The 56,100-nt window shown below is 64.1% G+C and carries 50 protein-coding genes, 3 tRNA genes, 2 rRNA genes and 1 riboswitch (1 of these 56 cut by a window edge); of the genes, 31 read left to right on the top strand and 24 right to left on the bottom strand.

Annotation, left to right across the window (positions count from 1 at the left end):
- From ABT375_RS13310 to ABT375_RS13320, 3 genes are all read left to right on the top strand, one after another.
- Nucleotides 1-2,220 (top strand): 23S ribosomal RNA (locus ABT375_RS13310) (it extends 573 nt beyond the left edge of the window).
- Between the two features lie 141 nt (nucleotides 2,221-2,361).
- Nucleotides 2,362-2,476: ribosomal RNA gene (gene rrf, locus ABT375_RS13315) — 5S ribosomal RNA — on the top strand.
- A 76-nt stretch (nucleotides 2,477-2,552) separates the two neighbouring features.
- Nucleotides 2,553-2,629: transfer RNA gene (locus ABT375_RS13320), tRNA-Met, on the top strand.
- 380 nt (nucleotides 2,630-3,009) lie between these two features.
- On the opposite strand, the gene ABT375_RS13325 is transcribed toward ABT375_RS13320, so the two are convergent.
- Nucleotides 3,010-5,142, bottom strand: a complete 2,133-nt coding sequence (locus ABT375_RS13325) for a prolyl oligopeptidase family serine peptidase (protein ID WP_416462908.1) — start codon at nucleotides 5,140-5,142, stop codon at nucleotides 3,010-3,012.
- Entirely contained in the window at nucleotides 5,142-5,450 is a 309-nt protein-coding gene (locus ABT375_RS13330; protein WP_416462909.1) for a hypothetical protein, read from the bottom strand. The genes ABT375_RS13325 and ABT375_RS13330 overlap by 1 nt, the downstream gene beginning before the upstream one ends.
- Nucleotides 5,451-5,488: 38 nt before the next feature.
- Nucleotides 5,489-5,599, top strand: a riboswitch (TPP riboswitch).
- 54 nt (nucleotides 5,600-5,653) lie between these two features.
- Between ABT375_RS13330 and ABT375_RS13335 the strand changes: the two genes are divergently transcribed.
- The 6 genes from ABT375_RS13335 to ABT375_RS13360 are packed head-to-tail and all read left to right on the top strand — an operon-like array spanning nucleotide 5,654 to nucleotide 9,461.
- Nucleotides 5,654-6,061 (top strand): DUF2065 domain-containing protein, encoded by a 408-nt coding sequence (locus ABT375_RS13335; protein WP_416462910.1) that lies wholly within the window; start codon nucleotides 5,654-5,656, stop codon nucleotides 6,059-6,061.
- 11 nt (nucleotides 6,062-6,072) lie between these two features.
- Nucleotides 6,073-8,046: a phosphomethylpyrimidine synthase ThiC gene (gene thiC, locus ABT375_RS13340; RefSeq protein ID WP_416462911.1), complete on the top strand. Its 1,974-nt coding sequence runs from the start codon at nucleotides 6,073-6,075 to the stop codon at nucleotides 8,044-8,046.
- Nucleotides 8,047-8,058: 12 nt separating this feature from the next.
- The gene (locus ABT375_RS13345) at nucleotides 8,059-8,424 is read left to right on the top strand and encodes a ferredoxin (RefSeq protein WP_416462912.1); all 366 of its coding nucleotides are present in this window, start codon (nucleotides 8,059-8,061) and stop codon (nucleotides 8,422-8,424) included.
- A gap of 31 nt (nucleotides 8,425-8,455) precedes the next feature.
- Nucleotides 8,456-8,683, top strand: a complete 228-nt coding sequence (locus ABT375_RS13350; RefSeq protein ID WP_416462913.1) for an AbrB/MazE/SpoVT family DNA-binding domain-containing protein — start codon at nucleotides 8,456-8,458, stop codon at nucleotides 8,681-8,683.
- 6 nt (nucleotides 8,684-8,689) lie between these two features.
- Entirely contained in the window at nucleotides 8,690-9,115 is a 426-nt protein-coding gene (locus ABT375_RS13355; RefSeq protein WP_416462914.1) for a type II toxin-antitoxin system death-on-curing family toxin, read from the top strand.
- A gap of 25 nt (nucleotides 9,116-9,140) precedes the next feature.
- The gene (locus ABT375_RS13360; protein WP_416462915.1) at nucleotides 9,141-9,461 is read left to right on the top strand and encodes a LysR family transcriptional regulator; all 321 of its coding nucleotides are present in this window, start codon (nucleotides 9,141-9,143) and stop codon (nucleotides 9,459-9,461) included.
- Nucleotides 9,462-9,580: 119 nt separating this feature from the next.
- Here the strand turns inward: ABT375_RS13360 and ABT375_RS13365 are convergent, their stop codons facing one another.
- Nucleotides 9,581-10,255 (bottom strand): DUF6891 domain-containing protein, encoded by a 675-nt coding sequence (locus ABT375_RS13365; protein ID WP_416462916.1) that lies wholly within the window; start codon nucleotides 10,253-10,255, stop codon nucleotides 9,581-9,583.
- Between the two features lie 191 nt (nucleotides 10,256-10,446).
- Between ABT375_RS13365 and ABT375_RS13370 the strand changes: the two genes are divergently transcribed.
- Complete coding sequence (locus ABT375_RS13370) at nucleotides 10,447-12,294, top strand: ABCB family ABC transporter ATP-binding protein/permease (RefSeq protein ID WP_416464902.1); 1,848 nt, start codon at nucleotides 10,447-10,449, stop codon at nucleotides 12,292-12,294.
- Nucleotides 12,295-12,334: 40 nt separating this feature from the next.
- Here ABT375_RS13370 and ABT375_RS13375 read toward each other — a convergent pair whose 3' ends face one another.
- The 3 genes from ABT375_RS13375 to ABT375_RS13385 all read right to left on the bottom strand — a co-directional run bounded on the left by ABT375_RS13375 (nucleotide 12,335) and on the right by ABT375_RS13385 (nucleotide 15,592).
- Entirely contained in the window at nucleotides 12,335-12,958 is a 624-nt protein-coding gene (locus ABT375_RS13375; RefSeq protein WP_261935777.1) for a hypothetical protein, read from the bottom strand.
- Nucleotides 12,959-13,020: 62 nt separating this feature from the next.
- On the bottom strand, nucleotides 13,021-13,422 hold the full coding sequence (locus ABT375_RS13380; protein ID WP_416462917.1) for an acyl-CoA thioesterase: 402 nt from the start codon (nucleotides 13,420-13,422) through the stop codon (nucleotides 13,021-13,023).
- A gap of 97 nt (nucleotides 13,423-13,519) precedes the next feature.
- Nucleotides 13,520-15,592 (bottom strand): S9 family peptidase, encoded by a 2,073-nt coding sequence (locus ABT375_RS13385; RefSeq protein ID WP_416462918.1) that lies wholly within the window; start codon nucleotides 15,590-15,592, stop codon nucleotides 13,520-13,522.
- Nucleotides 15,593-15,704: 112 nt separating this feature from the next.
- Between ABT375_RS13385 and ABT375_RS13390 the strand changes: the two genes are divergently transcribed.
- On the top strand, nucleotides 15,705-17,486 hold the full coding sequence (locus tag ABT375_RS13390) for an aminopeptidase P family protein (RefSeq protein WP_416462919.1): 1,782 nt from the start codon (nucleotides 15,705-15,707) through the stop codon (nucleotides 17,484-17,486).
- A 3-nt stretch (nucleotides 17,487-17,489) separates the two neighbouring features.
- Here the strand turns inward: ABT375_RS13390 and ABT375_RS13395 are convergent, their stop codons facing one another.
- Nucleotides 17,490-17,627 carry a hypothetical protein gene (locus ABT375_RS13395; protein WP_165363661.1) on the bottom strand — a complete coding sequence of 46 codons (138 nt, stop codon included), beginning with the start codon at nucleotides 17,625-17,627 and terminating at the stop codon, nucleotides 17,490-17,492.
- Between the two features lie 116 nt (nucleotides 17,628-17,743).
- Between ABT375_RS13395 and ABT375_RS13400 the strand changes: the two genes are divergently transcribed.
- Nucleotides 17,744-17,818 (top strand) — tRNA-Thr (locus ABT375_RS13400).
- A gap of 23 nt (nucleotides 17,819-17,841) precedes the next feature.
- Here the strand turns inward: ABT375_RS13400 and ABT375_RS13405 are convergent.
- The 4 genes from ABT375_RS13405 to ABT375_RS13420 form a co-directional block, all read right to left on the bottom strand.
- A complete protein-coding gene (locus ABT375_RS13405; protein ID WP_224548953.1) occupies nucleotides 17,842-18,078 on the bottom strand; it encodes a DUF1294 domain-containing protein in 237 nt (78 codons plus the stop codon).
- Nucleotides 18,079-18,115: 37 nt separating this feature from the next.
- Nucleotides 18,116-20,164 (bottom strand): TonB-dependent receptor plug domain-containing protein, encoded by a 2,049-nt coding sequence (locus tag ABT375_RS13410; protein ID WP_416462920.1) that lies wholly within the window; start codon nucleotides 20,162-20,164, stop codon nucleotides 18,116-18,118.
- A 119-nt stretch (nucleotides 20,165-20,283) separates the two neighbouring features.
- Entirely contained in the window at nucleotides 20,284-21,684 is a 1,401-nt protein-coding gene (locus ABT375_RS13415) for a porin (RefSeq protein WP_261935771.1), read from the bottom strand.
- Between the two features lie 112 nt (nucleotides 21,685-21,796).
- Complete coding sequence (locus ABT375_RS13420) at nucleotides 21,797-22,753, bottom strand: PQQ-dependent catabolism-associated beta-propeller protein (RefSeq protein ID WP_224548947.1); 957 nt, start codon at nucleotides 22,751-22,753, stop codon at nucleotides 21,797-21,799.
- 143 nt (nucleotides 22,754-22,896) lie between these two features.
- Here ABT375_RS13420 and pedF point away from each other — a divergent pair, with 143 nt between their 5' ends.
- The 4 genes from pedF to ABT375_RS13440 all read left to right on the top strand — a co-directional run bounded on the left by pedF (nucleotide 22,897) and on the right by ABT375_RS13440 (nucleotide 26,828).
- Nucleotides 22,897-23,325, top strand: coding sequence for a cytochrome c-550 PedF (pedF, locus tag ABT375_RS13425; protein WP_416462921.1), 429 nt, complete (start codon nucleotides 22,897-22,899; stop codon nucleotides 23,323-23,325).
- Between the two features lie 5 nt (nucleotides 23,326-23,330).
- Nucleotides 23,331-24,197 carry a substrate-binding periplasmic protein gene (locus ABT375_RS13430; protein ID WP_416462922.1) on the top strand — a complete coding sequence of 289 codons (867 nt, stop codon included), beginning with the start codon at nucleotides 23,331-23,333 and terminating at the stop codon, nucleotides 24,195-24,197.
- Between the two features lie 96 nt (nucleotides 24,198-24,293).
- Nucleotides 24,294-26,033, top strand: coding sequence for a methanol/ethanol family PQQ-dependent dehydrogenase (locus tag ABT375_RS13435; protein WP_416462923.1), 1,740 nt, complete (start codon nucleotides 24,294-24,296; stop codon nucleotides 26,031-26,033).
- A gap of 12 nt (nucleotides 26,034-26,045) precedes the next feature.
- Nucleotides 26,046-26,828 carry a response regulator gene (locus ABT375_RS13440; protein WP_224548943.1) on the top strand — a complete coding sequence of 261 codons (783 nt, stop codon included), beginning with the start codon at nucleotides 26,046-26,048 and terminating at the stop codon, nucleotides 26,826-26,828.
- Nucleotides 26,829-26,891: 63 nt separating this feature from the next.
- Here ABT375_RS13440 and ABT375_RS13445 read toward each other — a convergent pair whose 3' ends face one another.
- From ABT375_RS13445 to ABT375_RS13475, 7 genes are all read right to left on the bottom strand, one after another.
- Nucleotides 26,892-28,475: a Na+/H+ antiporter gene (locus ABT375_RS13445; RefSeq protein WP_416462924.1), complete on the bottom strand. Its 1,584-nt coding sequence runs from the start codon at nucleotides 28,473-28,475 to the stop codon at nucleotides 26,892-26,894.
- A gap of 74 nt (nucleotides 28,476-28,549) precedes the next feature.
- Nucleotides 28,550-30,772 (bottom strand): NahK/ErcS family hybrid sensor histidine kinase/response regulator, encoded by a 2,223-nt coding sequence (locus tag ABT375_RS13450; protein WP_416462925.1) that lies wholly within the window; start codon nucleotides 30,770-30,772, stop codon nucleotides 28,550-28,552.
- Nucleotides 30,769-31,911, bottom strand: a complete 1,143-nt coding sequence (locus ABT375_RS13455; RefSeq protein WP_224548940.1) for an FIST N-terminal domain-containing protein — start codon at nucleotides 31,909-31,911, stop codon at nucleotides 30,769-30,771. Before ABT375_RS13455 ends, ABT375_RS13450 begins: the two co-directional genes overlap by 4 nt.
- A 71-nt stretch (nucleotides 31,912-31,982) precedes the next feature.
- Nucleotides 31,983-32,387 carry a DUF779 domain-containing protein gene (locus tag ABT375_RS13460; protein WP_416462926.1) on the bottom strand — a complete coding sequence of 135 codons (405 nt, stop codon included), beginning with the start codon at nucleotides 32,385-32,387 and terminating at the stop codon, nucleotides 31,983-31,985.
- Nucleotides 32,388-32,494: 107 nt separating this feature from the next.
- Complete coding sequence (gene adh, locus ABT375_RS13465; protein ID WP_416462927.1) at nucleotides 32,495-34,015, bottom strand: aldehyde dehydrogenase; 1,521 nt, start codon at nucleotides 34,013-34,015, stop codon at nucleotides 32,495-32,497.
- Nucleotides 34,016-34,064: 49 nt separating this feature from the next.
- Nucleotides 34,065-34,511 (bottom strand): pseudoazurin, encoded by a 447-nt coding sequence (locus ABT375_RS13470; RefSeq protein WP_416462928.1) that lies wholly within the window; start codon nucleotides 34,509-34,511, stop codon nucleotides 34,065-34,067.
- 89 nt (nucleotides 34,512-34,600) lie between these two features.
- Nucleotides 34,601-35,143, bottom strand: a complete 543-nt coding sequence (locus ABT375_RS13475; protein ID WP_416462929.1) for a rhodanese-like domain-containing protein — start codon at nucleotides 35,141-35,143, stop codon at nucleotides 34,601-34,603.
- A 78-nt stretch (nucleotides 35,144-35,221) separates the two neighbouring features.
- Between ABT375_RS13475 and ABT375_RS13480 the strand changes: the two genes are divergently transcribed.
- A complete protein-coding gene (locus tag ABT375_RS13480) occupies nucleotides 35,222-36,055 on the top strand; it encodes a quinoprotein dehydrogenase-associated SoxYZ-like carrier (RefSeq protein WP_261935763.1) in 834 nt (277 codons plus the stop codon).
- Nucleotides 36,052-36,993, top strand: a complete 942-nt coding sequence (locus tag ABT375_RS13485) for a quinoprotein relay system zinc metallohydrolase 1 (protein ID WP_416462930.1) — start codon at nucleotides 36,052-36,054, stop codon at nucleotides 36,991-36,993. The genes ABT375_RS13480 and ABT375_RS13485 overlap by 4 nt, the downstream gene beginning before the upstream one ends.
- Nucleotides 36,994-37,168: 175 nt before the next feature.
- On the opposite strand, the gene ABT375_RS13490 is transcribed toward ABT375_RS13485, so the two are convergent.
- The 5 genes from ABT375_RS13490 to paoA all read right to left on the bottom strand — a co-directional run bounded on the left by ABT375_RS13490 (nucleotide 37,169) and on the right by paoA (nucleotide 43,683).
- Entirely contained in the window at nucleotides 37,169-37,459 is a 291-nt protein-coding gene (locus tag ABT375_RS13490; protein ID WP_416462931.1) for a DUF1330 domain-containing protein, read from the bottom strand.
- 26 nt (nucleotides 37,460-37,485) lie between these two features.
- Nucleotides 37,486-39,807, bottom strand: coding sequence for a TonB-dependent receptor (locus ABT375_RS13495; RefSeq protein ID WP_416462932.1), 2,322 nt, complete (start codon nucleotides 39,805-39,807; stop codon nucleotides 37,486-37,488).
- A 74-nt stretch (nucleotides 39,808-39,881) separates the two neighbouring features.
- Nucleotides 39,882-42,086 (bottom strand): aldehyde oxidoreductase molybdenum-binding subunit PaoC, encoded by a 2,205-nt coding sequence (gene paoC / locus ABT375_RS13500; RefSeq protein ID WP_416462933.1) that lies wholly within the window; start codon nucleotides 42,084-42,086, stop codon nucleotides 39,882-39,884.
- Entirely contained in the window at nucleotides 42,083-43,039 is a 957-nt protein-coding gene (locus ABT375_RS13505) for an FAD binding domain-containing protein (RefSeq protein WP_261935758.1), read from the bottom strand. Before ABT375_RS13505 ends, paoC begins: the two co-directional genes overlap by 4 nt.
- Entirely contained in the window at nucleotides 43,036-43,683 is a 648-nt protein-coding gene (gene paoA / locus ABT375_RS13510; RefSeq protein WP_224548925.1) for an aldehyde dehydrogenase iron-sulfur subunit PaoA, read from the bottom strand. The genes ABT375_RS13505 and paoA overlap by 4 nt, the downstream gene beginning before the upstream one ends.
- Nucleotides 43,684-44,011: 328 nt before the next feature.
- On the opposite strand from paoA, the gene ABT375_RS13515 reads away from it, so the two are divergent.
- From ABT375_RS13515 to ABT375_RS13575, 13 genes are all read left to right on the top strand, one after another.
- Nucleotides 44,012-44,086 (top strand) — tRNA-Gly (locus tag ABT375_RS13515).
- Between the two features lie 584 nt (nucleotides 44,087-44,670).
- A complete protein-coding gene (locus ABT375_RS13520) occupies nucleotides 44,671-45,363 on the top strand; it encodes a helix-turn-helix transcriptional regulator (protein ID WP_416462934.1) in 693 nt (230 codons plus the stop codon).
- Nucleotides 45,364-45,548: 185 nt separating this feature from the next.
- Nucleotides 45,549-46,514 (top strand): P-type conjugative transfer ATPase TrbB, encoded by a 966-nt coding sequence (gene trbB / locus ABT375_RS13525; protein WP_416462935.1) that lies wholly within the window; start codon nucleotides 45,549-45,551, stop codon nucleotides 46,512-46,514.
- Entirely contained in the window at nucleotides 46,514-46,846 is a 333-nt protein-coding gene (locus ABT375_RS13530) for a TrbC/VirB2 family protein (protein ID WP_416462936.1), read from the top strand. Before trbB ends, ABT375_RS13530 begins: the two co-directional genes overlap by 1 nt.
- Entirely contained in the window at nucleotides 46,846-47,115 is a 270-nt protein-coding gene (locus ABT375_RS13535) for a VirB3 family type IV secretion system protein (protein ID WP_416462937.1), read from the top strand. Before ABT375_RS13530 ends, ABT375_RS13535 begins: the two co-directional genes overlap by 1 nt.
- Entirely contained in the window at nucleotides 47,112-49,547 is a 2,436-nt protein-coding gene (gene trbE / locus ABT375_RS13540; protein WP_416462938.1) for a conjugal transfer protein TrbE, read from the top strand. The genes ABT375_RS13535 and trbE overlap by 4 nt, the downstream gene beginning before the upstream one ends.
- Nucleotides 49,544-50,245 (top strand): P-type conjugative transfer protein TrbJ, encoded by a 702-nt coding sequence (gene trbJ / locus ABT375_RS13545; RefSeq protein WP_416462939.1) that lies wholly within the window; start codon nucleotides 49,544-49,546, stop codon nucleotides 50,243-50,245. Before trbE ends, trbJ begins: the two co-directional genes overlap by 4 nt.
- Nucleotide 50,246: 1 nt before the next feature.
- Entirely contained in the window at nucleotides 50,247-50,531 is a 285-nt protein-coding gene (gene trbK-alt, locus ABT375_RS13550) for a putative entry exclusion protein TrbK-alt (protein WP_416462940.1), read from the top strand.
- Nucleotides 50,524-51,804 (top strand): P-type conjugative transfer protein TrbL, encoded by a 1,281-nt coding sequence (gene trbL / locus ABT375_RS13555; protein WP_416462941.1) that lies wholly within the window; start codon nucleotides 50,524-50,526, stop codon nucleotides 51,802-51,804. The genes trbK-alt and trbL overlap by 8 nt, the downstream gene beginning before the upstream one ends.
- A 2-nt stretch (nucleotides 51,805-51,806) precedes the next feature.
- Nucleotides 51,807-52,490: a conjugal transfer protein TrbF gene (gene trbF / locus ABT375_RS13560; protein WP_416462942.1), complete on the top strand. Its 684-nt coding sequence runs from the start codon at nucleotides 51,807-51,809 to the stop codon at nucleotides 52,488-52,490.
- A complete protein-coding gene (gene trbG / locus ABT375_RS13565) occupies nucleotides 52,487-53,488 on the top strand; it encodes a P-type conjugative transfer protein TrbG (RefSeq protein ID WP_416462943.1) in 1,002 nt (333 codons plus the stop codon). The genes trbF and trbG overlap by 4 nt, the downstream gene beginning before the upstream one ends.
- Nucleotides 53,485-54,699, top strand: a complete 1,215-nt coding sequence (locus tag ABT375_RS13570) for a TrbI/VirB10 family protein (RefSeq protein WP_416462944.1) — start codon at nucleotides 53,485-53,487, stop codon at nucleotides 54,697-54,699. Before trbG ends, ABT375_RS13570 begins: the two co-directional genes overlap by 4 nt.
- The gene (locus ABT375_RS13575) at nucleotides 54,699-54,935 is read left to right on the top strand and encodes a DUF2274 domain-containing protein (RefSeq protein WP_416462945.1); all 237 of its coding nucleotides are present in this window, start codon (nucleotides 54,699-54,701) and stop codon (nucleotides 54,933-54,935) included. Before ABT375_RS13570 ends, ABT375_RS13575 begins: the two co-directional genes overlap by 1 nt.
- Here ABT375_RS13575 and ABT375_RS13580 read toward each other — a convergent pair.
- Nucleotides 54,871-55,818 carry a LysR family transcriptional regulator gene (locus ABT375_RS13580; protein WP_416462946.1) on the bottom strand — a complete coding sequence of 316 codons (948 nt, stop codon included), beginning with the start codon at nucleotides 55,816-55,818 and terminating at the stop codon, nucleotides 54,871-54,873. The genes ABT375_RS13575 and ABT375_RS13580 overlap by 65 nt on opposite strands.
- Between the last annotated feature and the right edge of the window lie 282 nt (nucleotides 55,819-56,100).

Consider the following 56,100-nt stretch of genomic DNA (forward strand, 5'->3'; position numbering starts at 1 on the left):
CCTTGAGACCTGACCGCGTACCTCTTGCATAATGGGTCTGTGACTTAGTGTATCAAGCAAGCTTAAGCCGTTAGGTGTAGGCGCAGCGAAAGCGAGTCTGAATAGGGCGACCATAGTTTGATGCATTAGACCCGAAACCCGGCGATCTATGCATGACCAGGTTGAAGGTGCGGTAACACGCACTGGAGGACCGAACCGTTCAATGTTGAAAAATTGTCGGATGAGTTGTGCTTAGGGGTGAAAGGCCAATCAAGCCGGGAAATAGCTGGTTCTCCGCGAAATCTATTGAGGTAGAGCGTCGGATGATTGCCGTTGGGGGTAGAGCACTGGATGGTTGCGGGGGTCGCGAGATCTACCAATACTAACCAAACTCCGAATACCAACGAGTCTAGTCCGGCAGACAGACGGCGGGTGCTAAGGTCCGTCGTCAAAAGGGAAACAGCCCTAACCTACAGCTAAGGTCCCCAAGTCATCACTAAGTGGGAAAGCATGTGGGATTTCCAAAACAACCAGGAGGTTGGCTTAGAAGCAGCCATCCTTTAAAGAAAGCGTAACAGCTCACTGGTCTAAATAAGAGATCCTGCGGCGAAGATGTAACGGGGCTAAAGTGATGCACCGAAGCTTAGGGTTCAGTCTTTGACTGAGCGGTAGCGGAGCGTTCCGTAGGCCGTTGAAGCGGAAGGGTAACCGACCGTGGAGGTATCGGAAGTGCGAATGCAGACATGAGTAGCGATTAACAGTGTGAGATGCACTGTCGCCGAAATTCCAAGGGTTCCTGCTTAAAGCTAATCTGAGCAGGGTAAGCCGGCCCCTAAGACGAGCCCGAAGGGGGTAGTCGATGGGAACCACGTTAATATTCGTGGGCCTGGAGGTGTGTGACGGATGCCGTAACTGGTCAGGGCTTATTGGATTGCTCCTGGCTGGGAAGGTGTCCCAGGAAATAGCCCCTCCGTATAGACCGTACCCTAAACCGACACAGGTGGAATGGTAGAGTATACCAAGGCGTTTGAGAGAAGTATCCTGAAGGAACTCGGCAAATTGCCTCCGTACCTTCGGAAGAAGGAGGCCCCATCTAAGCGCAAGCTCTGATGGGGGGCACAGGCCAGGGGGTAGCGACTGTTTAGCAAAAACACAGGGCTCTGCTAAGTCGGCTTCAAGACGACGTATAGGGCCTGACGCCTGCCCGGTGCCTGAAGGTTAAGAGGAGGAGTGCAAGCTCTGAATTGAAGCCCAGGTAAACGGCGGCCGTAACTATAACGGTCCTAAGGTAGCGAAATTCCTTGTCGGGTAAGTTCCGACCTGCACGAATGGCGTAACGACTTCCCCACTGTCTCCAGGATATGCTCAGCGAAATTGAATTCTCCGTGAAGATGCGGAGTACCCGCGGTTAGACGGAAAGACCCCGTGCACCTTTACTGCAACTTCAGAGTGGCATTAGGAAAGAGCTGTGTAGCATAGGTGGGAGGCTTTGAAGCATCGACGCCAGTTGATGTGGAGCCATAGGTGAAATACCACCCTGCTGTTTTCTGATGTCTAACCTCGTACCGTTATCCGGTACAGGGACCCTCTGTGGTGGGTAGTTTGACTGGGGCGGTCGCCTCCTAAAGAGTAACGGAGGCGCGCGATGGTGGGCTCAGGACGGTTGGAAACCGTCTGTTAGAGTGCAATGGCATAAGCCCGCCTGACTGCGAGACTGACAAGTCGAGCAGAGACGAAAGTCGGTCATAGTGATCCGGTGGTCCCTCGTGGAAGGGCCATCGCTCAACGGATAAAAGGTACGCCGGGGATAACAGGCTGATGATTCCCAAGAGCTCATATCGACGGAATCGTTTGGCACCTCGATGTCGGCTCATCACATCCTGGGGCTGGAGCAGGTCCCAAGGGTTTGGCTGTTCGCCAATTAAAGTGGTACGTGAGCTGGGTTCAGAACGTCGCGAGACAGTTTGGTCCCTATCTGCCGTGGGCGTCGAAATTTGAGAGGAGTTGACCCTAGTACGAGAGGACCGGGTTGAACATACCTCTGGTGTACCAGTCGTTCCGCCAGGAGCGCAGCTGGGTAGCTATGTATGGACGGGATAACCGCTGAAAGCATCTAAGCGGGAAGCCTCCCTCAAGATAAGATTTCTTAGGACGGTCGAAGACCACGACCTTGATAGATCGGATGTGGAAGTGCGGTAACGCATGAAGCTAACCGATACTAATTGTCCTATTCGCGCTTAAGAGTCCCACCATCAACGACAGTGCTGGAAACAGCAATCGTCAGCGATCGTAGGTTGTTAAGCCAGCCCAGATATATGTTTATATACGAACCAAAATGTGCACGGCATCGATCAAAAACCCATATATGCGCCAGCTTCATTGCTTGGTGACCATAGCGTCTGTGACCCACCCGATCCCATCCCGAACTCGGCCGTGAAACCAGTCTGCGCCGATGGTACTATTGCTCAAGCACTGGAAGAGTAGGGCGTCGCCAGGCATTGAAGCTCGCGCATATATCGGAACACAAAAAACCCATTCACAACGTCTTTTGCGATCTCTGGTCGTGCCTCTGGCGCGGGATGGAGCAGCCCGGTAGCTCGTCAGGCTCATAACCTGAAGGTCGCAGGTTCAAATCCTGCTCCCGCAACCACAGGTCGCACCCAGTCAACCACAGCCCACGTCAGCAGGCAGGCGACCTGGCCCGATGATCCCCAGGATCATCAGCCGTCGGCGTTCAACCCGAACTGCCTTTGGTGCTGCCGTCCCGTCAGGCTCATAAGCTGAAGGTCGCGTTCAGCCGGAGCCGGGCAAAACCCGGCGAAGACCATGGGCCAAAAGGCCCATAAATCCTGCTCCCGCAACCAAATTACATCCCAGTGAGCAACGCGAACGCAAAGATTTGCGTTCCCCCGCAAAGGCCGGGGTCCATTGCACCCCATAACCCCGCCCACAGAGCGGGGTTTTTTATTGCCCGCGCCATGTCCAACCCAACATGCCGGGCGGCGGACATCTCCCGCCGCCGACCCCATATCACCGATCGGCGCCTTCCAACTGCCGACTGAAATACACCATCTGCATCGCCTGCAACCGCGCGCCCTGCGCGATATCCGCGTCGCCCGCATGGCCCCCGGCCGTATCCTCGTAAAAATAATAGGGCAGCCCATAATCCTTCAGCCGCGCCGCGAACTTGCGCGCATGTTGCGGCCCCACACGGTCATCCTTGGTCGTCGTCCAGATATAGGGCGTGGGATATTTCACCCCCCGCCGGATGTTCGCATAAGGCGAAATCCTTTGCAGAAACGCCTTCTCCTCCGGCACCGACACGCTGCCATATTCGTCGACCCAGGACGCGCCGGCCGCGATCTGCTCGTAGCGCACCATATCCAGCAAAGGCACCTGGATCGTTACCGCGTTCCAGAGGTCGGGATGCTGGTTGAACTCGACGCCCATCAACAGGCCGCCGTTGGACCCGCCATAGATGCCGAATTTCCCGGGCGACGATAATTTGCGCGCAAAAATATCCTGCGCCACCGCCGCGAAATCATCATAGATGATCTGCCGCTTGGTCTTCAGTCCCGCCTCATGCCAGGCCGGGCCGAACTCGCCACCGCCACGGATATTGGCCAGCACGAAACTGTTACCCCGTTCCAGCCACAGCTTGCCGGTGATCGCCGCATAGCTGGGCGTCATCGGCACCTCGAAGCCGCCATAGGCGGTCATGATCGCCGGGATGGAACCGTCCGGCTTCATATCCTTGCGGTGGACGATGAAATAGGGGATTTTCGTCCCGTCGGTCGATGTCGCCTCGAACTGATCGACCATCAGGCCAGCGGCGTCGAACCGCGCAGGCATCGCCTTCACTTGGCGCGGCGCGGGGTTTGCCGCGTCGATCGCCCAGAGCGTCGTCGGCGCTAGGAAGCCGGCGACCGACAGATAGGCCTTGTCGCTCTTGTGAGTGGATGTCGCGATCGAGATGGTCGCATTGTCGGGCAGGGCGACGGGGGTGGTCGTCCACCTGTCCTTGCCCGGCGTCAGCACCTGCACCCTTCCGCGCACATTGTCGTTGATGGCCAGGATCACCCGATCCTTTGTCGCCGTCACCCCATCGATCGACTGGCGCGCATTGGGCGCGAACAGAATCTGCGGCTTCAATGTCTCGCCGGATTGCAGCGCCTTCAACGGCACCGCCGCCAGCGATCCCGTCGGGACGGTCACGCCGCCACTGGCCCAGTCCTGACTGGTCTGGATCAGCACCTGACCCTGTACCATGCCCTGCAACTGGCTCTTGGCCGGCAGGGGGAGCTTCTTCACGCCATCGGCGGTGACGAGATAGGTTTCGTTGCCGAAGAAGGTGACGCCGCGATAGAGGAAAGCGGCGCGATTGCCCGCGCCATCAGACAGGACCATGGGAAACGTCCCGACCTGATCGCTGGGCGCGCCGCGATAGATTTCCTGTGCGGCGGACAGCGGCTGCCCGCGCTTCAATGCCTTCACCACGAAGGGATAGCCCGACGCCGTCATGCTGCCCCCCTGTGCATCGGCGCCCCAATCGCGGGCGAGCAGGATCGTGTCCTTGTCCAGCCAGTCCTCATTCTGTTTGGAGGTGGGAATGGCGAACCCGCCCTCCACGAACTGCCCGGTCACCAGATCGAACTCGCGCAAGGTCACGGCATCCTCGCCGCCATCGGACAAATGGATCAGCGCCAGCCGCTCGTCGGGGTCCAGGATGGACGCGCCCTTCCACACCCATTTCTTGCCATCGGCCTTCGACAGCGCGTCCAGGTCCAGCACCGTCGTCCAGCGCGGCGCGTCGGTCGCATAATCAGCCTCGCTGGTATAGCGCCATATGCCCTGCGGATGATCGGCGTCGCGCCAGACATTATAGACCCGGCCGTGGATCAGCATCGGCATGGCGATCCGGTCCTTGGCCGATGCGATCGCCAGCGCGTCCTTGAAGTAACCGGCATAGCGCGGATCGCCCTGCAGGGTCGCGACCGTCGCCTTATTCTCCGCCTCCACCCATTGCATCGCGCGCGGGCCGGTCCAATCCTCCAGCCATAGGAACGGGTCGTCCGCCGGGGCAGGGGCCGAAACAGGCGAAGGGGGCGCGCCGGCGCCGGTCAACAAAGCCGCAGTCACCAACAGCATCATCCTCTTTTTCATCAGTACTTGTCCCCCGGCAAAGTCGATCGCCCCTTCATATAGCGCGCCCGCAACACCGCGCTCGCTATCAACAGGGGTAACGCCGCCAGCATCAACAGGCTCCCGATGAAACTGGGCGACCAGCCCCACAGGCTGTGCAGGCCGAAGGCGGCAGGGGCCATCACCAGCAGGAAACCCAGCGTCAGCAGCCACAGTCCCCAGCGGCGCGGCCGCACCGCCACCATCCGCATCTCGTGCCGCCACGCCTTGCGGCCAGCCTTGGTGGACAGATCGGGGCCAGGCCGGTCGGAGGATGGGTGATCGAACATATGGTGCTGGACCTTGTGCCGTTTAGTCCTTACCCTGTCCAGCATCCCCGGGGGACCGCGCACAGGCGGTTGAGAGGTGGCTGATGTGGCCACGACCCGTTGAACCTGATCTGGTTGAGACCGGCGTAGGGAGGGAACGGCTTGTGTAACCAGCAGACCGCACCCGCCCCGCGTCCTTGAAAAGAGACGAAGAGAGGCGGCCCATGGATACGATTTCCGTTCTGACGCTGCGCCTGGCCGAAATTATCGGCCTCTACATGATCGTCATCGGCCTGGGCGGGCTTGCCAGTCCGCAGCGCTGGCGCGCGGTGATGGACGATCTCAACCGGTCGCCGGGGCTGGTCGTGGCGCTCGGCTTCGCCGTCTTCGCCGTCGGCGGCACGCTGGTGCTGATCCACAGCATCTGGACCGACCCGCTCGCCATTATCGTCAGCCTGATCGGCTATGTCGCCCTGATCGAAGGCGCGACCTTGCTGGCCGTACCCGGTCCGCTGATCCGCATCGGCCACTGGTCGACGAATTTCATCCGCACCTGGGCGCTGATCGCCCTGATACTCGGCCTTCTCCTCTTCCTTGCGGGCCTCACCGGCCGCGCCACACTTTCCCTCTGAAAGGTATCCTCATGGCAGATGTCGCCGCCCGTACCGAAATGCCCGAAGCCGAAGGCTCCACCGGCCGGCAGGCCGCTATGAAAGTCACCACCGGCCCCATCCGGGGGTCGAAGAAGATCCATGTCGGCCCGCTGAAGGTCGCGATGCGCGAAATCCATCTGGAGCCGGGCAGCGGCGAGCCGCCGGTGCGCGTCTACGACACGTCCGGCCCCTATAGCGATCCCGATGTCCGCATCGACATCATGGCGGGACTGCCCCAGTTGCGGCGCGACTGGATCATGGCCCGCGGCGATGTCGAGGAATATGCCGCCCGCGCAATCAAGCCGGAGGATAATGGCCTCAAAGGCCCGGATCGCAGCGCCACCGGCACAGTCTCGACGGTGCCGGAATCCAGAAATGGACGCGTCCAGCCCTTCCCGAACCTCGTCAAGCGCCCGCTGCGCGCCAGGCCCGGCGCCAACGTCTCCCAGATGCATTATGCCCGCCGCGGCATCATCACGCCGGAAATGGAATATGTGGCGGAACGCGAAAATCTTGGCCGCGCCCGACTCGCATCCTATGTCCGCGACGGCGAAAGCTTTGGCGCGTCCATCCCCGATTATGTGACGCCCGAATTCGTCCGCGACGAAATCGCCCGCGGCCGCGCCATCATCCCCAACAACATCAACCATCCCGAATCCGAGCCGATGGCGATCGGCCGCAATTTCCTGGTCAAGATCAACGCCAATATCGGCAACAGCGCCGTCGCGTCCGACGTGGCGAGCGAAGTCGACAAGCTGGTCTGGTCGATCCGCTGGGGTGCGGACACGGTGATGGACCTCAGCACCGGGCGCAACATCCACGACACGCGCGAATGGATCCTGCGCAACTCGCCCGTCCCGATCGGCACCGTCCCCATCTACCAGGCGCTGGAAAAGGTCGGCGGCGTCGCCGAAGACCTGACCTGGGAGATTTTCCGCGACACGCTGATCGAGCAGGCCGAGCAGGGCGTCGATTATTTCACCATCCATGCGGGCGTGCGCCTCGCCTATATCCCGATGGCGGCCAGGCGCGTCACCGGAATCGTATCGCGCGGCGGATCGATCATGGCGAAATGGTGCCTCGCCCATCACAAGGAAAGCTTCCTCTACGATCATTTCGACGAGATCACGGAGATCATGAAGGCCTATGACATCGCCTATTCCTTGGGCGACGGCCTGCGCCCCGGATCGATCGCCGACGCCAATGACGAAGCGCAATTCTCCGAACTCTACACGCTGGGCGAACTGACCCACCGCGCCTGGAAACAGGATGTGCAGGTCATGATCGAAGGGCCGGGCCATGTGCCGATGCACAAGATCAAGGAGAATATGGAAAAGCAGCTCCAGGTCTGCGGCGAAGCGCCCTTCTACACATTGGGGCCGCTCACCACCGACATCGCACCGGGTTATGACCACATCACCAGCGGCATCGGCGCGGCGCAGATCGGCTGGTACGGCACGGCGATGCTCTGCTACGTCACGCCCAAGGAGCATCTGGGCCTGCCCGACCGCGACGATGTGAAGGTCGGCGTCGTCACCTACAAGCTCGCCGCCCACGCCGCCGACCTGGCCAAGGGGCACCCGGCCGCGCAGGTCCGCGACGACGCGCTCAGCCGCGCCCGCTTCGAATTCCGCTGGCGCGACCAGTTCAACCTCAGCCTCGACCCCGAAACGGCGGAGCAATATCACGACCAGACGCTCCCGGCCGAAGGCGCGAAGAGCGCGCATTTCTGCTCGATGTGCGGCCCCAAATTCTGCTCCATGCAGATCAGTCAGGACGTCCGCGACTTCGCCGCCAAACAGAACCAGAATGTCGAAGGCTTCATCGCCACCGGCCCCACCGGCGCAGAAACCGCCGCCGCCAGCAAGGCCGCCGCGCTCAAGGGCATGGAAGAGATGAGCAAGGTCTTCAAGGACAGCGGCAGCGAACTCTATATGGGTGCTGGCGGCAGGGAGCATGATTGAGGGACGCGGCCTATGACCTTAGGTTGGTTGGGTGAACTTTTGTCGCGGCTCACCCACAAAGTTTCGGTGAAACCGATTTACACGCCGCTGCCGCCGCATCCGGCTAATGTGCCGGGCATCTTCTATGTGGAGGATGGGTGCTGCATATCCTGCGGTGTATGGGAGGATGTGGCGCCCGACCTTTTGGCATGGCCGCCGGACGGATCATATTCCCACTGCTATGTCGCACGTCAGCCTCAAACGGACGAAGAATTGTCGCGCATGATGGATGCGATGCATGTCAGCGAAGTCGACTGCATCCGCGCCCGCAATTGCGGTTCCGATTGGGCGGAACGGCTTCGTCAGGCTGGCTTAGGGGATCAGATCGACCCGGATTGAGGATCGGCACGAAGTCTGTTATAACTCTCGTATGAACATGCCCCTCAAAATCACGAAGATCGGCAACAGCGCCGGGGTCATCCTCCCCAAGGAGTTGCTGGCGCAGCTTCGCGTGGGGCCGGGTGACACGCTTTACGTCACCGATGCGCCGGATGGCGTTCGCCTGACGGCAGCCGATCCCGACTTCGAAATCAAAATGACGCTCGCCGAACAGATCATGCGCGAGGATCGCGACATATTGCGCGTGCTGGCGAAGTAAGCGCCCATGATGCAGGTGGAGGATGACCGCCTGGAGCCGATCTGGATTGAAAAAGCTGTGGCTTTGGCGATCCATGATCGGCAGTTGGCCGAACATGGCGGCGGCGCCGGTGTCCGCGACGACGGTCTGCTGGAATCCGCGCTCGCCCGCCCGGTCAATCAATGGACCTATGGGCAGGGTGATCTCTGCCATCTTGCGGCAGCCTATGCCTTTGGCGTGGTGCGCAATCATCCGTTCGTCGATGGCAATAAGCGCACCGGCTGGGTATTGGCGCGTCTTTTCCTCGCGCTCAATCAGGTCACTCTATCCTTCGATCCGGCCGACGCCACCCGCACCATGCTGGCGTTCGCCGCCGGGGATGTGAATGAACAGCAACTCACCGACTGGTTCCGTCAGCATCTCGCCCCCGCTGCATCACCCCTTTCCTATTAGGAAATCCTCTGATCCATCCTGATGGATGGAACAGCAGCCTCTCCCCAATCCGCCCGCCGGCCCCGCCCCAAAACGCCGCGCCCGCTGGACGCCCGCGTTGCAGGCGTCCTTTCTCGGCACCTTGCTACAGACCGGCAGCGTGCGCCATGCCGCGCGCGCGGTGGGCCTGTCGCCGTCCAGCGCGCATCGGCTGCGCCGCCGCCTTGCCGGAACGGAGTTCGACCGGAACTGGGATGAGGCGCTGATGCTGCATGACCAATTGATGGCCCGGCCATTATCCATCGATCATGGGGCAGGCGTCGCCCGGCCGACGATAGGAAGGGGCGCTTTGGGGGCGCGTCGGTGACGCTTCGGGCGCGCCTTGCAGACGCCTTGGGAGCGCTTCGACCCGAAAAGCCCGACAATGGTGTGAACTTCGCCCTATCTCTTGGGCCTGTCACCTACATATGTGGCTGCGGCGTGCAATCAGCCTTCCAGCACCCGCACGCCGCGCCGCTTCTTCCAGTCCAGCGCCACGCTGATCCGCTGCTCCAGCCGCCCGTCCCATCCGGTGCTCAGGCCCTGCGCTTCCAGCGCGGCGACGATACGATGGCCGATCGCGATCGCCCCATCCTCGCCCTGTTCGCACGCGCCATAGTTCAGATAGAGGCCATGGCCTTCCACGGCGGACTCGGTGTCCTGCATGTGGAAAAAGGCATAGCCCTCCACCGCCACGCCTTCCTCCTGCGCAGCCTCGATCTCGTCCCAGATTTCGGTCGCGCCGCATGTGCCGCAGCAGGTGAAATTCTGCCGCGCGACCACGCCCTGTTCCTCCAGCGCGGCGAAAGCGGCATCCAGCCGGTCGCAATCGGTCGTGTCGGACCAGCCCTGTTCGGCGGCGCGATGTTCGGCCAGCGCCGCGCGCAACGCCGCCGACGCCTCGACCCGCAGCAGCGGCCGGGGCAGTTCCTCCTCGAACATGTCGTTCGCATTGGTCAATATCGCGTCGTCGTCGAAAAAGCCGCCCGCGACGTCGCGCCGCACCAGATCGCGCAGCGCGGCGACCGGGTCGTAACTGGCCTCCAGCGCGGGTTGCGACGCTTTGGGTTCCGGGCGATCGGCTTTGTTTCCGAAAATCCGATTCCATAATGACCCGAACATGCGCCTGCCTTGCCTCCTGCGATGCGCCGCGATGCACCCACCATGCCTCGCGTCGCCGCAAAGGAAAAGGGGGGAGGCGTCGCTTTGTTCCGACAGCGCGTCCTGCCGCCACGGCGCAGGCGCGATCAGTACCGTTCCGATGGCTGGATCATCCCATTGGATTGCCGCGCCATTGCGCCTACATGCGGCCAATGCCCCCCGATACCGCTTCCTCCGCGCCGATCCCGCCCATCTGGGCGACCTTGCGCCGCTTCCTCCCCTATCTCTGGCCAGCAAACTCAGCCGCGCTGCGCCGCCGGGTGGCGCTCGCCATGGGGCTGGTCTTGCTGGCGAAGGTCGTCAGCCTCGCCATGCCCTTCGCCTACAAGGCCGCGATCGACCGGATGGCGCCGGGACTGGAGCCGGCCGTCGGTCTCGCCATGGCGCTGGTCGCGGTCTATGCTGGCGCACGCTTTGGCAGCGTCCTGTTCGACAACCTCCGCAATGCGGTGTTCGAAAAGGTCGGGCAGGAGGCGGGGCGGCGGCTGGCGGACGATGTGTTCGTGCATCTCCATCGCCTGTCGCTGCGCTTCCACCTCGACCGCCGCACCGGCGCCGTCACCAAGATCGTGGAGCGCGGCACCAAGAGCATCGACACGATGCTCTATTTCCTGCTGTTCAACATCGCGCCGACCGTGCTGGAACTGGCTGCGGTCTGCGTCATCTTCTTCGTCAAGTTCGGCCCCGGTCTGGTCGTCGCGACCGTGGTCATGGTGGCGCTCTACATCCTCTTCACCCGCACCGTCACCGAATGGCGTAACCAGTTGCGCCGTGACATGGTGGATATGGACACCAATGCCGTCGCCCATGCTGTGGACAGCCTGCTCAATTTCGAGACGGTCAAATATTTCGGCGCCGAACAGCGCGAAGCCACCCGCTACGGCACGGCGATGCGCCGCTATGCCCATGCGGCGGTCAAGAGCGAGAACAGCCTCGCCTGGCTCAATATCGGCCAGTCGCTCATCACCAACCTGATGATGGCAGGGGCCATGGCCTATACCGTCTGGGGCTGGAGCCGCGGGCAGTTCACCACCGGCGACGTGGTGCTGGTCAATACGCTTTTGTCGCAGCTTTTCCGCCCGCTCGACCTGCTCGGCATGGTCTATCGCACCATCCGCCAAGGGCTGATCGACATGGAGGCGATGTACAAGCTGATCGACACGCCGCAGGAGATTGCCGACGCCCCCGATGCCCGCGATCTGCAAGCCCATGGCGGCGCTGTCCGTTTCGATCATGTCCGCTTCGGCTACGACCCGGAACGCGAAATCCTGCACGATGTCAGCTTTACCGTCCCAGCCGGAAAGACACTGGCGATCGTCGGCCCGTCCGGTGCGGGCAAATCCACCATCGCCCGCATCCTGTTCCGCTTCTACGATATCCAGTCGGGCCAGGTGTCGATCGACGGGCAGGACATCGCACAGGTCACCCAGCATTCGCTGCGCTCCGCGATCGGCATCGTGCCGCAGGACATGGTGCTGTTCAACGACACGGTCGGCTATAATATCGGCTATGGCCGCGAAGGCGCGACCCAGGAAGAGATAGAGGCCGCGGCGAAGGCGGCGTCGATCCACGACTTCATCCTCAGCCTGCCCAAGGGCTATGACACCCGCGTCGGCGAACGCGGCCTCAAATTGTCGGGCGGCGAGAAACAGCGCGTCGCGATCGCCCGCACCTTGCTCAAAGACCCGCCGGTGCTGGTGTTGGACGAAGCGACCAGCGCGCTCGACAGCCGTACCGAAACGGAAATCCAGACCGTATTGCGCGACATCAGTCGTCAGCGCACGACTCTGGTGGTGGCGCATCGCCTCTCGACCGTGGTCGATGCGGACGAGACCATCGTGCTCGACAAGGGCGTGATCGTGGAACGCGGCCGCCATGCCGATCTGGTCCGGGCCGACGGTCTTTATGCGCTCATGTGGGCGCGTCAGGCGGCGGAGCGGGAGACGATGCCAAGCGAGCCGGGCATCGCGGATATGTTCGAGGTCGTGACGCCCTCCTGATCCTTTGATCGAGAGGGCGTCATCAGGTCGGTTCTGCCGGTCAATTATGCGTGGTGACCGTGGTCGTCGTTCGTTCGGCGACCGAGGTGCGGGGCGCGGTGGTGGTCGTCTTGCGCACGACCTTGCGTCTGGGCGCGGTACTCCGCGCCGCGGCCGGCTTGACCGTTTCGGTCGTCACGGTGGTGGTGGCCGGCGTGGCCGCGGCAAGGGCGGCGGCGTTGCGCGCTGCCTGGGCATCGGCGGCGGCGGAGGCGGCTGCCCGCTCTGCGGCGTCGGCGCGGGCATTGGCGGCGCCGGCCTCGGCCTGGGCATCGACGGTCGCCTGCGCCTGCGCCTGCGCGTCCATATTGGATTGCTGCTGGCTCTCGCCGATCATCGTGTCGGCATATTGCTGCGCCTCGACGGCGGACTTGATTGCGGCCTGTTCCTTGCCGCTCTTGTAGCTTTCCTGGGCCAGCCGCAGCGATGACTGCGCTTTGGCCAGCAGTTCAGGCGTGGCGGGATTGGTGGTGGGCAGGCGCTGGGCGGCGTTGATCTTGCCCTGGGCCTGCGCGATCGCAGCAAGTGCCCGTTCCTCGTCACCGGCGAAAGCGGGAGTAGCCGTCAGGACAAGGGCGGACGCAGCAAGAAAACCACGCAGGGTGGACCCGAAATGATTATGCATTTTATTCTCCTGTCATTGTGCATGACGGGCGGAGAAACGTCCCGGTCTTGTCAGTAGTTCCTTTATCTGAGGTTAAGGAAAGGTGCTGCCACTTCAGCAGGCACTCGCATCAATCTTGCCGTTCCCTTGTCTATCATCGCCCAGGTCGATCGGGCGGCGACCTTCACCTTGCCATCCGGCCCGATGAATTCGATCAACCGGTCGAAACGCGCGCCGCGCGGCGGATCGGGAATCCAGGTCCGCGCCGTCACGGTCTCGCCTTCGGTCACATTGCCGCGATAATCCACCTCATGCCGGGTCACGACCCAGATATAGGCGTCGACATGGGCGGGCAGGGCGTGCGTCATCCAATGTTCGACCGACACCTGCTCCATCCACTGGACCCAGACGGCATTGTTCACATGGCCCAGAACATCGATATGTTCGGGTAATGCGGTGAAGGACTTGGTGAAACTGGACGCCATAACCTTACTCCGTTCGCCTTGAGCCTGTCGCAGGGCATCCTTGAAGAAAGTGCCGGGCTGCGACAGGCTCAACCCGACCGGAAGAAAGGCGTTGCCTTCACCCCTCGATGCCCAATTGCCACAGGATGAAGGCGAACTCTTCGGCCGTCTCGTGCAGGCTTTCGAACCGCCCCGATTTGCCGCCATGGCCTGCACCCATATTGGTCTTGAGCAGCAAGATATTGTCGTCCGTCTTGGTCGCGCGCAGCTTCGCCACCCACTTCGCCGGCTCCCAATAGGTGACGCGCGGGTCGTTCAGCCCGGCCGTCACCATCAGCGGCGGATAGGCCTGCGCGCTGACATGAGTATAGGGGTCGTAGGATTGGATCGTATGGAACGCGGCCTCGTCCTCGATCGGATTGCCCCATTCGGGCCACTCGCCCGGCGTTAAGGGAAGCGTTTCGTCCAGCATGGTGTTGAGCACGTCAACGAAGGGCACATGCGCCACCACCGCGCCCCACAGGTCGGGATCGCTATTGACCACCGCGCCCATCAACTCGCCACCGGCCGACCCGCCCGAAATGCTGATCCGGCCCTTGGATGTATAGCCCAGGTCGATCAGCCCCTTCGCCACGTCCACGAAATCGGTGAATGTGTTGACCCGCTTGTCCAGCTTCCCATCCAGATACCATTGCTGGCCCAGGTCATCGCCGCCGCGAATATGCGCCAGCGCAAAGGCGAAGCCGCGATCGAGCAGCGACAGCCGGCTGGTGGAAAAGCCTGGCTCCATCGCCAGCCCATAGGCGCCATAGCCATAGAGATGCAGCGGCGCGCTGCCGTCGCGGGGCATGTCGGCGGGGTAGACGATCGACACCGGGATCTGCGTGCCATCCCGCGCCGCGATCATCAGCCGTTCGGTGGCGTAGCGGCTGGCGTCATAGCCCGACGGAATTTCCTGCATCTTCAGAACATCGAGCGCGCCGGTCGCCAGATCATAATCATAGATGGTGTCGGGCGTGACCATCAATTCATAACCGATGCGCAGCTTGGTCACGTCATATTCGGGATTGTCGTCTAGCGACGCGGAATAGCTCGCTTCGGGGAAGGGAATGCGCTTGGGCGTGTGCGTCGCATAATCGCGCAGCTCGATCTGGTCGAGCCCGTCCTGCCGCCCTTCGGTGACGTAGAAGCTCTTGAACAGGGTGAAGTCGGTCAGGTAGAAATGGGCGTCGGGCGCGATCACTTCCTCCCACCGGTCGGGCGCGTCCAGCGTCGCCTTCACCAGCCGGAAATTGGGATGGTTGTCGTTGGTCTTGATGTAGAGCGTGCCCTCATGCTCATCGACATCATATTCGCGGCCGGGCTGGCGCGCCGCGACCAGTAGCGGCGTGGCCGTGGGATCATCCGACGGAATCAGCCAGGCTTCGCTGGTCACATGGTCGCCGGTCGCGACGACGATCCATTTTTCCGAGGAGGTGAGGCCGATCGAAACCCGGAACCCCTCATCATCCTCATGGAACAGCTCGACGTCGCTCGCGACATCCTGGCCCAGCCAGTGCAGCCGGGCGTTGTCGGTCCGCCAATTCTCGTTCGCCAGGCCATAGAGCAGCCCCTTGCTGTCCGCCGTCCACACCAGCGACGACAATGTGTCGGGGATTACCTCCGGCAGGATGTTGCCCGAAAACAGGTCCTTGATCCGCGCCTCGAACCGTTCCGAGCCATTGGTGTCGATCGCGTAGGCGAGATAGCGGCCATCAGGGCTGACCGACATCGCGCCCAGCCGGAAATAGTCATGCCCCTCCGCCAGAGCGGGTTCGTCCAGGATCAACTGGTCGTCGCCACCGGCAACGGGCCTGCGATACCATTTGCGATATTGCGCGCCGGTTTCGAAGGCGCGCCAATAGACATAGTCGCCATCCTTCTGCGGCACCGACTGGTCGTCTTCCTTGATGCGCCCCTTCATCTCGGCGAACAGCGTGTCGAGCAGCGGCTTGTGCGGCGCCATCGCGCCGTCGAACCAGCCGTTCTCCGCCTCCAGATAGGCCAGCACATCCTTGTCCTCGACGTCGGGATAATTGGGATCGCGCAGCCATGCCCAGGGATCGTCCACCGTGACGCCATGATGCGTGACGCTGTGCGGACGGCGCTCGGCGACGGGGGGCAGAAGGGGGGACTGCATTTGATCGGTCATTAACTATCCATGGTCCAGACGGGGTCATGCGCTGGAATAAGCGTGCTCGCCCCTCTATGTTGTCGGCATTATGGCCGACGCAAGAGGCCCGACATGATCCAAGGGAATTGTGATGTCCAGTTATGAAGACCGCCTGAAGGCCCTGCGCGCGCAACTGGTGCGCCAGAAGCTCGATGGTTTCGTGGTGCCGCTGACCGACGAGCATATGAGCGAATATGTCGGCGCCTATGCGCAGCGGCTCGCCTGGCTGACCGGATTCCAGGGGTCGGCAGGCAGCGCCGTGGTGCTGCCGCAGGAAGCCGCGATCTTCGTCGACGGCCGCTATACGCTGCAAGTGCGCGAGCAGGTGGACGGCGCCCATTGGCAATATGAAAGCGTGCCGCAGACCTCCATCGCCGCCTGGCTGAAGGATCATGCCGGCCAGGGCGCGCGGATCGGCTACGATCCCTGGCTCCACACCCGCGCCTGGGTGGAACAGGCGACGCAGGCGCTGGCCGAGAAGGGCGCGGAACTGGTGGCGGTGGACACCAACCCGGTCGACGCCGTCTGGCCCGATCGGCCGGCGCGCAGCGACGCCAAGCTGGTTGTCCATGGCGACCGCTTCGCCGGCCGGTCGGCTGCGGAGAAACGCGCCGCCATGGCCGACTGGCTGGTGTCGAAAAAGGCCGACGCCGTCGTCCTCTCCGCCCTCGATTCGATCGCCTGGACCTTCAACATCCGGGGCAAGGACGTGGATCGCACGCCGGTCGCGCTCGCTTATGCCATCGTCCATGCCGACGCGACCGCCGACCTCTACGTCGCCCCGGAAAAAATGGACGAGGCCGTCGCTCAGCATCTGGGCAATGCGGTGCGTGTCCTGGACGCTGAGACCTTCGCCGCTGCGCTCCAGGATTTCGCCGGCAAGACCGTCGTCGCCGACCCCGAGCGGGCGGTGGCCGCGATCTTCACCGGGCTGGACCAAGGCGGCGCGACCGTGCTGTCGCTGCGCGATCCGGCCGTGCTACCCAAGGCGATCAAGAACGACATCGAAATTGCGGGGCATAAAGCTGCACAGGCACGCGACGGCGCGGCGCTCAGCCGCTTCCTGCATTGGGTTTCGGTCGAAGCGCCCAAGGGCGGCCTGACCGAACTGTCTGCCTCCGACCGGCTGGAGGCATTCCGCAAGGAGACCGGCCTGCTGGAGGACCTGTCCTTCGACACGATCAGCGGCGCGGGGCCGAACGGCGCCGTCGTCCATTATCGCGCCGAGGAAAAGACCAATCGCCCGATCGAGCTGAACAGCCTCTATCTGGTCAATTCGGGCGGACAGTATCGCGACGGCACCACCGACGTCACCCGCACACTGGCGATCGGCACGCCGACCGACGAAATGCGCCGCCGCTTCACCCTGGTCCTCAAGGGCCATGTCGCGCTCGCCCGCGCGATCTTTCCGAAGGGGACGCGGGGCGGCCAGCTCGATGTGCTGGCGCGGCAATATCTCTGGGCCGAAGGTCTGGATTATGCCCATGGCACCGGCCATGGCGTCGGCAGCTTCCTGTCGGTGCATGAAGGGCCGCAGCGGATCGCCACCTTCGGCGGCGGGGACGAGCCGCTGGTCGCGGGCATGATCCTCTCCAACGAGCCGGGTTATTACAAGACTGGCGAATATGGCATCCGCATCGAGAATCTGGTGCTGGTCGAGGAACGCACGGTGCCCGGCGCGGAAAAGGCCATGTTCGGTTTCGAGACGCTGACCTTCGCGCCGATCGACCGCGCCCTCATCTCCATCGACCTGCTGAGCAGCGAGGAGCGCGCCTGGATCGACGCCTATCATGCAGCGGTGCTGGACTTGGTCGGCCCGCAACTGGAGGGCGATGCGCTGGTCTGGCTGAAGGCCGCCTGCGCGCCGCTCTAAGCATCAGTCCTTGGGGTCTTCGGCGGGAGGCGGCGTTGCGCCCTCCCGCGAAGCCTCGCGCGTCTGGGCCTTGCGCCGGCGCAGATTGTCGCGCAGCGCCTGCGCCAGCCTTGTCTTTTTCTCGTCCTGCGTTTCAGCCATGCCATGGGCTTAAGCAAAATGCGTACTCGGCCGCAACCCGCCTTGACATCAGGCCGGGGGGCGGCCATAGGCCCGGCCTCCGAAGCGCGAACGGCGCCTCGGGACAGAAATAGAGTGCTGCCGTAGCTCAGTGGTAGAGCGCATCCTTGGTAAGGCTGAGGTCGTGAGTTCAATCCTCACCGGCAGCACCATTTCTCCCCCGGACATCCGACGATCAACGCATTGCCCAGGCGGCGGCCGCCATCGCCTGCGCCGCGACGATCAGCCACAACAGGGTCGAGAAGGGCTGCTTGCGCGTTTTGTGGCGAAACAGCCGCCGACCGACGAGCGCACCCGCCGACCCGCCCGCCAGCGCCCATAAGAGCAGCGTGCGTTCGGACAAGCGGCGCAGCCCCAGCCGGGCGCGCCGCTTGTCCATGCTAAAGAGGGCGAAGGCGACCAGGTTTGCCAACAGTAAAGCCGTGGGGAGCAGGATCGCCCGAATCGTGTCAGCCCCCGAAGCTGACGCCGATCCACAGCGTGCGCGGCGTACCCAGGTCTGTGGACGGGATGCCGTTGGTCGTCACCTGCCGCGTAACGACCCGTTCATCGAACAGATTTTCGCCCCGCGCCACCAGACTGACGCCATGGCCGATCGGCAGGCGCGCGATGGCGTCGCAGGTGATGGCGTCGGGCAGCACGTCTTTGTGCAGATCGTCCTCATATTGCTTGGATGTATAACGCAATGTCGTCGATAATGACGGACCATGGGCCGGCGCCCATGCTATTGTTCCGCTGGCGGCGTGGCGCGGCGTCTGTGCAGGGGACAATCCGTCGAATAGCGCACCCGGCGCGTGCACAATGCTGTGGCTATAAGCATAGGAAGCAGAGACGCTAAAATCATCGACATGGGCGCTGGCCGTGAGTTCGATGCCCTTCGCCACGACGCGATTCACATTCTGGCGCTGGCGCGTGTTCCCGTCCGCTGAAATGGTGACATTGGCAATGGCGTCGTCCAGCCGATTGTAGAAAGCGGTGGCGGACAAGGTGACGCCCTTGGCCGGGGTCAGATCGATGCCGGCTTCGGCGCCTTTCAATTTTTCCGGCTCGAGTGCTTCGTTGGCGCGCGTGGTGACCGGAAAGACGACGAACGGCCGGTAAAGTTCATTGAGCGTCGGCAGGCGGAAGCCGCTATAGGCGGCCGCCCGCAGCGCGATCGCGTCGCTCGCATGATAGAGCGCGCCGACCCGGCCGGACATTTCCCAGGCGGACCGGTCGGCATAGCCGAAATCCTTGGACACGGCGCTCGTGGTGGCATTGACCTCCTTGTAGAAGCCATTGCGGATCGACCAGCGATCGGCGCGCGCCCCGCCCGTCAAAACCAGCCGGCCCCCAAGACCTTCCGGCGTCCAGTCATCCTCGGCAAAGATGCCGCTCGTCCACTGGTCGCCGCCGGCATGGCGCAGGAAGGTGCGCGGATTGGTGGCAATATTGGCGTTATAGGCGTCCTCATACATGTCGCCGGTGGCGAAGCGCGTATCGACGCCCAGCCGCAGCACATGGTCCGGGCCGACCGGCGGCCGGATTTCGATCTTGCCGCCGATGCCGGTGGAGGGCGTGTTGCGCTGGTCCAGCGATTTGCGGAAGGTCGACGAGGAGATGACGATGTTGGAGAAGTTGCGCGCCTGGATATAGGCCAGCGCATCGACCTGCCACGCGCCGCGATTGATATAGCGGATGCTGGCGTCCTGCCCCTGGCTCATGCTGTCGGCCCCGGCGAAGCGTAGCGTGCGGTTATCCTCGAACAGGGTCGCGCGGAATTGCAGTTCCGACGTGGCGGCAATCGGGGCGACCGCACGGAGATTGGTCGACCAGCCGTCATAGGCGGCCGGCACGGTGGCGGCGACGCGCTGATCCCCGGGCGTGGTCTGGAATCCGTCGCCCCGGTCCCAGCGGCCCGACAGCGAGACATAGCCGCCGCCCAGATCCTGGGTCAGTCCGGCGGAGACTTCGGTCGAATCGCGGCTGCCATAGAAGGCGCTGGCGGAAAAATCGGGCAGTTGCGCGCGCGTCGCGCTGGCCAGTTCGATCGTCCCGGCGACCGCACCTGCGCCGAAGGCGCCGATGCCGCCGCCGCGGGTGACGCGGACTACGGACAGGCGTTCGGGCGCCAGCGCGCTGAACGGGATATAGCCAAAGAAGGGATCGGCGATCGGCACGCCGTCGAGCAGCATCAACGTCCGGCTCGATGCATTGCCGCCCAGCGCGCGCAAGGTCGCGCCCTGGTTGGACGGGTTTGACGATCGGCTGTCCGACCGGCGGAATTGCTGGAAGCCCGCGACATCGCCCAGCACGCTTTCTATCCGCCCCGATGCGCTGTCGAGCAGCCGCTGCCGGTCGATCACCACCGACCCATAAGCCGGCGTGCCGGGCGGCAGGTCCAACCCCGCGCCGGTGACGATGATCTGCGATGAGTCGCCCGGCGCATCATCGGGCGCCTGGGCCAAGGCGGCTGTGGGTACGGACAGCAAGATAGCGGGCAGAATGAAAATTTTCATGGCGATCCCCTCGACGCCCCTCTCCTTATTTTCCATGCCTTTTGCAAATGGAAAGGGGCTGCACCCTATTAGGATGCAGCCCCCGCCCCATGACATTGGTCCTTTGGTCACATGACGCGTCAGAAGAAGAGAATCGCTCCCGCCGCGATGGCGTCCGACGTCGCCCGATTACCGTTATGCGCTTCCGACCGGCTGTTCACATATTCGCCGAGCAGCGTCACCCAACTGTTGAGGCCGTAGCGGACCTGACCGACCCAACTGCTATTCTTGTCGACCAGCGTCGGATTGGCCAGCGCATCGGCGATAGTGGCGTAGTCGAGATTGCTTTCGCCATAGCTGCCGCCGACCGAGAATTTGCCGAACGTGGCCAACCCCTGCAGGTAAAAGCCGTGGCTGTCGCGCTTGTTGCCCAGGCCATCAGTGTCGAACAGGTTGAGCGCGGTGGTGCCCAGTCCCGATGCGTCATAATAGGTGCCGACCACCGTGACCGGCCCGAACGTGACCTTCGCGCCTGCGTCCCAGCCCCAGCCGGTATAGTCCGGCCCGGCATCGACATTATGCTTCTGCGTCACGCCCGACACCCACAGGCGGGTGCCGACGTCACCGAACTTGCCGTCATAGACGAATTTCGCCTGGAAGCCCGGCTGCTTGTTAGTCTCGGCCGGCCCCGTCAGCGAGGACAAGGGTTCGAATATGCCCACACTGGCGGTGAAGCCGCTGAAACTGGGTGTGGTATAGGTGATCTGCGGCTGGAAGTCGGTGTAGATATAGCCGGTGCCGATACGACCGAGCGTCGTGTTGGAGGGGGCGACATTGCCCGCAGGTGTGCCCGACGACAGCAGGGTGATGTCGTTGAGGATCGATTCGGACTGGAACAGGCCGATGTCGCGGCCGATCTTCACCTCGCCGAAGCCGGCGCGACCGAAGGTCAGATAGGTCTGGCGAAAGTCGATGCCCGCGGTTTGCAGCGCGCGGGGATTGCCGGCACTGTTGGCGCCGCCGCCGGCCGCATAATTGACCGAATTGATGCCGGGATACATGCCGAAATGGGCGCCCACGTCCCAGCCGTCCAGGCTGGTTGAGGCTTCCACTTTCAGGAAGCCGGGGAGCAGGCCGTTGCGGACGGCCGAACTGCTGCCGCCCACGGTCGCGACACCGCCGGTCACCGTGGTTGTGGCGCTGGGCGTATCGCCATTGTCATGGACGTAGAAGCCGTTGACCGAGCCGGAGAATTTCAGCGTCACGTCGCCAATCTGGAGACCCACGCCACTGTCGGTCATGCGCACATAGCCCGCCCCCCCGGATGCGTCGGGGGTCACCGCCGGGGCAGGGGCCGCGGCTGTCTGCGCCGCCTCGGCGGTCTGACCCTTCGCCAACTCCTGATATTCATCATCGGTCAGGATGCCCTTTTCGTGCAGCCGCTTCAGCAGATCCGCGGTGGTTCCGGCCATGGCCGGCGCCGCGGTGGCGGCGAGCATCAATGCTCCAGCCGCGCTCATCAGGCGCAACGTCCCCTTCATTATCATCCTCCCTGTATATCGCCGACTTGTGTCCGGCTGGGGCGGAGAGTGGGACGGATGGGGGAACCGAGAAATTGGACTTAGGTTCTCGTCCCTTCGGACAGGAGGCGAATCAGGGCGCGGCGGCGATGCCCCACGGCGCTGCACCGACCGCGATGGTCTGGGTCACCGCGCCCTTGGCCAGGTCGATCGCGCTGACATTGTCCGAAAGGCCATTGGCGGCATAGGCGCGCGTCCCGTCGGCGCTGATCGCGACATGCCAGACGCGCTTGCCGACCGGCACATAGGCCCGCACCTTGCGGGTCGCGACATCGACCAGCGCGACATGGTCGGCCCGGCCCAGCGCGATGACGGCGGTCTTGCCGTCGGGGGTGAAGCGTATGCCGCAGGGCAGGATGCGATGGTCGGGGATGCCGGGAATAGCGAAGCGCAGCGTTTCGGCCACCTGCCGGCTGGCGGTGTCGATGATCTGCACCGTGCCGCCGACTTCCGCCGCGACCCATAGTTGCTTGCCGTCGGCGGTGAATTCGACATGGCGGGGGCGCAGGTCGACCGGGGTTTCGGCGACCATCGCCTTGGCCTTGATGTCGATCCAGTTGACGAGATTATCTTCTTCGGACGTGACGACCACCCATTGGCCGTCCGGGCTTTGCGCCACCCCCTCCGGCTCGCCGCCGACATCGACCTGGAATGCGACGGTGCGGCTGGCGAGGTCGATCGCGGTCAGCGCGGCGTCATCTTCATTGGCGACGAACAGGGTCGTGCCGTCGCGCGACAGGAAAAACTGTTCCGGGTCCTGCCCGGACGGCAGCTCCGCCACCACCTTGCCGCTCGCCCGGTCGATCACCTGCACCGCATGGTCCAGGCTGGCGCAAAGATAGAGATATTTGCCGTCCTTCGACACCGTGATGCCGCGCGGCCGGCCGCCCACCGGCCAGGTCGCCGTCACCGTACCCGACGCGGCGTCGATCACGCTGACGCTGTCGCCGCGCTCATTGGAGACATAGAGGGTTTCGGCCTGCGCGACGGCAGGCACTAATATCAACCCTGCCATGATGATGCGCTTCATACCCGCCTCCTGCCCCTAATCTTCTCCCAACGGTCTATCCGCAGCCCTCTCGCTACGGGATTGTACCAATGGCCAATGGGGACGCGGCCCGCCCTTGCCTACACTGGCGGCCATCAGGGGAAAACCGACCGGGTGAGGATATAATGAAGATATTGGGTAGGGTCGCATTGCTGGGCGCCATCGCTACGCTGGGCATGACCGCGACAAGCGCATTGCTGGCGCATGGCGACGTGACGCCGCAAGCCGTCGATACGTCCGCGCTGCCGGAAATCGGCGACGCCTGGCTGGAAAAGAACCCCTATAGCGGCAACGCCAAGGCGATCGAGATCGGCCAGTCGGCCTATGGCCAGAATTGCGCGCGCTGCCATGGTCTGGACGCGGAAAGCGGCGGCATCGCCCCCGACCTGCGCTATCTGGAGGCGGGCGAGTCGGGCGACCAGTGGTTCGCGGAACGCTTCCGCCACGGCTCCAGCCATGACGGCAAGGTCTATATGCCGCCTTTCGGCGACGTATTGGGGCAGAAGGCCGGCTGGGCGATCCGCGCCTGGCTCGAAACCAAGCACGAAGGCTGATCCCGATGCTCAGCCGTCGCGCATGGATGGGCGGGGCAGGGGCGGCGCTGGCGCTGGGCTTGTTGCCGGGTCGCAGCGACGCCGCGCCGCTGGCAAAGGTCAAGGCGCTCGGCACGTTGCGGGTGGTCGTCTACAAGGATAACCGACCCTGGTCGTGGGAGGAGGGGGGCAAGCTCGTCGGCCTCGACGTCGACCTGGCGCAGGCGATCGCCGGAAAACTGGGCGTCCGCGCCGACGTGGCGGAACTCGTGGCGGACGAAAGCGCCGACGACGATCTGCGCAACGGCGTATGGAAGGGCGGTCTGCTGGGCTTCACGCCGGGCGACGTCATGCTGCATGTTCCTTTCGATCGCACCTTCGCCGCGCGCAACGATCAGGTCGCGATCGTCGCACCTTATTATCGCGAGAGTTTCGCCTTCGCCGGCGTGGGGGGGGCGGTAGCGCTGGAAGGAATGCCGACCGAATGGCGCGGGCGGCGGCTGGCGGCCGAGCTGGACAGCATTCCCGATTTCTACCTGATCGGATCTTTCGGCGGCCTGTTGACCAAGGATGTCGCCCATTATCCCAGCGGATCGGCAGCCGTGGAAGCGATGACGGCGGGCAAGGCCGACGCCGTACTCGCCAGCCGCGCCCAGATCGAGGAGGGGCTGCACCGCGCGGGCGATGGCGCCAGCCGGATCGCGCTGCGCAAGGGGCCGCTCCCTGCCTTCGCCTCGCCCGGCTGGGACATCGGCATGGCGGTGAAGGAAAATAGCCGCACGCTGGGCGATGCGGTCGAGGAAATCGCCACCGCCATGGCCGCCAGCGGCGAGATGAAGGCGCTGTTCGCGCGCTATGGCGTCACCTGGACACCGGCGAACGCCGCGGGGTGAGTGCCGACCGAAGGTTCAATTGCTGCGCCCGCCGCGCAGCATAGTCTGCACGACAACGGGGGGCGTCGAGCGCCCGTTCAACAAGGGAGGATGGTTATGAAGGGACCGATCATGCGGGCGCTGTCGGGCGTTGCCGCGATGGCGCTGGCGATTGGCGCCGCACCGCTGCTGGCTGAAGGGCCGACCGATGCGGATCTGATGAACGACGCGGCATCGACCGGCGACGTTCTGACCTATGGCATGGGGCCGCAGGCGCATCGTTTCAGCACGCTGAAGGCGATCGACACGAGCAATGTGTCCAAGCTGGTGCCGGCTTTCGCCGCCTCGCTGGGCGGAGAAAAGCAGCGCGGCCAGGAAGCGCAGCCGCTCGTCTATGACGGCACTATCTATGTGACGGGCAGCTATTCGCGCCTGTTCGCCTTCGACGCCCGCACAGGTGAGGAAAAATGGCAATATGACGCCCGCCTGCCCGACGGCATCATGCCCTGCTGCGACGTCGTCAATCGCGGTGCCGCCATCCATGGCGACAAGATCATCTTCGCCACGCTCGACGCGCGTCTGGTCGCGCTCAACCGCAACACCGGCAAGGTGATCTGGAACAAGCAGATCGCCGATTACAAGGAAGGCTACAGCGCCACCGCTGCGCCTCTGATCGTCAAGGGCATGGTCATCACCGGCAATTCGGGCGGCGAGTTCGGCGTCGTCGGCGCGGTGGAAGCCCGCGACGTGAACACGGGCGAGCTGATCTGGCATCGTCCCGTGATCGAAGGCCATATGGGCACGCTCAAGGGCAAGGATAACGGCATCACCGGCAAGCTCAACGCCACTTGGCAGGGCGACCTGTGGAAGAGCGGCGGCGGCGCGACCTGGCTTGGCGGGACCTATGACCCGGAAACCAACCTGCTCTTCTTCGGCACCGGCAACCCCGCGCCGTGGAACAGCCACCTGCGTCCCGGCGACAATCTCTACACCGCCTCCACGCTGGCGATCGACCCGGACACCGGGGTCATCAAATGGCATTTCCAGACCACGCCGCACGACGGCTGGGATTTCGACGGGGTGAATGAATTCATTCCCTTCGACGCCACCATCAACGGCAAGCCGATGAAGCTGGGCGCGAAGGCCGACCGCAACGGCTATTTCTTCGTGCTGGACCGCACCAACGGCAAGTTCATCAGCGCCAACAAGTTCGTCATGCAGACGACCTGGGCCAATGGCTTCAACAAGGCTGGCAAGCCCAATTACATCCCCGAAGGCCGTCCGCCCGCGCCCGGCGAGGGCAAGGGCAAGCCGGTCTTCGCCTCGCCCAGCTTCCTGGGCGGCAAGAACTGGATGCCGATGGCTTACAGCCAGGATACCGGCCTGTTCTACATCCCATCCAACGACTGGGGCATGGATATCTGGAACGAGCCCATCGCCTACAAGAAGGGTGCGGCCTATCTGGGCGCGGGCTTCACCATCAAGTCGATCGCGGAGGATCATATCGGCGCATTGCGGGCGATCGACCCCAAGACCGGCAAGATCGTGTGGGAATATAAGAACAAGGCGCCTTTGTGGGGCGGCGTTCTGACGACCGGCGGCAACCTCGTCTTCACGGGCACGCCCGAAGGTTTCCTCAAGGCGTTCGACGCCAAGACCGGCCAGGAATTGTGGAAGTTCCAGACCGGGTCGGGCGTGGTCGGATCACCTGTCACCTGGGAACAGGATGGCGAACAATATGTGGCGGTGATGTCCGGCTGGGGCGGCGCGGTGCCGCTGTGGGGCGGCGAAGTCGCCAAGTCGTTCAAGGACATCAACCAAGGCGGCGCCCTTTGGGTGTTCAAGCTGCCTAAATAAGGAACCAGGCAAATGATCGTCATGGGACGTGGATATTATGCGCAATCGGCCCCGGCCATCCCGCCCGGCGCATTGCGGCTTGCCACGTCCCATGATGTGTCCGATCATCATGGGCAGGGGCAGGATATGGGGCTTTATATGGGCGGGGAAGCGGTGATGGAGCGGGTGCTGATCATCGACGATCATCCCCTGGTGCGCGACGGGTTGCGCAGCGTGATCGCAATCAGTTTCGACAATATCGAGATTTTCGAAGCGGCCGGACTGGAAGAGGCCGTTGCCACGCTGGAAAAGCAGGATAATTTCGACCTGATCCTGCTCGACCTCAACATTCCCGACGTGCGCCGTCTGGACGGGCTCAAGCTGCTGCGCGATCGATTCCCGATCCTGCCGGTGGTGATGGTGTCGGGCGCGTTCGACCGCTCGATCGTGCAGGAGGCGCTGGCCGCCGGCGCCGCAGGCTTCATTCCCAAGTCGCTCAAGCGCAGCGCGATCGTGGAGGCTTTGCATCGCGTCGTGTCGGGCGAAATCTACCTGCCCGAAACGATGGGCGAGGGCGCGACGCCGTCAGCGGAGGAGGACGACATCGCCCGCCGCATCGACAGCCTGACGCCGCAGCAGAAGACGGTGCTGGGCCATCTGGTCAACGGTCGTCTCAACAAGCAGATCGCGCATGACCTCAACGTGTCGATGACCACGATCAAGGCGCATGTCTCGGCTATCCTCCAGAAGCTGGGCGTCTTGAGTCGCACCCAGGCGGTCATCAAAGCGAACCGGGTGCATTTCGGCGCGGATTGATGTCCTCTTCATGGTCCGCATTCGGCGAGCCGTCTGCTGTTCAAGCCGGGTTTGGACGGCTCCCTAAGCCTTTGCCGACAGCGCGCTCATTTCCTCCAGGTCCAGGTCGCGCTCCAGTTCGTGCAGCGTCTGTTCGTCGATGTCCCCGATCCGGTGCAGGCGCAGCAATTCGGCCCGTCCCGCCGCCACCGCCATCAGCACCAGATCGAAATGCGCATGAAGGATGTGCGCATGTTCCGCTTCCTGGCCTGCATAGGTGACCGACAACGTCGCATGGCGCTGGTATCGGTCGAGCAGGCGCGGATGCAGCAATGTGCCGTCGGCGTCATAGGCATGGGCCTCGACCACCCGGACCTGCGCCTGCGCCATGGCGGCTTCCGCCTCGCTCATGCTCAGACGCGCCCGGTCGCTCGCCGGTTCCTCCAGCTTCAGCAGCCGGATCACCGCACCCAGCGTGGTTCCCTGGATCAGCACGGTGCCGATGATGACCGCGAAGGCGGCGACGAGGATGAAGTCGCGGCCGGGAAAGCCCTCCGGCACACTCAGCGCCACTGCCAGCGTCACAACGCCGCGCATACCGGCCCAGCCCAGCACCACCGCCGATCGCGGACCAATCGGCGTGTAGCGGCGCACGCCCATCGCTCGCAGCAGGCGGGTGACGCCGTCGGACCCGAACACCCAGAGGAAGCGCGCGAGCGTCAGCGCGATCAGGATCGCCAGCACCGGCCCGGCCATTTGCGCCAGCACCAGTTGGAACCCGCCGACCCGGTCGATCACCCCGCGCAGCGAGGAACCGATCAGCAGGAAGACGAACGCCTCCATCAGGAAGATCATCACCGCCCAGAAGGCCGTGCCGTTCATCCGCACCGTGGCGGAAAACACGACATGTTGAAACCAGCCGCAGATGAGTCCCGTGGTGACCGTGGCGATCACCCCCGACACATGGACCGTCTCCGCCAACAGGTAGGACGCCCATGGCGCGAGGAGGGACGAAGCGATCATCAGATATTTGTCGTCCAGCCGCGGCGTCAGCCGGACCCAGGCCATGCCCACCGCCGCGCCGACCAGCGCGCCGCCGATCGCCAGCAGCGCAAAGCTTTCCAGCGCCTCCACCAAGCTGAACGCCCCGGTGACGCCCGCTGCGATCGCGAAGCGGAAGAGGACGAGGCCGCTGGCGTCGTTGAACAGGCTTTCGCCCTCCAGCAGGATGGACAGGCGACGGGGCAGGCGGACATGTTGCAGCACGGCGCGCGCCGAAACCGCATCCGGTGGCGAGACGATCGCACCCAGCGCCGCACAGGCGGCCCAGGGCAGGGACGGCACCAGCCAGTGGGTCACCACCGCCACAATCACCGTGGTGAAGACCACCGCGCCCACCGCCAGGGCGATGATGCCCAGCATGTGACGATGGAGGTGGCGCAGGGCGATGAACCAGGCGCCATCCATCAACAGTGGCGGCAGGAAGACGACCAGCACCAGTTCCGGATCGAGCGAGATGACCGGCAGGCCGGGCAGGAACGCAAAGAGCGCGCCGCCGGTCAGCAGCGCCACGGCGGGCGGGAGGCCTATCTTGTGCGCCGCATAATGCAACAGGATGATCGCCAGCAGCATGGCGACCAGCAATTCGAACAATTGCATCGGATGCATTGCGTCCCCCCTGCATCAGCTTCGCTTCCTCTAGTAGCGCCTGATCCCGGCAGGTCCAGAGGACTGCGCGGCCCCTATTTGAGCATGGTCCGCAGCAACGCCCGCAACTGGGCCGGCTTGACCGGCTTGTTGAGCAGCGGGATGCCATGCGCGTCGAGCCGCGCCTTCAACTCCTTGCCGCGATCGGCGGAAATCATGACGGCGGAAACCGGCATGGCGAAATGACCGCGCAGGCGGTCGAGCGCGACTTCGCCCGTTTCGCCGTCGTTGAGATGATAGTCGATCAGGATGATGTCCGGCGCCTCGCCGGGCGCAAACAGGCCGGTCGCTTCGGCGAAGCCGCCGGCGGTCCGCACGGTGCAGCCCCAGCCGCCCAGCAGCGTGCGCATCCCCGTCTGGATCGCCCGTTCATTGTCGATGACCAGCACGTCGAGACCGCGCATCGTGCGGTCGCGGCCGATCGTCTCCGACCCGTTGTCCAGGTCCGCTACCGGTTCGCCCAGCGGCAGCTCGATCGCAAAGGTCGATCCGCGGCCGGGCGCGGACTCCAGCGTCACGCGATGGCCCAGCATGTCGCTCGCCCGCTTGACGATGGCCAGGCCCAGCCCCTTGCCGCTGGTGCGGGTGTCGAGCCGGCGGAACTCCTCGAACACCAGCGCCTGCTTGTCGGCCGCGATGCCTGGACCGCTGTCGGTCACGCTCACGCGAATGGCCTGTTCGCCGACCAAGCAATCGACCCGTACCGATCCCTGCTGGGTATAACGCAGCGCGTTGGACAGGAAATTCTGCAGGATGCGCCGCACCAGTCGGATATCGGAGCGGACCCAGAGCGGTTCGTTCGCCATGTCCAGCATCAGCCCCGATGCGCGGGCGACGGGCGCGAATTCGACCCGCAACGTGCCCAGCAGCGTGTCGAGGCGGAAGTCGCCAATTTCCGGCTGGATCGCGCCGGCATCGAGCCGACTGATTTCCAGCAGCGCCTCCAGCAGATCCTCGACCGAATCGAGCGCGGTCGACGTCTGGTTGACCAGCGCGCGGGTGGGCAGCGCCAGCCGCCGATCGCCCAGCGCCGCGACGAAAAGCCGGGCGGCGTTCAACGGTTGCAACAGGTCATGGCTGGCGGCGGCGAGGAAGCTGGTCTTGGACAGGTTCGCCTTCTCCGCCGCCGTCTTGGCGTCCCGCAACTGCGCCTCGATCTCGCGCCGTTCGGCGACTTCGGCGCGCAGTTCGGCTGTGCGCTCGGCGACGCGACGCTCCAGCGTCTCGGCGGTTTCCTGCAGCCCGGCCTGCGCGCGCAGCATGTCGGTGACATCGGTGAAGCCGATCACCTGCCCGCCGCGCTCCAGCGCCGTGCTGCGGACTTCGAAATGACGATCCCCGGCCGCGACCAGCGCATGGCGGGCCGCGCCGGGCTGGTCGCCCCGCCAGTCCAGGCAGCCCCCGTCCGCCATGCCCAGCCGATCGCGGCACCAGCCGAGCAGCGCGCCATGGCTGGCGCCTTCCTGCGCCCAGTCGTCGGGCAGGTCGAGCACATGCTGCAACGCCTCGTTCCAGGCGGCGACCCGTCCTTGCGCATCGAACAGGCATACGCCTTCGGACAGATTGTCGAGCGTCGATTGCAGCACCAGATTGCGTTCGGCCAGTTCCAGCGCGCGGTTGCGGGCATCCTCCGCCTTCACTTCGGTAATATCGGTATAGATACCGACGATCCCGCCCTCGCTGGTGCGCAGTTCGTTGATCTGGACCCAGCGGTCATCCGCCAGCGCCTGGACATGGCCGCCATCGGCGACGCTGTGGCGCGCCAGCCGGTCGGACACCCAGCGGTCGGGCGCGACCACCGATCCGGGGGGGCGGTGATGCGCCGCGGCCAGCCGCGCGACATCCTCGAACGACATGCCTTCATGCAACTGATCGGCGATTTCGGGCCAGAAGCCCAGATAGGCGTCGTTGAACAGGACCAGCCGGTCTTCCGCATCGAACAGCACGAAGCCTTCGTTGATCGAATCGATCGCGTCGCGCAGCCGCACCTGCGCCGCTTCGGCGCTGGCATGGGCCTGGGCGAGGTCGGCATTGGCGGTGGCAAGCCTGCCCAGCGCGTCCTCCAGCTCGGTCGTCCGCTCGCGCACCATCGCTTCCAGCGTGATCGCGGTTTCGAACATCGAAAAGGCGTTGCCGGCCATGTCGCTGGACCGTTCCACCCGATCGATCAGCGCGGCGTTGATCTTGCGCAACTTGCGGTTGTCTTCGCGCAGTTGAGCCAGTTCCGCCTCGGTGGAAGCAAGGGTCGTTTCCGTCATCGCCCGATCGCCAGCCCACTGAACGTCTGGTTGACGTGCAGCGCATGATATTGCTCGCCATAGGTGTTGAAACCGATCACCCGATGGCGGCCATAGAGTTCGGACACGGCACGGCCGATCTGCCGCTGTTCCGCGTCGATGCGGTTGAGCACGCAATCGAAGGCGATGATCCGGTCGACCTGGCCGACATGGGCGCCGATGTCGGCGAACATCGTCTCCATCCCCGCGATCCGGTCGATCGGCTCGCCCACGGTCAGCACGATCCCCTCGTCGATCGCGCAATAGAAGGTCAGGCTGCCGTCCGGGTTGGCGCTCTGGATCGACCGGACATGATAGTCGCCGCCTGCGCGCACCATCGGCGGATGTGCGGCGTAGAAGGCCAGGCCCAGCGCTTCGCCGGCATGGCCCGCCAGCCGCAGATATTCCTGCGCCGCCGGTTCCGCGTTGATCTCGGTCACGATCCGGTCCTGCGGGATCGCGCCGGTCACGACCATCTTCGCCGCGCCGGGCCGATAATGCTGCGCCTTGAACACATGGATCGGGCGCGGCGTGGACAGGATCGCGATTACTGCGGCGCGCTTGTGAAAACGGCCGCCTTCGAAGATCGCGGTTTCGCGGAACGCCAGCCCGTCGCCCGACGATCCACCGATCAGGGGGATGTCGCCCAGCGCATCCTGGATCGTCATCGTCAGCAATTCTTCGCGGTGGGACAGGCCATCGACCAGGAACAGCGCGACATGATTGACCGCGTCGCCCAGCCGCCGGCTGTCGCGATCGGCGATGGCGGCGAGCGATCGGATCGCCTCCCGCGCGGCAACGGGATCGAATGCATCGATATCGTCGAAAATATGGGACGTCAGGTGGAAGGCGTCGGCCGGAAAACCGATCACGCTCAGGCTGTCCTCGTCATAGCCCGCCTCGGTCAGCTCGCCCGAGCTGGTGCAACCGATCGCGACGACATGTTCGCTATGCCGGTTGACCGCGCGGGCCAGTGCATCGCGATCGAAGCGGTGCGAGCAGAACAGCAGCATCCCGGCCAGCGGCGCATCGCCCAATTGCCGCGCGACGTCCGCCATCGCCGTCGCCGGATCGGGCGAATGGCTCGATGCGAAACCGATTTCCGACGCCAGCATGGTCATGTTCCTCTCCCCCATGGCCTCCCCTTTTCCGGGGGTTATGCACCGCGTCGCGTCCCAATGTCACGCCCGTCCTATGCCGTAACGGTGTCGCCCCGGGGCGGATCGCCCGCCGCTTCCAGCAGCGCATTTTCCGCGTCGTCGAAGATCCGTGATCGCACGATGAAGCGCACGCCTTCGGGGCTTTCCAGCGACATGCCCGCACCGCGTCCCGGCACGATGTCGATCATCACCTGGGTATGGCGCCAATAGTCGAACTGCGCCGCGCCGATCCACACCGGAATATCGCCCGCGACATGGCCCAGCAGCACATCCTGCCCGCCGACCTTGAACTCGCCGCGCGGGAAGCACATCGGCGCGGACCCGTCACAACATCCGCCCGACTGGTGGAACATCAGCGGCCCGTGCTTCTGCGTCAGGCTGTGTATCAGCGCTTCTGCATCTGGTGTCGCCAATATGCGTGGGGGCGGCCCGGTCATCCCGATCTCCTTTGAAAAGACGATGCGGCGGGCATCGGGGAAAGGATGCCCGCCGCCGTCGAAGGCATAATGGAGAGGAATCCGCCTTCGACGAACTGCCATCCCGATTAGAAGAAGCCCAGCGCCCTGGGGCTGTAGCTGACCAGCAAATTCTTGGTCTGCTGATAATGATCGAGCATCATCTTGTGGTTTTCACGCCCGATGCCCGACTGCTTGTAGCCGCCGAACGCCGCATGGGCGGGATAGGCGTGATAGCAGTTGGTCCATACTCGCCCGGCCTGGATGCCCCGGCCCATGCGATAGGCGCGGGTTCCATCGCGGGTCCATACGCCCGCGCCCAGCCCGTAGAGCGTGTCATTGGCGATGGCGAGCGCGTCGGCTTCGTCCTTGAAGGTGGTGACGGCCAGTACCGGGCCGAAAATCTCCTCCTGGAAGATGCGCATCTTGTTGTGGCCCTTCAGGACCGTGGGCGTCACATAATAGCCCTCGCTCAGTTCGCCATCCAGCGATGCGCGCGCGCCGCCGGTCAGCAGCTCAGCGCCTTCGTTCAGGCCGATCTCGATATAGGAGAGGATCTTCTCCAACTGGTCGTTCGACGCCTGCGCGCCGATCATGGTGCTGGGGTCGAGCGGGCTGCCCTGCTTGATCGCCTTCACCCGCGCGATGGCCCGTTCGATGAACTTTTCGTAGATCGATTCCTGGATCAGCGCGCGGCTGGGGCAGGTGCAGACTTCGCCCTGGTTGAGAGCGAACATGGCGAAGCCTTCGAGGCATTTGTCGAAATAATCGTCGTCGGCGTCCATCACGTCGGCGAAGAAGATATTGGGCGACTTGCCGCCCAGCTCCAGCGTGACGGGGATCAGGTTCTCCGAGGCATATTGCATGATGAGGCGGCCGGTCGTCGTTTCGCCGGTGAAGGCGATCTTGCTGATCCGCTTGTTGCTGGCGAGCGGCTTGCCCGCCTCCACGCCAAAGCCGTTGACGACGTTCAGCACGCCGGGCGGCAGCAGGTCGCCGATCACCTCGAGCAGCACCAGGATCGACATCGGCGTCTGTTCGGCGGGCTTGAGCACGATGCAGTTGCCCGCCGCCAGTGCCGGGGCGAGTTTCCATACCGCCATCAGGATCGGGAAGTTCCAGGGGATGATCTGGCCGACCACGCCCAGCGGCTCGTGGAAATGATAGGCGATCGTGTCATGGTCGATCTCGCTGATCGACCCTTCCTGCGCGCGGACGCAGCCCGCGAAATAGCGGAAATGGTCGATGGCGAGCGGGATGTCGGCATGGGTCGTCTCGCGAATCGGCTTGCCGTTGTCGATCGTCTCGGCCATCGCGATGAGGTCGAGATTGGCCTCCATCCGGTCGGCGATCTTGAGCAGGATGTTGGACCGCTCGGTGGAGGACGTCTTGCCCCAGTCCTTCTTCGCCTTGTGCGCGGCGTCCAGCGCCAGCTCGATATCGCCGGCGGTGCCGCGCGCGATCCTGCCGACGACCTGGCCGGTGACGGGCGAGATATTGTCGAAATAGCCGCCCTGCACCGGCGCGACCCACGCGCCGCCGATATAATTGTCATATTGGTCGCGGATCAGCGTCTTTCCCGTGAAACGCTCCATCGCCTGTTGCAGCATGTGTCTACTCCCGATTGCTATGCGTAAAAATTGAAAAGCTGCGCGGCTCTTATTTCACCTTGGCCAGCGCCGCGCTCATGCGCTTGGCGGCGAAGGGCGGCAGCTTGACCGCCCTGGCGGCGGCGATGTCCGCCGGCGTCACCTTGCCCACCTGCACCAGCGCGACCATGCCCATCGAATAATGCGGCATGCATTTGATGCCGTAGAGACCGGGCTTGGTGACGGTCAGCACCGCTTCCTTGTTCATCGCGCCCTTCATCGGCGTCGCGCCGGCGGGCAGCATCGTCGCCATGGTTTCGGCATTATGGCTGGCGTCGGACGGCTGGAAGCGGATCGTGTCGCCGGGCGCGGCCTTCACATAGCTGGGCTCGAACACCATCGCGCCGTCGGCGCCCTGATTCTTCATATGGACGACGATGTCCTTGGCCGTAGCGGGCAGCGAAAAGGCCAGGACGGCGGCGGTCAGCAAGCAGGCCGGGATGCGCAGGTCAGTCAAATCACTCTCCATGGAATCGGACGGCTTTCTCTGCCGGATTGCATGGAGAGTGCGGCCACAGGGGCCGCGCGCACAATTGACCTTTGGTCCTATGGCATGATGCCGCCGTCCGGTTCGATGCGGGAAAGCGGCCTTTTCATGTCGCTCCAGCCATCCGTACCCTCCGCCAGCCACCAGACATTGCCGTAGCCCGCAGCGCGCAACCGCCTGGCCGCATTCCATCCCATCCAGCAATCGGCGCGGCAGAAGAGGATCAGCATCGCGTCGCGGCGCCCGTGCGTCAGGCGGGCGACCCTTTGTGCGAACCATGGGCCGATCCCCGGCGCCAGATCGCCGCGCCCGGTTTCGGGAAACCAGTGCGCGCCGGGGATGGATGCGTGCGGCTCGGCCAGCCGCCAGCGCCCGTCCGCCTCACGATGCCCGCCCTCGGCCGGCAGCACGTCGATGAACAGCGCGTCGCGTCCCGGCACCAGTTGCGCCGCGGCGGTCGGGGCGATCCGGCCGACGCCGGCCGGCGCCTGCCGGACCGGCGCGCGATAATGGGCGATGCGATAGCCGGCCGGATTGAACAAAGGCGGCTGCGCGACCGCCGGCGACGCGATCAGCAGGGCGGGGATGAGGAAGCGGCGCATGATCGTCTCCGGGTGACCCAAGGGCCAATGGTAACCGACGCGGGAGGAGAATAGACCCCGGCTTAAGGGAGAAGGACAGTGCGAAGGCAGGCAAGCCTTTGGGTCGCGCTCGCCCTGGCATGGGTCGCGGCCGATGCCGGGGCGACAGCGCCTCAGCGAACCCCCGAACGAACTGGGGCCGATCCGCTGGGGTCGCCGATGTGGGACGCCCATGCCCGCACCCTGTTCGGCGACGATCCGGTGCGGTTCGATCCGCGCGTGCAGGTCGATTTCCCGATGATCGCGGAAAATCAGCGCGCCTTTCCGGTGGTGATCGACGCGCGCGCTATAGCGGGCGTGACCCGCATGGTGCTGCTGGTCGATCTCAATCCCATTCCCATCGCCATCGACTATCGCCCCCTCCACGCCGCCGCCTATGTCGCAACCCGCATCAAGCTCGACCAGCGCACCCCGGTACGCGGCGCGGTGCAACTGGCCAGCGGGCAATGGCTGGTGTCGGGCGGATGGGTCGATGCGGCGGGCGGCGGTTGCTCTGCGCCGCCGGTCAGCCGGGTCAGGGGCGACTGGGCCGACCATCTGGGCGAGATACGCGGCGAAGCCTGGCCGATGGCGGACGGGCGCAGCCGGGTGCGGCTCAATTTCCGCCATCCGATGGATACCGGCTTCGTCGCCAATATCGCCACCTATCATCTCGAAGCGCTGCGCGTGAAGGGCGCGGATGGACGGACGCTGGGCGAGATGGAGATATGGGCGGCGGTGGCCGAAGATCCGGCGATCACGCTGATGGTCGATGGCGGGGCCGGGGAGGCGCTGCGGGTCGAGGCGCGGGACACCAACGGGCGCGACTATCGCGCGGCGCTGTCCGTGGCGCGGCAATCACCTGTTCCAGCGCCGATGCCGGGCGGCCGATGACCCTGTCGCGGCGATCGCTGCTCGGTGGCGTGGTGGCGCTGGCGTCGGTCCCTGCGCGCGCGGCCGGCTATGCCATCACCCCCGAAGCGATCGGTGACGGCGTCTGGCTGGTGCGCGGGGCGGACGAGCCGATCGAGGCGGGCAATGGCGGCGCCATCGCCAATATCGCGATCATCGCCACGCCGGCCGGGACGGTGCTGTGGGATTGCGGCCCTTCCGTCCGCTACGCCCGATCGCTACAGCAAGTGGCAGAGCAACTGGCCGGCAAACCGGTGGTGCGACTCTATGTCAGCCATCTCCATCCCGATCATGGATTGGGCCTTGCCGCCTTCGATCCGTCCATCGTCGCGGCGCTGCCCGGCACGATCGAGGCGCTGCGGGCGGAGGGGCAGGGCTATGCCGACGGCATGTACCGCCTGCTGGGCGACTGGATGCGTGGCACCGACCTTGTCCTGCCGGGCAAGGCGATCGCGCAACAGGAGGAGGATTTTGGCGGTCGGACGCTGCAGCTACTGGCGCTGTCGGGGCATAGTGGCGCCGATCTGGCCTTGCTCGATCCGCAGACCGGCCTGCTGCTGGGGGGCGACCTGGTCTTTCACGACCGCGCGCCCAGTACCCCGACCGCCGACCTTGCCGCATGGCGGGCCAGCATCGACCGGTTGAAGGCGCTGCCCCATGGCGGCGTGGTGCCCGGCCATGGCCCGTTCGATCCGGGCGGCACGACGGCGATCGACCAGACGCGCGACTGGATCGACTGGCTGGAAGCGACGCTGACCCAGGCGGTGCGGGGCGGGCTGGACATGGTCGAGGCGGGCGAGCTGCCCATTCCCGATCGGTTCGCGACCATGGCGGCGGGGCGCTACGAATTGCAGCGCAGCGTGTCGCACCTCTATCCGGGGCTGGAGGCGACGCTGCTGCCGCGGGTGGATGTGCCGTGAATGCAACAGCAAGTTGGACAGTTGTGGCAGATTCCTCAAATTCAAGCCGTTGTTAAATAAAGATTTTTAGGAAGTCACGCGCTGGATTTGAACGCATGACTTCCTATTTTCCTTTATAAACAATCGCTTATGAGAATCCGTAAGCGCCGTAACGTGGACATTCCGGGCGGGAGGATCAGTCGACGCCCTGGATGATGAAGGTCTGATAGTCGCCGCTGGCGAGCCGGTGCGTCAGCGCTTCCTGATAGGCGGGGCTGTCATACCAGGCCTCGGCTTCCTCGAAGGTCGGGAAGGCGATGATGACCGCGCTCTCTGTCGCCGGCCCATCGGTGGCGCGGGTCTTGCCATAGACGGCGAGCGGCGTGATCGCATGGCCCGCCATGGATTTACCGGCCAGCGCGCCATAGGTGGCGAAGGTGTCGGGGTCGGAAATGCTGTTGCGGACGGCGACGAAATAGGCGGTCATGCTCTTTCTCTCCTGATGTTAGATGGTCAGAATAGCGCCTTCACGCCGACTTGCCAGCGGCGCGGCGCGCCCGGCCCATAAGCGCGCGGGTTGGATGCGCCGGGCGCCTCCTCCAGTTGGATCTCATCCACTTCGCTGAAGGTGCCGAAGGTCGCGTAGCGGCAGCCCAGCGCATTGGTGAGCGTGCCGAACAGGCTGATGCCCTTCACCAGGGTCAGGCTCGCGCGCAGGTTGACGAGCGCATAGCCGCCCAGTTTGGGTTCGTCATTGCCCTCATCGCCGACCAGATATTGTCCCGATCGCGCGATGATATCGCCGCCCACGGACCAGCCGTTCCCCGCATAATCGAGGTTCAGCGTGGCGCTGTGCCGGGGGATGCCGGGCAGCCGGTCGCCGCGCACGACTTCGATCAGTCCTTCTTCGTCCGCCGACGGGTTGGCGGGGCTGGAAAGAGTCAGTGGCGCGCGATAGGTGGCGTCGGTGAAGGCGTAGCTCAGCCCCGCGCTGAACCCGCCCCGGCTGGCGCGCAAGGTCGCTTCCACCCCCTGCCGCCGCGTGCTGCCGATATTGCGGAAATAGGCGCGGCCGCGAATCTCCGACGCGACATATTGGATGTCGTTGCGATTGTCGGTGCGCCACGCGGACAGCAGCCAGTCGATGGTGAAGCCGCCCGCCTGGGCATGGCCCTTTGCGCCCGCCTCCCAGCTTTTGGCGACCACCTGCTTCAACGGCGGATCGGCGACGAAGAAGTTGGTCAGGCTGCATGGCGCATTTTCGTCGGCGCAGGACAGTTCGGCCGGCGTCGGCACGCGGTTGCTTTCCGCATAGCCCGCGCGCAGCGTCAGTCCGTCCGACAGCCTATAGTCGAACTCGATGCCGGGATTGACCCGCTCAAACCGATGGCGGCCGTTCAGCGCCGTGCCGATCTGGTCCAGCATCACGATGCGCGCATGATTGTAGCGCAGCGCGACTTCCGCCGACAGGCGCGCCGTGATCGGCAAGCGGTCCTGCACGAATGCGCCCCAATAGTCGGCATGGGCGATCAGGCCGACCGGCGCGATGGCGCCATCCGGCTGCACGATGATCGACCCCAGCCCCTCGACGCTGCGATCGTCGGTCAGCGCCCCCAACTCGGTCGCGGTGTCGAAGCGGGTCCGGCCGGTGTCGTAGCTGAAGCCGAGCGCGAAGACATTCTCGCCCGCGCCGATCGCGCGCGTGTCGATCAGCTGCACCAGCGCGCCCATCGCCCGCGTCGCCGTGCGCCCGCGGTTGAGCACGCCATAGCCCTCGCCGCCCAGCATATCGATGATGGCATTGCCATCGGCGTCGGTCAGGACGGCTTGTTCTTCCTCCTCGTCATCGCCCCCGACCGTTTCCAGGCAGACGAAACCGGCATCGTCGTCATCCTCGCAGCCCTCGATATCGGCGGCATCGCCATTGACGGTGCGCAGGGTGAGTTTTTGCGCATAGAGCGTGGCTTCGATCCGGGTCGTATCGGACAGCGCGACCCAGGGGTGCAGGCTGACCCGGCCATAGCGGCTGCGGCTGTTATCGGGCCAGGTGAAGACCGCGCGCCGATCCGCCGCCAGCAACTCCACCGGCGACACGCCATTGCCGGTCAGGTCGGTGTTCGCGCCCACAAGCTTCAGGTGCAGGCCGCCGGTCGCCGTGTCGAAGCCGACATCGGCATAGCCATTATAGAGGGTGGAGGGCGAATGATCGCGCCAGCCATCGTCGCGCCTATATTGGAAGGCGCCGAATGCGCTCCAGTCGCCCCAGGCCGTGCCGCCCGCCACGCTCGCCTCGGTCGTGCCGAAGCGGCCGTGCGACAGGCTGGCTTCCAGCCCCGGATCGCTTAGCCCCGTCTTCGTGTCGATGACCAGCGCCCCGCCCAGGGCATTGAGGCCATAGACGGCGCTCTTGTCGAGCAGGCTGACGCCCCGGATCGCGGCTTCGGGGAGCAGGTCGAACTGCACCGTATCCCCGAAGGGCTGGTTGAAGCGCGCACCGTCCAGATAGACGGCAATGCCCTGCGCCTGCCCCTGGAGCGGGGACGCGACGAAGCCGCGATAGACGAGATTGGGCTGCCAGGGGTTGTTCTGCGCATCCTGCAAGGTGACGCCGGCGAAATTGCGGGTCAGCGCGCCGAGGAAATCGGGACTGCCGGTCCTGCCGATGTCGGGGGCGCTCAGCGTGAGTGCGTCGTCCAGATCGACCGCGCCGCCGGGTGCGGTGACGATGATCGGCTGGCGCACGGCGTCCCCGGCATCGGGCGCCTGCGCCAACGCCGATCCGGCTCCGATCAACGCGCTTCCCGCCAACAGCGCCGCCATCACCCTCACGCCCATCCTCCCGTCTTTTATCGCGGGGAGGCTAGGGGGCGGCGGCGCGGCGCTCCATTATACCTTGGGTCGGGCCGTGGTCATGCCGCCTGCGCTTTCAACAGCTTGTCGATCGTCAGCGGATAGTCGCGCAGGCGAATGCCGGTGGCGTTGTAGATCGCATTGGCCACCGCCGCGCCTGCGCCGCAGATACCCAGCTCGCCCACGCCCTTGGCCTTCATCGGCGAGCTTTTGTCGTCCAGTTCGTCGATGAACAGCACGTCCTGCTGCGGAATGTCGGCATGCACCGGCACCACATATTCGGCCATGTCGTGATTGACGAAGAAGCCGAAGCGGGTGTCGACCTCCAGCGATTCCATCAACGCCGCGCCCACGCCCATGGTCATCGCGCCGATCACCTGGCTGCGCGCGGATTTGGGGTTCAGGATGCGCCCGGCGGCGAAGGCCCCGCCCATGCGGCGAACGCGCACTTCGGCGGTGTCGATATCGACGCCCACCTCGCAGAAATGCGCGCCGAAAGTGGCCTGGGCATAGCGTTTGTCGAGATCGCCATAATCCATGCTGTCCTCGGCCCACAGCCCCTCGCGCCCGGCCAGTGCGGCGAGCGTCTGGGATTTATTGTCGAATTTCACCAGGCCATCGTCGAACTGCGCCTTGTCGGCGGGATAGCCCGCCTTCTCCGCCAGCTTCGCGCGCAACGCCATCGCCGCGGCATAGACGCCCGCGGTCGAGCTGTTGGCGCCCCATTGCCCGCCCGACCCGGCCGATGCCGGAAAGCGACTGTCGCCCAACCGGACCGTCACCTGGTCCAGTGTCACGCCCAGCATCTCGGCTGCGGTCTGGCCGATGATCGTATAGCTGCCGGTGCCGATATCGGTCATGTCGGTCTCGACGATCACCTTGCCCTGCGCATCCACGCCGATCCGCGCGCCCGACTTGCTGACCAGATTGTTCCGGAAGGCCGCGGCCATGCCCATGCCCACCAGCCAGCGCCCGTCGCGGACCTGGCCGGGCTTGGCCTTGCGCTTGTCCCAGCCGAAACGATCGGCCCCGGCGCGCAGGCATTCCACCAGCTTGCGGCTGGAATAGGGGCGCTGTGGGCCGGCTTCGGGATCATATTGCACATCGTTGCGGATGCGCAGTTCGACCGGATCGACGCCGCAGGCTTCGGCCAGTTCGTCCATCGCCACTTCCAGCGCCAGCAGGCCCACCGCCTCGCCCGGCGCGCGCATCGCATTGCCTTCGGGCAGGTTCAGCGTCACCAGCCGGTGCGCGGTCATCCGGTTGGCGCCGCGATAGAGCAGCCGCGTCTGCTGCGCCGCCGTTTCCGGGCTGCCGCCGGGCAGGTCACCCGACCAGACTTCATGGCCGATCGCGTCGATCACGCCGTCCCTGTCCGCGCCGATGCGGATGCGCTGGATCGTCGCCGGGCGGTGGGTGGTGTTGTTGGGGATCTGGTGCCGGGCGATGGCGACCTTGACCGGCCGCCCCACCTGCTTCGCGCCCAGCGCCGCCAGCAGTGCGTCGGCGCGCAGGAACAGCTTCGACCCGAAGCCGCCGCCAATATAGGGCGACACCAGCCGCACCTTCTCCTTGGCGATGCCCAGCGTCTTGGCGACTTCGCCCACGCCCCAGGCGATCATCTGGTTCGACGTCCACAGCGTCAGCCTGTCGCCATTCCAGGCGGCGGTCGTCGCATGCGGCTCCATCATCGCATGGCTATGGTCGGGTGTCGTATAGCGCTGGTCGATCCTGACCGCCGCCCTGGCGAAACCACCGTCGAAATCGCCCGCCTTCGTATCGGCCGGCGATCCGAAACTGTCGGGCGGCATGACACCCTTCAGACTCTCGGCCGCCAGATCATATTTGCCGTCCTCCGGCATATAATCGATCTGCACCAGCTTGGCCGCGTCGCGCGCATTTTCGAACGTGTCGGCGATGACCAGCGCCACCGCCTGCTCATAATGGTCCACCTGCGGTCCGCCCAGCAAAGGCGCGGTGTTCATGCTGCCCTTGCCCAGTTTGCCGGCATTGGCGTGGGTGACGATGCCCAGCACGCCCGGCGCGGCCTCCGCAGCGCGCAGGTCCATGGAGGCGATCCGCCCCTTGGCGATGGCGGACCCCACGATCCAGCCATAGACGGCGTTGGGCGCGGCATCGTGCCGCTCATAGGCATAGGGCGCGCTGCCCGTCACCTTGGCCGCGCCGTCGATGCGGTCGTGCGGAATGCCGATCACCCGGCCCTTGTCGATCGGGTTGATGCCCGCTGGCGTATCGAACTTCATGCCCGTGCCTCCCGCTGGCGGTAGAGGGACGCGAGCGTCCGTTCGACCAGTGTCTTCTTGAAGTCGTTATGATGGGTGGTGCGCGCACCGGCCAAAGCCGCTTCGGCCACGGCCTTCGCGCCACTCTTGGCAGCGGCGTCGGCCGCCTCCACGCGCCACGGCTTCGCGCCGATCCCGCCAAAGGCGAAGCGCGCCGTTCCGTCCTTGCCGAACACGGCCGCTACCGACACCAGGGCGAAGGCGTAGGAGGCGCGGTCGCGGACCTTGCGATAGACATGGGTGCCGACGATCGGCTTGGGCAGAGTGACGGACGTGATGATCTCGCCGGGCTTCAGCGCGCTTTCTTTCTGCGGCGTGTCGCCGGGCAGCAAGTGGAAGTCGGCGATCGGGATCGCCCGCGCCGCGCCGTTTGCGTCCATCGTATCGACCTGCGCGTCGAGCAGCCGCATCGCCACCGCCATGTCGCTGGGATGCTGGGCGATGCAGGCGTCGCTCACGCCCAATATCGCCAGGCTGCGGCTCATCCCCTGTAGCGCGCCGCAACCGCTGCCGGCCTTGCGTTTGTTGCAGGGCATGCGCGTGTCGTAGAAATAGGGGCAACGGGTGCGCTGCAACAGGTTGCCGCCAGTCGTCGCTTTGTTGCGCAACTGGCCCGATGCGCCGGCCAGCAGCGCGCGGCTGAGCACCGCATAATCTTGCCGCACGCTTTTGTCGGCGGCCAAGTCGGTGTTGCGCACCAGCGCGCCGATGCGCAGCCCGCCGCCGTCGGTCTTCTCGATCCGGTCCAGCCCCAGAGGGTTGACGTCGATCAAATGGGTCGGCGTCTCGATCTGCAGCTTCATCAGGTCGAGCAGGTTGGTCCCGCCCGCGATGAAGCGCGCGCCCTGCACGGATGCCGCCGCTTTCGCCGCCGCCTCGACGCTGGCGGCGCGTTCATAGGTGAAGGCCTTCATGCCGCGGTCTCCCCATGCCCAGATTGACCAGAAACATCCCGCATCGCGGCAATGATGTTGGGATAGGCGGCGCAGCGGCAGATATTGCCGCTCATCCGCTCGCGCAGTTCCGCATCGCTCAGCGCGACATCGTCCAGTTCCGCCGTCGCATGGCTGGGGATGCCCGCCTTGATTTCGTCCAGCACCGCCACCGCCGAGCAGATCTGCCCCGGCGTGCAATAGCCGCATTGATAGCCGTCATGGACGATGAACGCCTTCTGCATCGGGTGCAGCTTGTCGGGCGTGCCCAGCCCCTCGATCGTCGTGACGCTCTCGCCATCATGCATCACCGCCAGCGTCAGGCAACTGTTGATGCGCCGCCCCTCCACGATCACGGTGCAGGCGCCGCACTGGCCATGGTCGCATCCCTTCTTGGTGCCGGTCAGGTGCAGATGCTCGCGCAGCGTGTCGAGCAGGCTGGTGCGCGGGTCGAGTTGCAGATGCACCTCACGCCCGTTGACGGTCAGTTCGACAGGCATCATTGCGGTTCCTCCGGTGCGGCGGGGTGTCGCTGCGGCGGTGTCCTGCGACAGGACGGGGCCGGCGGCGGCGATGGCGGCGCTGCCCTGCAACAGGCCGCGGCGCGTCAAATGATCGGACGACATGGCTGGTCTCCCTGCTGGTTGCTGGTCATTACGAAGGGCGGGGGCAAATGATCCCGCCACGGCAAGAAACTTGTCGGCACAGCCTAGCACAAGGACGGCGCGCGCCAAGCCGCCCTTTTCGCCACTGTCCTGGGGGTGATTCGCGCATCGAATGACGTGCCCGTCCGGCGGCGAAATAATATCCACAAAGCTAACACACTGGAAAAATTATGTTTTTTCATGTGCGAAGGAGAATTTCATTTTTGTGCAATTCTCCCCTTGCCCCTTTAGACAAGCGCTGCTAGTTCCCCGCCACCCGCCGAGAGGGACACATCCTCCGGCCGCCAGAGCGGGCGTAGCTCAGGGGTAGAGCACAACCTTGCCAAGGTTGGGGTCGAGGGTTCGAATCCCTTCGCCCGCTCCAGAAATCATCGTAAAATCAATGGTTTCTGGGGCGACTGGGCCAAGTTTTCATATTACGCGACCTCCCCAAAAGCCTGAAGTAATAAGGACGTAATATGCTGCGCGCGTATTTGCGGGTGGTTCTGGCGTAGGTTGAGCCATTGAAATCTGGTTTCCGCAGAAGCTGGCCGGGCGATGTAGCGGTGAGAACCCTCCTGAAGGAATAGGTCTGCTGGCATAGTCACGGGGATCTTCGGCCAGACGGTCGATCGCGCATCCTTTTTCCCGATACGTACGGACCATCACCTGCTCGGGCGAGAGGCAGACTTCCGTCGGCTGCTGAGGACTGATTGGTTGAGGTTGCGCGCTTGGCAATTCCACATGATCGTCATGCAATTGTCACATAGCGAAAATGCCATAAGCTATCCGCTCACCTCGTTTCACCGATCGTTGTGAGGACGAACGGGGAGCGCATAGATTGAGGAAGGCGAATCGCGAGACCTGCGGGTTGGGAACGCCCTTGCGGTCGATTATGCTACTATCATGGGTCGTTATCGACGGTTGGATGCCCTTGCCTCTGCGTTAGCAGAAGCATCGGATATGCACATGCTCTACGAATTCCTGGCGAGGATCGCGCGGGAAATGGGTTTCGACTATTTCGCGCTGGCTGAGCACATCGATCTGAGGATGCCACAACAGCAACCTCTTCAAATCCACAATTATCCACGCGGCTGGGCCGCCTATTATGTGGACAGGGACCTGGGGCCGCGCGATCCCATCCGACGGGCGAGCCACCGGACCCATCTGGGCTTTGCCTGGCTCACCATTCCAAAATTTCTAACACTGACACCTGCCGATCGCGCCGTTCTAGCTGCCTGTCAAGCCCATGGGCTGGGCGAAGGATTTACCGTCCCCTCGCACATTCCTGGCGAAGTCAGCGGATCCTGTACATTTGTCACCCGAGCCGACGAGCCGCTGCCTCGCGATCAGATCTGGACGGCGCGACTCGTCGGCGGGCTGGCGTTCGAATGCGGGCAACGCCTCTTGGGCCGCACGACCCTGTCCGGTGATTCCGCGATCACGGAGCGTCAACGCGACTGCGTTCTATGGGCTGCTCGCGGAAATACCGACGGCGAGATTGCGGACATATTGGGCATTTCGAAGGAAACCGTGATCCAACATCTCAAGTTCGCGCGCGAACGCTATGGTGTACGGAAGAGAACGTCGCTCGTGATCCGGGCGCTGTTTGATGGCCTCATCTCCTTTTCCGAAATCTTCCAGCGACACCGATATTGGTAACCTCAAGTCGAGGGGGCGGTACGCCGTCCCCTCGTCGAATGGCTCCTGTAAAACCGCCGTTTTCCTGTCTTTCTGCGCCAGCCTACGCCGAAGCGATTTCGATGTTGCGGATAGAGGCAATGTGGCTTTCTTGATCATCCCCTGAGCTGGACCGCCAACGGTCCGGCGACTGGCAGGGTCGATCCATGAGTATATATCCGCTCCGTACAGAAGCCAGGACACGCGGCTCGCGCATGCTCCGCACGGCGCTCGGTTCGGCGATCATCGGCTGGCTCGACGATGCTTGTGTCATCGAGATCATGCTCAATCCCGACGGCCATATCTGGATTGATCGGCTGGGCGAAGGCCTCAGCGATACCGGGGCCTGCCTGTCGGCCGCCGACGGCGAGCGCATCATCCGTCTGGTCGCGCATCATGTCGGCGCGGAGGTTCATGACGGAGCGCCTCGCGTGTCGGCCGAACTTCCCGATTCCGGCGCGCGGTTCGAGGGGCTGCTCCCGCCCGTCGTCCAGTCTCCGACATTCGCCATTCGCAAGCCCGCCGTCGCTGTGTTCACGCTCGCGGATTATGTCGTCGCCAATATCATGTCTGCGCGCCAAGCCGATATATTGGCGCAAGCCGTTTCCACGCGCCAGAACATACTGGTGGCCGGTGGCACAGGGACAGGCAAGACGACGCTCACCAACGCGCTTCTGGCCGAGGTCGCCAGGACGACCGACAGGATCGTCCTCATCGAAGATACGCGCGAGCTCCAATGTACATCTTCCAACCTGATCGCGATGCGAACCAAGGATGGCGTCGCCACGCTGTCTGATCTCGTGCGATCCGCCCTGCGCCTGCGGCCCGACCGCATCCCCATTGGTGAGGTGCGCGGGGCCGAAGCCCTCGACCTCATCAAAGCATGGGGGACGGGCCATCCGGGCGGGATCGGCACCATCCATGCAGGATCGGGCATGGGCGCACTGCGGCGAATGGAACAGCTCATCCAGGAAGCCGTCGTCACGGTCCCTCGTGCCCTGATCGCCGACACGATCGACATTGTCGCGGTGCTTGTGAGGGACGGCCATGGTCGCCGTCTGGCCGAACTGGTCCGCGTCGATGGCCTCGATCCCAAGGGCGAATATTCCATCACCAGCCAAGGAGACGATTGATGATCCAGCTTGTCGTGCCAATCCACCGGAGTGCCAGTCATCTGGCGCTCGCTGGCATCATAGCCATGGCGTCCGTGATCCCGGCCTATGCGGCCGGATCATCGATGCCCTGGGAAGCGCCGCTCCAGTCCATCCTGGAATCGATCGAAGGGCCGGTCGCCAAGATCATCGCCGTGATGATCATCACGGTAACAGGCCTGACCCTTGCATTTGGCGATACATCGGGCGGCGCGCGAAAGCTCATCCAGATCGTATTCGGTCTGAGTATTGCGTTCGCCGCAACGAGCTTCTTCCTCTCCTTCTTCTCGTTCGGCGGTGGAGCGCTCGTCTGATGGATAGGGTTGGACAGGTTCCAGGCTTTGACGTGCCGGTCCATCGGTCCCTCACCGAGCCGATCCTTCTGGGCGGCGCGCCGCGCGCGCTGGCAATCGTCAACGGGACGCTCGCGGGCGCCGTCGGCCTCGGGTTACGGCTATGGATCGCAGGCCTGGTCCTTTGGGCAATCGGTCATGTGCTGGGCATATGGGCCGCCCGCCACGATCCGAACTTCGTCGATGTGGCCCGGCGGCATGTTCGCTATCCGACCTGGCTACGGGCATGATGTCGTTGCGCGAATATCGTTCGACCGCGAGCAGCCTGAGCGATTTCCTGCCATGGGCCGCTCTGGTCGCGCCGGGCGTCGTCCTCAACAAGGACGGCTCGTTCCAGCGCACCGCCCGTTTCCGGGGACCGGACCTCGATTCCGCGACGCCCGCCGAACTGGTGGCGACGACAGCGCGGCTGAATAGCGCCCTGCGTCGGCTCGGCTCGGGCTGGGCCCTGTTCACCGAGGCGCAGCGGGTGCCAGCGAACGACTATCCCGACGACGTCTTTCCTGATCCGGCCTCGCGACTGCTGGACCGGGAACGACGCGAGCAGTTCCACGAAGAGGGCGCGCATTATGACAGCGCCTATTATGTCACCCTGCTGTGGATGCCGCCAGCGGAGGACAGCGCCCGGGCCGAACGCTGGCTTTACGAGGGCCGTTCGACAACGGCGTCCAACGGTGCTGAACTGCTAGCCGGTTTCATCGACCGCTCACACCGGATCGTTCAGCTCCTCGAAGGATTTCTGCCGGAAATCGCCTGGCTCGACGATGGCGCGACGCTCACCTATCTTCACTCGACGATCTCGACCAAGCGTCAGAACGTGCGCGTGCCCGAAACGCCGATGCACCTGGATGCGCTCCTGGCGGACGAACCACTGGTCGGTGGCCTCGAACCCCGCCTCGGCAACAGCCATCTGCGCAGCCTGACGGTAACCGGCTTTCCGACCTCAACCTATCCTGGCCTGCTCGACGAACTCAATCGGCTGGCCTTTCCCTATCGCTGGTCGACGCGGGCAATCATGCTCGATAAGGCCGATGCCACCCGATTGCTGGGCAAGATCCGGCGACAATGGTTCGCCAAGCGCAAGTCGGTCGCGGCCATTCTCAAGGAGGTGATGACTAACGAAGCCTCGGCCCTGCTGGATACGGACGCATCGAACAAGGCTGCAGACGCCGATCTGGCCTTGCAGGAACTGGGCTCGGACATGATCGGCCAGGCCTATGTGACCGCCACGGTTACGGTATGGGACACAAACCCTGCAATCGCCGCCGAGAAGCTTCGTCTGGTCGAGAAGGTGATCCAGGGCCGGGATTTCACCTGCACGACCGAAGGGCTCAACGCTGTGGAGGCATGGCTCGGGTCGCTGCCGGGCCATGTCTACGCCAATGTCCGGCAGCCGCCGATCAGCACGCTCAACCTGGCGCATATGATGCCGCTGTCGGCCGTCTGGTCAGGCCCAACGTGTGATGCGCATCTCGATTGTCCGCCGCTATTCCATGCCAAAACCGAGGGCTCGACGCCTTTCCGCTTCTCGCTGCATGTTGGCGACGTCGGGCACACGCTGGTGGTGGGGCCGACAGGCGCGGGCAAGTCGGTTCTGCTCGCCCTGATGGCGATGCAGTTTCGCCGCTATCCCGGCGCACAGATTTTCGCCTTCGACTTTGGCGCCAGCATGCGCGCAGCGGCGCTGGCGATGGGCGGTGACTGGCAGGATCTGGGGACCGGGGTTCACGCCGAGAATGCGGCTGTATCACTCCAACCTCTTGCAAGGATCGATGATCCGGCCGAACAGGCATGGGCGGCGCAATGGGTCGGTTCGATCCTGGAGGCGGAGGGGATCACGCTCGATCCCCAGGCCAAGGACCATCTGTGGGCGGCGCTCCGATCGCTCGCCAGCGCGAGGCCCGACGAACGGACGCTGACGGGGCTTGCGGTGCTGCTGCAATCCCAAGCCCTCAAACAGGCGCTGCAGCCCTATTGCGTGGGCGGGGCCTGGGGTCGCCTGCTCGATGCCGAGGCAGAGCAACTGGGCGATGCCCATGTCCAGATATTCGAAACCGAAGGACTGGTAGGTTCGGCCGCAGCCGCTCCAGTGCTGGCCTATCTTTTCCACCGGATCGAGAACAGGCTCGATGGATCGCCCAGCCTCGTCATCATCGACGAAGGCTGGCTGGTGCTCGACAGCCCGACCTTTGCCGCGCAATTACGCGAATGGCTCAAGACGCTGCGCAAGAAGAATGCGAGCGTGATCTTTGCAACGCAGAGCCTGGCCGACATCGAAACCAGCGCCATTGCGCCAGCCATCATCGAAAGCTGCCCGACCCGGATATTCCTGGCCAATGAGCGGGCGACCGAACCGCAGATCAGCGCCATCTATGCAAGGTTCGGGCTCAATGCCCGGCAGATCGAGATATTGGCGCGGGCGACGCCAAAGCGCGATTATTATGTCCAGTCGCGCCGCGGCAACCGCCTGATGGACTTAGGGCTAAAGGAGGTGGCGCTCGCCTTTACCGCCGCGTCCTCCAAGTCCGACCAGCGCAGGATCGACCAGATACTGAGCCAACCGGGCGACGAAGAGTTCGCTGCGGCCTGGCTGCGCGCATGCGGCCACGACTGGGCGGCGGACCTGCTTTCCACGCAAAAGCCAAAGGAGCAAAGCTCATGACATCGCGCTTCATCGTTCGCCCGCTTGGCCTGTGCGCTGCTGCGCTCGCATTGGCCATGACACCGGCACAGGCACTGGTTGTCTATGACCCCACCAACTATGCCTCCAATGTGATGCAGGCGGCGCGCGCCTTGCAGCAGATCAACAACCAGATCCGGTCGTTGCAGAACGAGGCGGCCTCGCTTCTCAACGACACGAAAAACCTCGCCAGTTTGCCGTTCAGCAGCCTTGAGGCGCTCCAGCAGCAGGTGCGGCAGACCCAGCGGCTGCTGGGGCAAGCACAGCGTCTGGCCTATGACGTGACCCAGATCGAGCAGGCCTTTTCCACCAAATATGGCGATATAGCGCTGTCGAGTTCAGACGCCGATCTGGTCGCCGGCGCACGAGACCGTTGGTCCACCAGCGTCGATGCGTTCGAGGATGCGCTGAAGGTCCAGGCTGGGGTGGTCGGCAACATCGACGGCACCCGGACCTCGATGGACGATCTTGTTTCAGCCAGCCAGTCGGCATCGGGTGCGTTGCAAGCTGCCCAGGCCGGGAACCAGCTTGTCGCCCTCCAGTCCCAGCAACTGGCCGATATCACCGCCATGCTCGCAGCGCAGGGCCGCGCCCAGACGATCGAAGCGGCACGCGCAGCCACTGCGGAGGCGGAGGGCCGCGTCCGTTTCCAGCGCTTCATGGCGCGTTCGGGTCAATAGGATGCGAAGCGGACGCCTGGCGCTGGCGGGCCTAGTCGGCGGTGGCATGCTGACGGTTGCAGTGCTCACGGTCATGCACCAGCAGAAAGGCACGCCCACTGAACAGATACCGCCGATGCCGGTGTCGACCGAGCGCCGCGCGGCCGCCCTTGTTCGCTGTCGGCACGTCACGGCACAGGATCCAACCTGCGAAGCGGCCTGGGAAGCCGAGCGACGCCGCTTCTTCGGTACAGAGGATAGTGGCAGCGCCCGATCCGATCTGCAGGAGCGTACCGGACATGAATGATGTCGGCGTCATCGACGGGTTCCTCTCGACCTTCACGGCCTATATCGATTCCGGTTTTGGCCTTCTAGGCGGGGAAGTCGGGTTTCTTTCGACCACGCTGATCGCAATCGACGTGACACTTGCCGGGCTGTTCTGGGCATGGGGTGCCGACGAGGATGTCCTGCAACGCGTGGTAAAGAAGACGCTCTATATCGGCTTCTTCGCCTTCATCATCGGCAACTTCTCCTCGCTTTCGCAAATCCTGTTCCAGTCCTTTGCCGGGCTCGGCCTCAAGGCGAGCGGTGCCAGCATCGGCCTCGCCGAGTTCATGAAGCCAGGTAGCGTTGCGGCGGTGGGGCTTGATGCAGGCGAACCGCTGCTCACGTCCGCGTCCGAGATGATGGGGTTCACCTCGTTTTTCGCCAATTTCGTCCAGATCGCGGTGCTGCTGCTGGCCTGGATGATCGTAATCCTCGCCTTCTTCATTCTTGCCGTACAGCTGTTCATCACGCTGATCGAGTTCAAGCTGGTGACGCTGGCCGGGTTCGTCCTGCTGCCCTTCGCCTTTTTTGGGCGGACGGCGTTCATGGCGGAGCGGGTGCTTGGCCATATCGTATCGAGCGGCATCAAGATCCTGGTTCTCGCCGTCATCACCGGCATCGGCACAGGACTGTTCGACCAGTTCATCAACGCGCTGGGTGGAACAGCGCCGACTGCGGAACAGGCCATGTCGATTGCGCTCGCCTCATTGGCGTTGCTCGGTCTGGGCATATTCGGCCCCGGCATCGCCAATGGCATCGTCACCGGAGGTCCGCAGCTTGGTGCAGGCGCAGCGGCGGGTACGGCGATTGCAGCCGGCGCCACCCTGGCCGGCGGGGCCGCAGGCGCACGACTCGCGGCCGGCGCTGTTGGAGGGGCCGTAGCGAGCGCATCGAGCGCCGCCGCCCGTGCGGCCGGATCGACCAGCGCCACCTATAGCGCCGGTGCAGTGGGTAAGAGCGGGGGAGACGCTGTCGCGGGCGGGATCGGTGCGCTGGGACGATCGGCCGGATCTGCCGCCACGTCCCCGCTACGCCGAGCCGCCGATGCGATGCAGCAAAGTTTCGAAGCCGGGAAATCGGGCGCATCGACCAACGGCACCGGTGCGGAAACTGCATCTGGGCCGCCCAAATGGGCGACGGCCATGCGCCAGCGGCAGGCGATCGCCCACGGGGTTTCGACCGCCGCCCACACATTGCGCGGCGGCGACAGCGGCGGCGGCGGCGCTTCGATCGATCTGAGCGGAAGGGACTGATCATGTTCAAACGACCATCCATCCGGTACGGCCAGACCCCGGAGCCGGTCAGGCCTTACCAACGTGCTGCCCAGGCTTGGGACGATCGCATCGGTTCGGCGCGCGTCCAGGCGCGCAATTGGCGTCTCGCCTTTTTCGGCACGCTCATGCTGTCTGGTGGTCTTACCGCCGGCTTGATCTGGCAATCGGCGCGCGGCTCGATCGTGCCCTGGGTCGTGCAGGTGGACAAGTTCGGCGAAGCACAGGCCGTCGGCCCCGCCGATGCGGGATACCGTCCGACCGATCCGCAGATCGCCTTCCATCTTGCGCGCTTCGTCGAGCAGGTTCGCAGCATCCCGGCCGATCCGATCGTCCTGCGCCAGGCATGGCTGCGCGCCTATGACTTCACCACGGATCGCGGCGCCACGGTCCTCAATGATTATGCGCGTGCGAATGACCCGTTCGCGCTTGTCGGCAAGACGCAGGTTGCGGTCGATATATCAAGCGTGATCCGGTCGTCGGACAGCAGCTTTCGCGTGTCCTGGACCGAGCGGCGATACCAGGATGGGGCACTGGCTGAGACAAGCCGGTGGTCGGCCATCGTGACGGTCGTGATCCAGCCACCCTCCGCGCCCGATGCCCTGCGCAAGAACCCGCTCGGCCTGTTTGTCAATGCCATCAACTGGTCGAAGGAGCTTTCCCAATGATGCACGTTCAGCGTTCCGGGGCCGCAATTGCGGCTTTGCTGATTTCCGTAAACACGACCACGGCCTGTGCGGCGACGCGCCCAGCCCTGCATGAGGCTACCGAGATGCCTGCGGTGCGCATGGCGGAACCTGAGAAACAGGTCGAGATCGTGCCTGTTGCACAGCCGCTGCCGTTGCCGGGGCAACTCAAGCCGGTGCCGCCCATAGCCTCCGACCATGTCCTTGCTGATCCCAAAACCCGGATCGTCGCCGCCAATGCCGCGGCCCGCATGGAGCCCGCGCGCGATGGCTTCATCAACGCCATGCAGCAATATCCCTGGGCGGAAGGCGCTCTCTATCAGGTCTACACGGCGCCCGGCCAGGTGACGGACATCGCCCTTCAGCCCGGAGAAACGCTTGTTGGGGCGGGTCCGGTGGCTGCGGGCGATACCGTAAGATGGATTATCGGAGATACGCTCAGCGGTGCGGGCGAGACGCAACGCGTCCATATCCTGGCAAAGCCGACCCGGCCCGATCTCCTGACCAACCTGGTGATCAACACCGATCGGCGGACCTATCATCTCGAACTGCGCGCCACCCCGACCACCTATATGGCGTCGGTATCCTGGTCATACCCCCAGGATGAATTGATAGCGCTGCGGCAGCGCAACGCCGCTATCGCCGCAAAGACGCCGATCGCCGCGGGCATCAACATCGCCTCGCTCGATTTCGGTTACGCGATCGATGGGGACAAGCCGAGCTGGCGACCCCTGCGCGCGTTCGACGACGGTAGCCAGGTCTTCATCGAGTTTCCCGCAAGCGTCGCGCAGGGCGAAATGCCGCCAGTCTTCATCCTGGGCAGCGGCGGCAATGCCGAGCTCGTCAATTATCGGGTGCAGGACCGTTTCATCATCATCGACCGGCTCTTCAGCGCAGCCGAGTTGCGCATGGGGGACAAGAAGACGGCTCAGCGGGTACGCCTGACACGGATCGCAAGCGGGAGGAGAAGCCGACCATGAGCGACCGTAGCGAGCAGGATAGTTCGCCCGCGCCCTCGTCGGCGGCGCCGTTCAAGTTGGGAGGCGATGCGCCGTCGGTAATGCGCCTGTCGCGCAAGACATTGGCCGGGGTGGGCGTGTTTGCAGGTTTGAGCATCGGGGGCGCTCTCATCTATGCGCTACAGCCGCCGAAGAAACCGGTCGGCCAGGAAGTCTACGCGACCGAGGGCCGGGCAAAGGCCGACGGGCTGGGATCAGTGCCCAAGGACTATAGCCAGGTTCCGCAATTGGGACCGCCACTACCAGGCGACCTGGGACGGCCGATCCTTGCTGCACAACAGGGCGGCAACGACCACCAAGTTTCCGGACAAGGCTATCCATCCGATCGCCAGGCCATCGATCCGGCCGTCGCAGCACGGCAAAAAGCGCGGCAGGAACGGGACGCTGCGCAGGCAAGCCAGTTGTTTACTGGTCATGGGAATGCCGGATCGACGGGCGGCGCGGCGCAGCATGTCGCCACGGAGTCGCCGACCACCGAGCCAGCGTTCGGGCCTGACCTTGCCGCCTCCCCGGGAATGATGGCATCGGGTAGCGCGGCGAAACGTGCTTTCATGGCGGGCACCATGGACACGCGCTCGCTCGCCTCATCTACCGTCGAACCCGTGGCGTCCGCCAACATCCTGCAGGCCGGCAGCATCATACCAGCCGCCTTGATCACTGGCATCCGATCCGACCTGCCCGGTCAGATCAGCGCCCAGGTGACGCAGAATGTCTATGACAGCCCGACGGGGCGCATCCTGCTTATTCCGCAGGGCGCAAGGTTGATCGGGGACTATGATTCGCAAATCGATGCCGGTCAGTCGCGGATTCTGATGGCATGGACGCGATTCATCATGCCCGACGGGCGTTCGATGATGCTCGAGCGTCAACCTACTGCCGATGCCAGCGGCTTTTCGGGATTGCAGGACAGCGTAAACAATCATTGGGGTGGCGTTGCGCGCGCTGCCATGATCTCGACTCTTTTAGGTCTTGGCACGGAGTTGGCGGCCGATAGCGATAATGACATCATCCGGGCGCTGCGCCGGGGGTCGCAGGACAGCTTCAATCAGGCCGGGCAACAGATCATACAGCGTCAGGTAGCGATAGCTCCGACCTTGACTATCCGGCCGGGCCATCCGCTGCGCGTGATGATCACGCGCGACCTTGTCCTTCCCCCTCTGGGCAATCGGTGATGGCCAAGCTGCGCCTGGGATCGCTGGCGGACGACAAGCCCGTCAAGATCAGTCTGGAATTGCCAGCCAATGTTCATCGCGACCTTGTGCGCTATGCTGCGGCGTTGGCCACTGAAACGGGTGAAGCGCAGGTTTCTCCCGAACGTCTCATCGCGCCCATGTTGGAACGCTTCATGGCGGGGGACCGCGCCTTTGCAAGGCATCGCAGCGGTAAGGCTTCTCGGCAACCGTCATGATGGTCCCAAGCAAAGGGGCAAGTGCAGGATTGCTAGCGTCTTCGCGCCAGCAGAGGCCGAAATCGATGCGCGCATGGCCATGGGGCTCGTGGATGGGCAAGACGACCAGATGCGGGGGCAAGCGAGCGAACGCGCGCTCCTGCACGATGGTAAAACAGCCTGCATCAATCAGTTGGTAGAGCCCATTCAAATTCAGCGGGCTACGGACGATCGCCGCGCGGTCCAGACCAGCCTGCGATTGGGCCAGGGTAAGACGTCCCGCAATCTGAGAGAGCAGGTCGTCTCCGCGCGCGCTGTCCGCAAGTAGAAGGCTAAGGTCGCGCAGATCCGACCAGAAGAGCGGCGCACGCAATGCCAGAGGGTTGTCGCGGACCATGACGGCAAAAAGCCGGCTGCTGCCAATAGCATGATAGGCCGCGCCTGGCGGGGCCAGATGGCCTGCAACGATGATGGCGTCGAGTTGGCCGCGCTCGAAGTCGCGTTCAAGCGCCTGTCTGTCACAGACCGCAGCAGACAGCTGGATGTCTGCATGGCGTTTGCTGAATTCTAGCATGAGAGACTGCACCGCGCTACTGGGCACTGCGCCTGAAAGGCCCAGCTTCAGCGCACCGCGGCGCCCTTGTCCAAAGATGATGGTGTTGCGATGAAGGCTGTCAAGATCAGACACAAGCTGGCGCGCACCCGATATAAAATGGTCTCCCGCGCGTGTCAGTCGGGCGCCGCGTGTCGAGCGCTCGAACAGGTCGGTGCCAAGCCGCTGCTCGAGATGGCGGATCCGTTGGCTCAAGGTAGATTGCTTGATGCGCAGCAACTCGGCCGCTTGGCTAAAACTCCCAAACTCCGCCGTCGCTATGACATAATGGAGGTGACGGATTTCGATCATGCTCCAACCCTCGCCGCATTGGTTCTTCAGACAAACCCAATGTTCCGCGGTTCACTCATGCTGAAAATCCCCAGAAATGGGGGAAAAACGAACCCTCGCGGCGCCTCTTACAGATGGCAGAATTTGCGATTGCAGAAATGTCGGGATAGATTTGGATCAATGCCGCCGGCAGAGCGGGCGTGACCGGGTCGTTGTCGTGTATGTCCAGGCTTTGCTAAAGACGGCGGCGCATGATCCCAACTCATGTCTCACAGCACGGTCACGTCCCGCGTCGGAAATAGG

The organism is Sphingomonas sp. VDB2 (assembly GCF_047946695.1).
GTDB classification, from domain to species: domain Bacteria; phylum Pseudomonadota; class Alphaproteobacteria; order Sphingomonadales; family Sphingomonadaceae; genus Sphingobium; species Sphingobium bisphenolicum.

Coding starts and splice junctions, on each gene's coding strand:
- ABT375_RS13325 (WP_416462908.1), bottom strand. CDS start 5,142: ATGAAAAAGAGGATGATGCTGTTGGTGACTGCGGCTTTGTTGACCGGC.
- ABT375_RS13330 (WP_416462909.1), bottom strand. CDS start 5,450: ATGTTCGATCACCCATCCTCCGACCGGCCTGGCCCCGATCTGTCCACC.
- ABT375_RS13335 (WP_416462910.1), top strand. CDS start 5,654: ATGGATACGATTTCCGTTCTGACGCTGCGCCTGGCCGAAATTATCGGC.
- thiC (WP_416462911.1), top strand. CDS start 6,073: ATGGCAGATGTCGCCGCCCGTACCGAAATGCCCGAAGCCGAAGGCTCC.
- ABT375_RS13345 (WP_416462912.1), top strand. CDS start 8,059: ATGACCTTAGGTTGGTTGGGTGAACTTTTGTCGCGGCTCACCCACAAA.
- ABT375_RS13350 (WP_416462913.1), top strand. CDS start 8,456: ATGAACATGCCCCTCAAAATCACGAAGATCGGCAACAGCGCCGGGGTC.
- ABT375_RS13355 (WP_416462914.1), top strand. CDS start 8,690: ATGATGCAGGTGGAGGATGACCGCCTGGAGCCGATCTGGATTGAAAAA.
- ABT375_RS13360 (WP_416462915.1), top strand. CDS start 9,141: ATGGAACAGCAGCCTCTCCCCAATCCGCCCGCCGGCCCCGCCCCAAAA.
- ABT375_RS13365 (WP_416462916.1), bottom strand. CDS start 10,255: ATGTTCGGGTCATTATGGAATCGGATTTTCGGAAACAAAGCCGATCGC.
- ABT375_RS13370 (WP_416464902.1), top strand. CDS start 10,447: ATGCCCCCCGATACCGCTTCCTCCGCGCCGATCCCGCCCATCTGGGCG.
- ABT375_RS13375 (WP_261935777.1), bottom strand. CDS start 12,958: ATGCATAATCATTTCGGGTCCACCCTGCGTGGTTTTCTTGCTGCGTCC.
- ABT375_RS13380 (WP_416462917.1), bottom strand. CDS start 13,422: ATGGCGTCCAGTTTCACCAAGTCCTTCACCGCATTACCCGAACATATC.
- ABT375_RS13385 (WP_416462918.1), bottom strand. CDS start 15,592: ATGACCGATCAAATGCAGTCCCCCCTTCTGCCCCCCGTCGCCGAGCGC.
- ABT375_RS13390 (WP_416462919.1), top strand. CDS start 15,705: ATGTCCAGTTATGAAGACCGCCTGAAGGCCCTGCGCGCGCAACTGGTG.
- ABT375_RS13395 (WP_165363661.1), bottom strand. CDS start 17,627: ATGGCTGAAACGCAGGACGAGAAAAAGACAAGGCTGGCGCAGGCGCTG.
- ABT375_RS13410 (WP_416462920.1), bottom strand. CDS start 20,164: ATGAAAATTTTCATTCTGCCCGCTATCTTGCTGTCCGTACCCACAGCC.
- ABT375_RS13415 (WP_261935771.1), bottom strand. CDS start 21,684: ATGAAGGGGACGTTGCGCCTGATGAGCGCGGCTGGAGCATTGATGCTC.
- ABT375_RS13420 (WP_224548947.1), bottom strand. CDS start 22,753: ATGAAGCGCATCATCATGGCAGGGTTGATATTAGTGCCTGCCGTCGCG.
- pedF (WP_416462921.1), top strand. CDS start 22,897: ATGAAGATATTGGGTAGGGTCGCATTGCTGGGCGCCATCGCTACGCTG.
- ABT375_RS13430 (WP_416462922.1), top strand. CDS start 23,331: ATGCTCAGCCGTCGCGCATGGATGGGCGGGGCAGGGGCGGCGCTGGCG.
- ABT375_RS13435 (WP_416462923.1), top strand. CDS start 24,294: ATGAAGGGACCGATCATGCGGGCGCTGTCGGGCGTTGCCGCGATGGCG.
- ABT375_RS13440 (WP_224548943.1), top strand. CDS start 26,046: ATGATCGTCATGGGACGTGGATATTATGCGCAATCGGCCCCGGCCATC.
- ABT375_RS13445 (WP_416462924.1), bottom strand. CDS start 28,475: ATGCATCCGATGCAATTGTTCGAATTGCTGGTCGCCATGCTGCTGGCG.
- ABT375_RS13450 (WP_416462925.1), bottom strand. CDS start 30,772: ATGACGGAAACGACCCTTGCTTCCACCGAGGCGGAACTGGCTCAACTG.
- ABT375_RS13455 (WP_224548940.1), bottom strand. CDS start 31,911: ATGACCATGCTGGCGTCGGAAATCGGTTTCGCATCGAGCCATTCGCCC.
- ABT375_RS13460 (WP_416462926.1), bottom strand. CDS start 32,387: ATGACCGGGCCGCCCCCACGCATATTGGCGACACCAGATGCAGAAGCG.
- adh (WP_416462927.1), bottom strand. CDS start 34,015: ATGCTGCAACAGGCGATGGAGCGTTTCACGGGAAAGACGCTGATCCGC.
- ABT375_RS13475 (WP_416462929.1), bottom strand. CDS start 35,143: ATGCGCCGCTTCCTCATCCCCGCCCTGCTGATCGCGTCGCCGGCGGTC.
- ABT375_RS13485 (WP_416462930.1), top strand. CDS start 36,052: ATGACCCTGTCGCGGCGATCGCTGCTCGGTGGCGTGGTGGCGCTGGCG.
- ABT375_RS13490 (WP_416462931.1), bottom strand. CDS start 37,459: ATGACCGCCTATTTCGTCGCCGTCCGCAACAGCATTTCCGACCCCGAC.
- ABT375_RS13495 (WP_416462932.1), bottom strand. CDS start 39,807: ATGGGCGTGAGGGTGATGGCGGCGCTGTTGGCGGGAAGCGCGTTGATC.
- paoC (WP_416462933.1), bottom strand. CDS start 42,086: ATGAAGTTCGATACGCCAGCGGGCATCAACCCGATCGACAAGGGCCGG.
- ABT375_RS13505 (WP_261935758.1), bottom strand. CDS start 43,039: ATGAAGGCCTTCACCTATGAACGCGCCGCCAGCGTCGAGGCGGCGGCG.
- paoA (WP_224548925.1), bottom strand. CDS start 43,683: ATGTCGTCCGATCATTTGACGCGCCGCGGCCTGTTGCAGGGCAGCGCC.
- ABT375_RS13520 (WP_416462934.1), top strand. CDS start 44,671: ATGCTCTACGAATTCCTGGCGAGGATCGCGCGGGAAATGGGTTTCGAC.
- trbB (WP_416462935.1), top strand. CDS start 45,549: ATGAGTATATATCCGCTCCGTACAGAAGCCAGGACACGCGGCTCGCGC.
- ABT375_RS13530 (WP_416462936.1), top strand. CDS start 46,514: ATGATCCAGCTTGTCGTGCCAATCCACCGGAGTGCCAGTCATCTGGCG.
- ABT375_RS13535 (WP_416462937.1), top strand. CDS start 46,846: ATGGATAGGGTTGGACAGGTTCCAGGCTTTGACGTGCCGGTCCATCGG.
- trbE (WP_416462938.1), top strand. CDS start 47,112: ATGATGTCGTTGCGCGAATATCGTTCGACCGCGAGCAGCCTGAGCGAT.
- trbJ (WP_416462939.1), top strand. CDS start 49,544: ATGACATCGCGCTTCATCGTTCGCCCGCTTGGCCTGTGCGCTGCTGCG.
- trbK-alt (WP_416462940.1), top strand. CDS start 50,247: ATGCGAAGCGGACGCCTGGCGCTGGCGGGCCTAGTCGGCGGTGGCATG.
- trbL (WP_416462941.1), top strand. CDS start 50,524: ATGAATGATGTCGGCGTCATCGACGGGTTCCTCTCGACCTTCACGGCC.
- trbF (WP_416462942.1), top strand. CDS start 51,807: ATGTTCAAACGACCATCCATCCGGTACGGCCAGACCCCGGAGCCGGTC.
- trbG (WP_416462943.1), top strand. CDS start 52,487: ATGATGCACGTTCAGCGTTCCGGGGCCGCAATTGCGGCTTTGCTGATT.
- ABT375_RS13570 (WP_416462944.1), top strand. CDS start 53,485: ATGAGCGACCGTAGCGAGCAGGATAGTTCGCCCGCGCCCTCGTCGGCG.
- ABT375_RS13575 (WP_416462945.1), top strand. CDS start 54,699: ATGGCCAAGCTGCGCCTGGGATCGCTGGCGGACGACAAGCCCGTCAAG.
- ABT375_RS13580 (WP_416462946.1), bottom strand. CDS start 55,818: ATGATCGAAATCCGTCACCTCCATTATGTCATAGCGACGGCGGAGTTT.